Below are 57,671 nucleotides of genomic sequence, written 5' to 3'. Positions count from 1 at the left end.
CGGCTCGTCTCGGGGAACGTGCTCGCGCTGGGCACCGTCAGCCTGATCACCGACATCTCATCCGAGATGGTGACGGCGATCCTGCCCGTCTACCTCGTGATCGGGCTGGGGCTCAACCCGCTTCAGTTCGGGCTGCTCGACGGGCTGTACCAGGGGGTGACCGCCCTGGTCAGGCTGGCCGGCGGCTACTTCGCCGACCGCTGGCGGCGGCTGCGGCTGGTCGCCGGATCCGGGTACGCCCTCTCCGCCGTGGCCAAACTCGGCCTGATCGCCGCGGGCCGGTCGGTCCCGCTGCTCGGGGTGGCCCTCGCCGTGGACCGGATCGGCAAAGGACTGCGTACGGCGCCGCGGGACGCCCTGATCTCGCTTTCCTCCTCCCCCGAGACGCAGGGGAGTGCGTTCGGGATCCATCGGGCGATGGACACCGTCGGGGCGCTCGCCGGGCCGTTCGTCGCGTTCGCGGTGCTCGGACTGACCGGGGACGCCTTCGACGCGGTGTTCGTGGTCAGCTTCTGCGTCGCGCTGCTGGGCCTGGCGGTCCTGGTGCTCTTCGTCCGGGAGAAGCCGCCCGCCCACGTCCGGCCGAGCGCCGTCCCGCGCATCCCGGTCACCGGGCTGCTCCGGCTCCCCGCCTTCCGGCGGGTCTGCGCGGCGGCCGTCCCGCTCTCCCTCGCCACGATCAGCGACTCCTTCCTCTTCCTGCTGCTCCAGGCGAGACTCGACTTCGACGCCGGCTGGTTCCCGCTGCTGCCCGTCGGGGTCGCCGCCTCCTTCCTGGTGCTCGCGGCCCCGCTCGGCTGGCTCGCCGACCGGGTCGGCCGCTCGCGGGTCCTCGTCGGCGGGTACCTGGCGGTGATCGGCTGCTATCTGCTGCTCACCGCCCCCGGACTGCCCGGCCCCGTGGTGCTCGTCGGGGTGCTCGTCCTGCGCGGTGTCGCCTACGCGGCCACCGACGGGGTGCTCATGGCGCTCGCCGGGCCGCTGCTCCCGGAGAACCTGCGGGCGAGCGGACTCGCCTTGCTGCAGACCGGGCAGGCGCTCGCCGCGATGGCCGCGGCCTGGCTCTTCGGCGCCGTCTGGACCTGGCTCGGCCCCGATCTGGCAGTGTGGTCGGCGGTCGCGGCGCTCGCCGCCGCGGTCCTGGTCGCCCGTCCGCTGCTGCGAGGTGCCTCGTGAACAACCGAACCCGCTTGATCGTCGCCGCGGCGTTCGCGGTCGTCCTCACCGTGGCCGCCGGGGCCTATGTGCTGTACGCGCGGGAGCGGACCACGACCGCGGTCACCGCCGCCCCGAGCCCGGGGGTGAGCTACGGCCCGGTGACGGTCGGCGCCGCCGAGGGGGCGATGCTGATGGTCACCGCGGGCGGGGGAGCGGGCAGCGGCCGGGTCGCCGAGGTGGCGGGCGGCAGCCGTACCGTATCCGACCTGCGCTGTGTCCGGTTCTACGCCGTCGAGGGCACCGCGGTCTGCCTCACCGCCGAGCGCGGCGCGCGGACCCGCTACTTCGCCAAGGTGCTCGGCCCGGACCTGCGCGAGCTGCGCAGCGTGGAGCTGCAGGGCGTGCCGAGCCGCGCCAGGATTTCGCGCTCCGGCCGCATGATCGCGTGGACCGTCTTCGTCTCCGGAGACTCCTACCTGGCGTCGGGCCTGTCCACGAGGACCGGGATCCTGGACGCCAAGACCGGCAAGGTCGTGCGCAACATGGAGGAGTTCCAGCTGTTCCGGGACGGGAAGCGGCTCCAGGCGGTGGATCTCAACTACTGGGGTGTCACCTTCACCGGCGACGAGGACACCTACTACGCGACGGTCTCCACCGGCGGGGAGCTCTTCCTGGTCCGGGGGAGGGTCTCGGCCCGCCGGGCCGAGGTGATCGCCAAGGACGTCGAATGCCCGTCCCTGTCCCCGGACGGGACGCGGCTGGTCTACAAGAAGCGCACCGGGGAGGCCACCCGCCCGTGGCGGCTCTACGTCCGCGACCTGGCCTCGGGGCGGGAGACGCCGCTCGCCGAGCGGGAGAACGTGGACGACCAGGCGGCCTGGCTGGACGGGCAGACCGTGATGTACGCCCGGCTCCGTGGCGACAGCACGGACGTCTGGGCGGTCCCGGCCGACGGTTCGGGGGAGCCGAGGCTGATCGCCAGGGACGCCTTCTCCCCCGTACCCCCGATACCCAGGAGTGGATGAGCGTGCTCTCCGTGATCGTGCTGACCTATCGGAGCGCGGCCTACGTCGGACGGTGTCTCGCCGCGTTGACCATGGCGATGAAGGACCTCGACGCCGAGCTGATCGTCGTGGACAACGCCTCGGGGGACGACACCGTCGAGGTGGTCCGCCGCGTGGCGCCGATGGCGCGGGTGCTGGCCAGAGACGTCAACGACGGCTTCGCCGGAGGATGCCACGCGGGCGCCGACATGGCCAAGGGGGACCGGCTGCTGTTCGTGAACCCCGACGCCGAGGTCGAGCCGGACGCGCTGGAGGCGCTGCTGGAGTGCGCGGCCCGGCATCCGCGGGCGGGGATCGTGGGCGGCCGGATGGTCACCGACGAGGGCCGGACCGACCCGCGATCCTGGTGGGGCAAGCCGAGCCTCTGGTCGGTGCTCTGCTTCGGCCTCGGCCTCAACACCGTCTTCCCCGGCAGTGCGATCTTCGACCGGGAGACGCCCCGGCCCTGGAGCGGCGACCCCGGGGAGGTACGGCAGGTGCCGATCGTGACCGGCGCGATGATGCTGATCTCCCGCTCGGCCTGGGAGCGGCTCGGCGGATTCGACAAAGCGATCTTCATGTACGGCGAGGACGCGGATCTCTGCATCAAGGCCGCCCGGCACGGCTACCGGCCCGTGGTCACCGCGCGTGCGGTCTACCGGCATCCGTCCGGCATGTCCTCAAGCAGCCTCGGCAAGCTGACCATGCTCTTCACCGGGAAGGCCACCCTGGTCCGGCGGCATCTGCCCTTCGGCTTCCGGCACCTCGGCATCCGGCTGGTGCTCGCCGGGGTGTGGCTGCGCGCCCAGGCGAGCAAGCGGATCACCCCGCCGGGGATCGACCGCCAGGGCCGCCCGACCGCCAAGGGCGAGGACTGGATCTCCCTGTGGAAGTCCAGGTCCACCTGGCACCACGGCTGGGACGACGGGCGGGGGGTACGGCCCGGCGGGGCTTGATCAGGCGCGGGGACACGCTTCCCCGGCGGATACAGGGCCCGCGCGGGCGGCGGTTGTGGAACGAGCGCGGGGGCTGGATCAGGCGCCGGGCATGCTCCCTGGTGAGCCCTCGGGGTACGGCCGGTCATACCCGGCTCGCTGAGGGTCCGGCCCCGCGAAGGGCCGGCGGGGATGCGGCCCGGCGACTTCGGCCGGGTCAGGCGCGGCTGCTCTCGTCCCGGAGCCAGGTGGTGTAGTCGCCCTTGCGGACGGCGCGGCGGGCCGCCACCTTGGCGACCAAGGCCAGACCGAGGAAGAGCGCGACCCGGGGGGCGAGCCGGGGCTCGGCCTTGGCCATCCGCAGGAGCTGGCCCATCCCGGTTTTGGGGCGGTTGACGGTGGCGCCCTGGTCGCCGCGGTCGATCTGGGAGCCGCCGGTGGCCGTACGGATCCTGCGGCGCATGAGGTCGGCGGCGGTACGCGGCGGGTGGATCGTCACCTTCGCCGCGGAGACGATCTCACTCTCCCCGGGCCCGAAAGCGAGCGCGATCACCAGGTCGTCCCCGATGACCTGGGGCAGGGTGGCGAGGCGCGCGTTCCCCTCCTCGGTGAGGGCGACCACGCCGCGCCCCCACAGGGCCGCGCGCACGTCGGGGAGCCGGGTCCAGACGTCGTAGTACCAGCGGACCATCCAGGGGCGCCCGGTCATGGGCAGGTGGCGCTCGGGTGCCGCGGCCAGGATCCCGGGTGCGGTGAGGGCGCGGCAGAGGGCGCGGACGTCGTCCGTACCGATCTCGATGTCGGCGTCCACGTAGAGCCGGGGGAAGCCGGTGGCCACCGTGTCGCCGAGGCGCAGCGCCTGCCACTTGGACGGGATCGGGCTGTCCACGACGCGGGCGCCGTGCGCCTCGGCGATCTCGGCGGTCCGATCGGTGCAGCCGTTGGTCACCACGATGACCTCGAACTCCCCGGGCCCCGCCGAGGCCGCGAGCCGGGTGAGGAGGCGTCCGATGACTCGTTCCTCATTGTGCGCTGGGATGATGATGCTGGTTTCCGCCACAACCAGGCAGTATGACCACCTTCTAGGGGTGGGCGCCAGTTGTTCCGTTGAACCGGTACAGGGTGGGTTCGGGTTCCGGGTTGGCCTTATTTCTAGCTTTCAAGTGCTATATGCATTTATAGTTTGTCACTTATTTTTTTATTTACATTAATATTGATGTCTGGTCATTTATTCAGTAAACCGGCATTGAGTCGACGGCGTCAGCTATCGATCCCTTCTGTTCGCCGCGTGGGCGCCCGGCACGGGGCCCGCGCTCACTGCCGGGTGGGTTGCCTATGAGATCGCCGAGAGTGACGGCCGTGGCTTCGTCGCTGACCATGGCGGGTGTCCTGTTCCTGATCCCCCTGACCGCAGAAGCCGGATCCCCCTCAGGGTCCGACACGACACCGCCGCGGGTCATCGCAGCGTTCCCCATCGACGACGCCTCCAGCGTCGCCCGCTCCGCCGCACCGCGGGTGGAGTTCGACGAAGCGGTCGTCCCGAACACGGCGACCATGACGGTGACCGATGCGGCCGGAAACACCGTCGCCGGGAGTGCGGCGCTCGACCCGGCGGGCACGACGCTCACCTTCACCCCGTCGGGCACGTTGGCGAACACGACGATCTACACGGTCACCGTCACCGCGGCGGCCGACGCCACCGGAAACGCCATGACCACCCCCCACGTCACCACGTTCACCACGGTCAAGCCGGTGCCGCCGCCCGGGGTGTGCCCCTGCGGCCTGTGGGACGACGCGACGGTCCCGCAGCACGTCGAGGCCGAAGCCGTCCCCGGCGGGCTGGAGCTGGGCATCCGGTTCCGGGTGGACGAGCCCGGCTCGATCACCGGGCTGCGCTTTCACAAGGGGCCACGGAACACCGGCTCCCATGTCGGGACACTCTGGACGGACACCGGGGACGAACTCGCCCGGGCCACCTTCACCGACGAGTCGTCGACCGGCTGGCAGGAGGTGCGGTTCGCGACACCCGTCCAGGTCGTGCCGGAGACCACCTACGTCGCCTCCTACCACACCGACGTCGGATACCACTCGATCAACTACGCCTCGATGTGGGCCGGACGGCAGCGGCCGCCGCTCCACGCCCCGGCCTATCACTGGGAGGGCGGAGACCGGCGCAACGGCGTCTACAAGTACGGCGGCCGCGGGTTCCCCACCCTCAGCGTGAACAACCACTACTCCGTGGACGTGATCTACCAGTACGCGCCGGACGTACGGGCTCCGCGGATCTCCTCGGCGAGCCCGGCGATCCCGGACACGGGTTCCGGGGAGACCAGCGTGCCGGTGTCGGCCAAGGTCCGGGTGGACTTCGACGAGGCGGTCAGCGGACCGCTGGTCGCGGTCACCGGACCGGCCGGACAGGTCGCCGGGAACGCCGTCCTGGACGGCACCGGCAAGAACCTCGTCTTCACCCCGTCGGCACCGCTGGCCGCGGCCACCGAGTACACGATCGAGGTGAGCGCCGCGCAGGACGCGGCGGGCAATGTGATGACGGCCAAGACCTGGTCGTTCACCACCGCGGGAGTCGGAGCCTGCCCGTGCACCCTGTTCTCCAGCGGAGCACTCCCGGCCACACCCGCCACGGCGGACTCGGCCGCGGTCAACCTGGGCGTGAAGTTCACCGTGGCCACGCCGGGATACGTGAGCGGCGTCCGGTTCTACAAGAGCGCGCAGAACACCGGTACGCACACCGGCGGGCTGTGGAAGGCCGACGGGACCCCGCTGAGCAAGGGCGTCTTCCAGAACGAGACGGCCGGTGGCTGGCAGACGCTGACCTTCGGCACCCCGGTCCCGGTGGCGCCCGGAACGACGTACATCGCCTCCTACCACGCCCCGAACGGCCGGTACGCGAGCAACGGGTCCTACTTCACCGGCCCGGCCGCCAACGCGCCGCTCGCGACCCCGGCCTCGGCCGGCGTCTACGCCTACGGGCCCTGGGGAGCGCCGGTCTACAGCTACGGCGGGGGCAACTACTGGGTGGATCCGATCTTCGTCACCACGGTTCCAGCCGACACCTCACCGCCCGATTTGCTCGTCACCGACGCGTTGGACGGTGAATCCAGCGTGCCCCTCGACGCACCGATCACTGCTACGTTCACCGAGGACGTCGACCCGGCGAGCATCGCGTTCACGGTGACCGGTCCCTACTCCGGACATCCGGATACGCCGCATCAGTCCCAAGCCGCTTCGGTCTCCGGCACGGTCGGCTATGACGCGGCGTCCAGGAAAGCGGTTTTCACCCCGTCGGCTGCACTCGCTTACCAGAAGTACTACGAGGTCGAGCTATCGGGAGCCAAGGACGCGGCGGGAAACGCAATGCAGCCGGTTCGCTGGGCGTTTGAGACCGTCGGCAACAGGCTTGGTGGCATCGCGACGATCTGGCCGGACAACGTCCGGCCTGCGGTCAGGACCGCGGCCGATCATTCCGGGGTCGTCCTGGGGGTGAAGTTCCGGGTGACGGTGAGCGGATACGCGTCGGCTATCCGCTTCCACAAGGGGCCGGGGAACCACGGCCCCCATGTCACCACCCTGTGGAAAGCGGACGGTACGAAACTGGCCGAGGTCGAGATCAACAATGAGACCACGGCAGGCTGGCAGTATGCGCATCTGCCGAGGGCCGTTCGGCTGAACGTCGGCACGACCTACGTCGTCTCGTACCATGCGCCCTTCGGCAAGTACAGCTACACCCCGAATGTGTTCGCCTCCTCCGGAGTGAGCTCCCCTCCGCTCTACGCACTGCGCTCAGGTGAGGAGGGCCCCAACAGCGTCTACGCGTACGGGGCCAACCAGTTCCCGACCCGCGGCAGCACCGCGAGCTACTACGTGGACGTCGCGTGGGTGGAACAGCCCCCGCGGGGCCAATGGCCGCCGATTGAGTGACATCTGAGCATCCCGCCGTTTCGGGTGCCCGGTATGTCGGGCTCCCGGAACGGCGTCGCCCTCCGGGGCAGTATGGTCACTCTGACCGTACAAAAACCCCGGCGAAAGCTGCGAAAGGCGGCAATCCATGAGCGAGCCACGAGTCCTCCCCGGCGCCGACGTGGACCCCACGGCGAAGATCGGCGAAGGGACCGTGATCTGGCATCTGGCCCAGATCCGCGAGGACGCGACGCTCGGCTCGGGATGCATCGTCGGGCGTGGCGCCTATGTGGGGCCGGGGGTGCGGATCGGCGACAACGTCAAGATCCAGAACTACGGGCTCGTGTACGAGCCCGCGGTGCTGGAGGACGAGGTGTTCATCGGCCCCGCGGTGGTGCTCACCAACGACCTCTACCCGCGTTCGGCCGATGTGGACGGGAGTCTCAAACGTCCGGGCGACTGGTCGGCGGACGGGGTCGTGGTCCGGCGGGGCGCCTCCCTCGGGGCCCGCTCCGTGGTGGTCGCGGGACGGACGGTCGGCAGGTACGCGCTGGTGGCCGCGGGGGCGGTGGTGACCAGGGACGTACCGGACTTCGCGCTGGTGGCGGGGGTTCCGGCGCGGCGGATCGGCTGGGTGGGCCGGGCGGGGGTCCCGCTGGAGGAGACGTCGGCGGGGGTCTGGCGGTGCCCGAAGACCGGGGAGCTCCACACCGAGTCCGAAGGTGTGCTCACAGTGAACTACCGGGATTAGTGAGATTTCAGTAATTACCTGGTCATAGGTAAACCTGCGCTGGATCACTAGCGTCAGGTATAGGTATTTATCAATCTTGTCTTGATGTCGGGGCGTGACGCGGGCCGACCCCGGTGTCGATGCATGTGGGTGGGTGGGTTTTTTCATGAGGTCGCCACGTGTGCTGGCCGCCGTCTTCACGCTGGTGCTCGCCGGCGCGACTGTCACGGTTCCCTCGCCCTCGACGGCGGAGGTCCGGACGACGGCTCCAGCGGTTCAAGCACCACAGGCACAGGCACGGCTCGCGCCGTGCGATCCAGGCGGCAACAAGGTCGTCTGTGAGAACTCCAAACCGGGTTCCCCGCCTTCCGAATGGGAGATCGACAAAAACCGGGGCGACACCATCGAGGGTTTCGCGACCCGGATGAGCGTGAACGTCGGGGAGACCGTTGAGTTCAAGGTCCGGACGCCGTCGACCGACTACCGGCTCGACATCTACCGGATCGGGTACTACGGGGGGCTCGGGGCGCGCAAGCAGGCGACGGTGACGCCGTCCGCGACGCTGCCCCAGAACCAGCCCGCGTGCCTGGAGCGACCCGCGACCGGGCTGATCGACTGCGGTAACTGGGGGGTCTCGGCGAGCTGGGCCGTCCCCGCCGACGCGGTCTCCGGCGTCTACGTCGTACGTCTGGTACGGCAGGACGCGGCCAACCCCGAAGGGGACGACGAGGCACACGTCGTCTTCATCGTCCGGGACGACGCGAGCACCTCCGACCTGCTCTTCCAGACCTCCGACACCACCTGGCAGGCGTACAACGACTGGGGGGGCAACAGCCTCTACAAGGGGACGAGCCAGGCGGCGCCCGACCGCGCGGTGAAGGTGAGCTACAACCGGCCCTTCGCCACCCGGACCGGCACCCCGTGGGGACGTGACTTCCTCTTCGCGAACGAGTATCCGATGATCCGCTTCCTGGAGGCGAACGGGTACGACATCAGCTACACCTCCGGCATCGACACCGACATCCGCGGCAACCTGCTCCTGAACCACAAGGTGTTCCTCTCGGTAGGCCACGACGAGTACTGGTCCAAGAACCAGCGCGCCTACGTCGAGGCGGCCAGGGACGCCGGGGTGAACCTCGCCTTCTTCAGCGGCAACGAGGTCTTCTGGAAGACCCGCTGGGAGCCGAGCGACGACGGCACGAACACCCCGCACCGGACCCTGGTCACCTACCGGGAGACCCGGGCCGCAGCCAAGATCGACCCGCACAACGAGTGGACCGGCACCTGGCGTGACCCGCGCTTCAGCCCCCCGCACGACGGCGGGCGGCCGGAGAACTCGCTCACCGGCCAGCTGTGGACCGTGAACTGCTGCAACGCCGACATCGAGGTGCCCGCCGCCGACGGCAAGATGCGGTTCTGGCGCAACACCGACATCGCCACCCTGCCCGCCGGGCAGAAGGCGACCCTGCCCGACGGCACGCTCGGCTACGAGTGGGACGAGGACCCCGACAACGGGTTCCGCCCGGCCGGTTCCTTCCGGCTCTCCACCACCACCCACCAGGCGCCCGAGGTCATCCAGGACTACGGGTTCCGGGTCGCCGCCGCCGAGGCCACCCACCACCTGACCACCTACCGCGCGGCCAGCGGCGCCCTGGTCTTCGGCGCGGGTACCGTCCAGTGGTCCTGGGGCCTGGACGAGAACCACGACTGGGGACGGAACTACAACAACCGCCCCGCGGTGAAGCCGCCCGTCGACCGCCGGATGCGGCAGGCCACAGTCAACCTCTTCGCCGACATGAACGTGCAGCCGGGAACCCTGCAGACCGGCGCGGGCTGGGACCTCGTCCCCGCCACCGCCTCCGACGACACGGTCAAGCCCACCTCGACGATCACCTCCCCGGCTCCGGGCGCGACCCTGGACAGCGGGACCCAGGCGACCATCACCGGGACCGCCGCCGACACCGGCGGCACCAGCCCGGCCGGGCGGGTCGCCGCGGTGGAGGTGTCCACCGACGGCGGTACCACCTGGCGGATCGCTCAGGGCCGGGAGAACTGGTCCTACACCTGGTCCGTGGTGGGCAACGGCCCGGTCACGATCAAGACCAGGGCGGTGGACGACACCGGCAACCTGGAGGTTCCCGGAGCCGGACGCGCCGTCAACGTGGCCTGCCCCTGCGGCCTCTTCGGCGACTCGGCCACCCCCAAGAACCACGTGAACAACAACTCGCCCATCGAGGTGGGCGTGAAGTTCCAGTCCCAGGTCAACGGCTGGATCGGCGGGGTTCAGTTCTACAAGGGCCCGAGCAACACCGGCCGGCACACCGGGACCCTGTGGACCGCGCAGGGCGCGCTCCTGGCCACCGGCACGTTTGAGAACGAGACGGCCTCCGGCTGGCAGACCCTCACGTTCCCCACCGCGGTTCCGATCACCGCCGGCACCACCTACGTGGTGAGCGTCTTCAACGAGAGCGGGTGGTACGCCAACACGCCCGACATGCTGCGGCAGGCCCCGATCCTGAGCCCGCCCCTGATCGCACCCAGCATGGGCGAGGCCTCGGGCAACGGCGTCTTCCGGAGCGGCAGCGCCGGGTTCCCGCAGCAGACCTACCAGGGAACCAACTACTGGGTCGACCCGGTCTTCCACACCGTCGAGCCGCCGGACGTACGGGCACCCGCGGTCACCGCGGCTTCGCCGTACCCGAACGCGTCGAGCGTGGCGCTGAACGCGCTGCCCGCGGTCACCTTCGACGAGCCGATCGCCGCGGGTTCGGCCACGGTCACGGTGAAGGACGCCGCGAACAACACGGTGGCGGGCACGGCCGCGCTCGACCAGACGAGCCGGATCCTCACCTTCACCCCGGCCGCCCAGTTCGCGAACACCACCACCTACACGGTCACGGTGGGCGGTGCCAGGGACGCGTCGAACAACGCGATGACGACGCCCTACGAGTACTCCTTCAAGACGGTCAAGCCGACCCCGGCGCCCACCGTCTGCCCGTGCGGCATCTGGAACGACTCCGTCGTCCCGCCCGCGGCCTCCGTCCAGGTCAACGACGCGACGGCCCGGCAGCAAGGCGGCGTCGAGCTCGGCGTCCGGTTCAAGGCGACCCGGGATGGCTTCATCAACGGCATCCGCTTCTATAAGGGGGTCAACAACACCGGCACGCACGTCGGGAAGCTCTGGTCGTCCGCGGGCGTGGAGCTCGCGCAGGCGACGTTCACCGGCGAATCCAGCACCGGCTGGCAGGAGGTCCTGTTCGCCAACCCGGTGCCGGTGCAGGCGAACCTGATCTACACCGCCTCGTACCACACGACCGTCGGCTGGTACTCGGCCGCGTACAACACCATGTCCAACGGGGTGACCAACACACCGCTGCGGGCCATGGCCCACGTCGGTGAAGGCGGCAACGGCGTCTACAAGTACGGCGCCAGCTCGTACCCCACCACCAGCGCCAACACCAACTACTTCGTCGACGTGGTCTACGACTACGCGGCGGACACCACCTTGCCGCAGGTGGAGAGCGCATACCCGCGGATCCCGGTCTGGGGTCAGTCCGGGGAGACGAACGTGGCGACCGGGACCGTCGTCCGCGCCACCTTCGACGAGCCGGTGACCGGGGCGACGATCACCGTCACCCCGCAGGGCGGCAGCCCGATCGCCGGGACCGCCGCGATGAACGGCCAGGTCCTGACGTTCACACCGGCGGCCCCGCTCGCGGCGGCCACCCGGCACACGATCAAGGTCATCGGGGCCGTGGACGCCGCGAGCAACGCCATGCTCGACAAGTCCTGGTCGTTCACGACCTCCGGAACCGCGCTCTGCCCGTGCACGCTGTTCTCCAGCGCGGCGGCGCCCGCCACGGTGACCACGGCGGACAACGCCGAGGTGAACCTGGGGACGAAGTTCACCGTGGACACGGCGGGCTACATCACCGGAGTCCGGTTCTACAAGGGACCGCAGAACACCGGGGTGCACTACGGCGGGCTGTGGACGGCGAACGGGACCCTGCTCACCAAGGGCAAGTTCAAGAACGAGACGGCGAACGGCTGGCAGACGCTCGCCTTCTCGGCGCCGATCGCGGTCGTGCCGGGGACGACCTACGTCGCCTCCTACCACGCGCCGAACGGCCGCTACTCCAGCACCGGGTCGTACTTCACCACCGCGGCCACCAACTCCCCGGTGAGCGCACCGGCCTCGGCCGGTGTGTTCTCCTACGGTCCGTGGCGGATCCCCACCTCCTCCTACCAGGGCGGGAACTACTGGGTCGATCCGATCTTCGTGGTGACCTCCCCCGGCGACGCGGTGGCACCCGAACTGAACGAGACCGACGCGCTCGACGGCGAGACCAGCGTGCCGGCCGCCGCGAACGTCACCGCCGTGTTCAACGAGGCGATCGCACCGGCCACCCTGCAGTTCACGCTGACCGGTCCCGGCGGCGCCGTGGCGGGCGCGGTCTCCTACGACGCGGCCACCCGGACGGCGACGTTCAACCCGGACGCGACGCTCGCCGCGAACACCACGTACACGGCGAACGTCTCGGGTGCCGCCGACCCGAGCGGGAACGTGATGAGCCCGATCGGCTGGTCCTTCAAGACCGCGAAGGACCCGGTGGCCGGCTGTCCGTGCTCGATCTGGCCGGACACCGCGCGTCCCGCCGTACGGACCGACTCCGACCCCGCAGGCGTCGTCCTGGGCGTGAAGTTCCGGTCGACGCAGAACGGCTGGATCACCGGGATCCGGTTCTACAAGGGACCGCAGAACACCGGCACCCACGTCGGCACCCTGTGGGCGGCGGACGGCACCAAGCTCGCCGAGGCGACGTTCGCCAACGAGTCCACCGCCGGCTGGCAGCAGGTGAACTTCACGACACCGGTCCAGGTCACCGCCGGGACCACCTACGTCGCCTCCTACCGGGCGCCGGTCGGGAAGTACAGCCACACGCCGAACGTGTTCAACAACGGCGGGGTGGACTCGCCGCCGCTGCGCGCGCTGGCCTCCGGTGAGGACGGCCCCAACAGCGTCTACCGCTACGGGGCGAACGCCTTCCCGACCAACGCCAGCAACGCCAACTACTGGGTCGACGTCGTGTTCAGCGATACCGCCCCATGATCAACAAACTGGTTCGCCGGGCACTCGATCTGCGTGCCCGGCGTTACCGCCGCCCCCCCGCCCTCAAGACGGGGCGGGGTGGCGGTACCACCGTCTACTACCTCTGTCCCGACTATCCGGTGCCGAGCGGCGGAATCCGGATGATCTACCGCCACGTCGACCTCCTCAACGAGGCGGGGGTCGACGCGGCGGTGCTGCATCACCGGACAGGCTTCAGCTGCCGATGGTTCGACCACTCCACCCGGGTGGTCGGCGCCCCCTCGGTCACCCTCTCCGAGAGCGACGTGCTCGTGGTCCCCGAGATCTACGGGCCGTCGCTCGGCCTTTTGCCGCAGGCCCCGCGGATGGTGGTGTTCAACCAGAACGCCTACCTCACCTTCGACGGACTCGACGAGGGGGCCGCGCCGCCGTACCGCGGCCTGCCGAACCTGGAGGCGGTGCTCACCGTCTCCGAGGACAGCGCGAAGTACCTGAGGTTCGCCTTCCCCGAGCTGCCGGTGACCGTGGTGGTGAACGGCATCGACACCGAGGTCTTCCACCCGAGCGGGCAGCCGCCCCCCAAGCGGATCGCGTACATGCCGCGCAAGCGGCCCGATGACGCCGCGCAGGTCCTGGGGCTGCTCCGCGCGCACGGCAGCCTCGAAGGCTGGGAACTCGTGCCGATCGCCGGCTCCTCCGAGAGCGAGACCGCCCGGATCCTGCGGTCCAGTCCGATCTTTTTCGCCTTCGGCAAGCAGGAAGGCTTCGGCCTGCCCCCCGCCGAGGCGATGGTCTCCGGGTGCTGCGTCGTCGGATTCACCGGGTTCGCCGGGAAGGAGTTCTTCCTGGCCGAGTTCTCCGTAGCGGTGGAGGACGGGGATGTGCTGGCTTTCGCCACAGCTGCGGCGAGTGTCCTGGAACAATATGAGAAGGAGCCCGATTCGATCAGGAAAGCCGGTCGGGACGCCGCCGAACACATCCGCCGCACCTACCCGGTCTCCCGGCAGCGTGCGGAACTGCTGAACTTCTACGGTTCCCTGGACATCACCCCCGGGCTCGGAAGGACACCCTGATGCGTGTGCTCGTCGGGCTCCACCACCTGGAGCTCGGAGGCAGTCAGCTCAACGCGCTCGACCTCGCCACCAAGATCCGAGACCGCGGACACCACGTGGAGGTGTTCGCCACCCACACCGACACCCCCGGTCCCGTGGCGGATCTGGTACGGGCCCGCGGCCTCCCCCTGACCCTCGCCCGGCACCCCCGGGAACGGCCCGCACGGGGAGCGCTCTACCGCCCCTCCGTGGCCGCGGCGATGACCGAACTCGCGCGGACCGCCCGCATCGACCTCGTCCACGCCTACGAGTACCCCCTCATCCTGGACGCCTTCTACGGCCCCCACCTGCGGCTCGGCGCCGAGCTCGCCGGGACCGTCTACGCCATGGCCGTGCCCACCTGGCTGCCCGGGCACGCCACCCTCGTGGCCGGGACCCGGGACCTGGTGCACGGCGCCCGCGCCGTCGGCCAGCGCGCCGTCCTCATCGAGCCACCGGTCGACACCGACTCCGACGACCCCGTCGCCGTCGACGGGCTCGCCTTCCGCCGCGCGTACGGGATAGCCGACGACGAACTCGCCGTCGTGGTCGTCTCCCGCCTGGAACCCGACATGAAAGAGGAAGGCATCGCCGGCGCGATGGGCGCGATCAAGGAGCTCGGCGACCCCCGGCTCCGGTTCGTGGTCGTCGGCACCGGCCCCTCCGTCGACTCGCTGGCGCGCCGGGCCGCCGAGGTCAACACCGCGCTCGGGCGGGAGGCGATCACCATGACCGGAGCCCTCGCCGACCCGCGGCCCGCCTACGCCGCCGCCGACATCGCCCTCGGGATGGGCGGATCGGCGCTCCGCGCGATGGCGTTCGGCAAACCCCTCGTCGTCCTCGGGGTGAAAGGGTTCTCCCGGCCGTTCGACGAGAGCAGCTGCGCCCACTTCTTCGAAGCCGGGTTCTTCGGCGTGGGCGACGGACACCCCGACCCGATCGCCGCCCAGCTGGCCGAACTCGCCGGTGACTCCGACCGCCGGACCCGCCTCGGCGCCCTCTCCCGGCGGGTCGTCCTGGAGCGGTACAGCCTTGACGTCGCGACCGACACCTTGGAGCGACTGTACGGCGAGGCGCTGGCGAAGCGGCACGGCACCGCCTTCCGCGTCCGGGCCGCGGTCCGCACCGCCCTGCACCGCACCGCCGCCGACCTCGCCGGAAACGTCCTGCGCACCCGGCTCCGGCCGCTGGTCCGCCGGGTCCTCTCCCGATGACGGCACCGGACTCGGTCGCCGCGCGGGCCGGGCGGGCGCTCAGCTGGAGCCTGATCAACACGATCGCCTCCCGCCTGGGGACGTTCGCCATCGGGATCGTCCTCGCCCGCATCCTCGGACCCCAGGAGTTCGGCACCTTCGCGGTAGCCCTGCTGGCGCTCTTCGCGGTCCTCAGCTTCAGCGAACTCGGGGTGAGCCTGGCGATCGTCCGCTGGCCCGGCGACCCCCGGGAGATAGCGCCCACGGTGACCACCATCTCGGTGGTCACCGGCACGGTGCTGTTTCTTCTCGTCCTGGCCGGGGCGCCGGTGTACACCGCGGCCATGGGCGCCCCGCAGGCCACCGAGGTCATTCGGCTGCTCGCCGTCAACATTTTGATCAGCGGGCTGCTGGCCACGCCTGCCGCGTTGATGCAGCGGGAATTCCAAGCCGGGCGCCGGATGGTCGTCGACCAGGTGGGCACCTGGACCGGGTCGGTGCTCTCCATCGTGCTCGCGCTCGCCGGGATGGGTGCGATGAGCCTGGCCATCGGGCGGCTGGCCGGAGCGTTCGCGTCCGGCGTCCTGTTCGTCGCCTTCGTCCCGCGCGGGCTGCGGTTCGGCTTCGACCGCGCCGTCGCCCGGCGGCTCCTCGGCTTCGGGCTGCCGCTCGCCGGATCCAGCATCGTGGTGTTCGCCGTCACCTACCTCGACCAGCTCATCGTCGGCGGCGCCCTCGGCAGTGTCGCCCTCGGCTTCTACCTGTACGCCTTCAACCTCTCCAGCTGGCCGGTGAACATCCTCTCCCAGCCCGTACGGCAGGTGGCGCCCGCCGCGTTCGCCCGGCTCCAGCACGACCCCCCCGCCATGCGGCGGTCCTTCACCGCCTCGACCGGACTCCTCGCCGCGGTGACCCTCCCCATCTGCCTCGTCCTTACCGGGGCCGCCGAACCCCTCGTCCGGTTCCTCTACGGAGCCGCCTGGGCGCCCGCCGCCGACGCCCTCGTCTGGCTCGGGCTGTTCGCCGCCGTCCGGGTCATGTTCCAGCTGGTCTACGACTACTTCGTCGTCCTCGGCAGCACCCGGATCGTGTTCGCCGTCCAAGTCGTCTGGCTCATCGCCCTGCTCCCCGCCGTGTACGCCGGCGCGACCCTCGCCGGAATCGCCGGAGCGGCGGCCGCCCAGCTGGCTGTAGCCCTTCTCGTCGTCCTCCCCTGGTACCTGTGGGAACTGCGCCGCTGCGGCATCCCCATCGGCGGCCTCGCCCGGCAGATCGCGAGCCCCGCCCTGGCCGCCGTCCCCGTCGGCGCCGTCGGCTACCTCGCCCAAGCCTGGATCCCCCTCGACATTGCGGCCTTGGCCGTCGTCGGGGTAGTCCTGCTGGCCGCCCTCGCCGTACAAGCCCGCCGGGTCAAAGCAACCATCCGCGAACTCAAGACTGTGGGAGCCGAGCCGGCCGAGCCCCGGGAAGTTCCCACCCCCTAAGTGCGGTCAGGGCAACCCGGGCTTACCGGCTAGAGCCCCGCCCCGCCCTCTCTTACGGGTCGGGCACGAGCCGGCCGAGCGGAGGCTCGGCCAAAAAATACAGGCTCTTGACGGCGACCTCGCCTAACACGGTCCCCACGTGCGTTGTTGTCACCCTGACCCTGCCTACCTGACCGGGCGGGCGGTTGTGGCCCCCGGTTGCAACCACGGACGTGCGGACCGCCTTAAGAGAAGGCACTCTTACAAGCCTGTGTTTTCTGACATCGACCGCGGTCGGTTCGCACCGGACATAGAGCGTCCGGCGCGAACCGCCGCGCGCATTCTCGCGCCGCCAAGAGCGCGGCGCGAGAAGTGCGGATGTAGCGCCTTGGGCACCTAGCATCCAGCCACACTTACAACCAGCACCCGGGAACCGTGTAGGAGACCTCGGCTTGCTGGCTGTGGTCTTGCCCGGCCCTCTCTTACGGGTCAGCCACATGCGCGCTCGAAACGCCCCCGCGATCTGGACTGACGACGGCGTCGTCGCGTCGGCGGCGACGACTAGGAGGGAAGACGCGGGTCACCGGCGTTTCGAGCCGGCCGAGCGGAGGCTCGGCCAGAAAATACTGGCTCTTGACGGCGACCTCGCTTAACACGGTCCCCACGTGCGTTGTTGTCACCCGGACCGCGCCTACGAGCCCCCGGGAACCCCGTAGGCGCCTTCCGGCTAACGGCTGGCGGCCTCAGGCCGTACCTGTAACTCAAGATCCCGTGGTGAGGCCCGGCGGCCGTTAACTGGCTAGGACCAGTTCTCGGGCTCGTTGGCGGGCGATGGCGGGGACGCGGATGAGGCGCCAGAGGGCGCCGCAGAGGCCGAACATGAGGAAGGTCATGCCGGAGGCCATCGGGAAGGCGAACGTGTCGTAGGTGCCGAAGGTGAACGCGGCCATCGCGATGATCGCGGCGAAGCATTGGGCCAGGTGCTGGACGGCCGGGTCTTCGCAGCGTTTGCGGACTGAGCGGGCCATCACCCAGGAGTGGACGAACAGGGAGATGAGGGCCACCACCCCGAGCAGCCCGATGTCGAGGAGTGAGACGAGGTACTGGTTGTCCAGGATGCGGTACTGCTTGGGGAGCCAGGTGGCGAAGCCGCGGCCGAACCACGGGTGCTGCGGGAAGTAGTAGAAGACCGCGTCGTAGTCCTGCAGGCGGAATCGGGTGCTGCCGTCGGTGCCGATGTTGGAGACCAGTCGTCGCAGGGTGCCGACGAGGCCGGGGGCGAGGCCTTGGACGGCCGCGAGGAAGAGGAAGCCGACGAGGTAGGCCTTGCGGCGTTCCTGCTTGGTCCAGAGCGGCAGGATGATGACGAGGGCGATGCCGAGGGCCATGAAGGCGGAGCGGGACACGGTCATGAACATCGCCATCGTGATCAGGCCGACTTGCAGCCATCTTCGGCCGCGTTTGCCGTCGGGCGCGTATCTGGCCCCGTGGATGGCGAGCGGGATCAGCATGCCGAGCACCATGCCGAATTCGAGCGGGTGGAGTGAGGTTCCGGCCGGTCTGCGCAGGTTGTCCCGGCTGAGCAGCGAGGCGTAGTCGCCTTGCTGGGCGAGCCCGGGGATCCTGATGTATTGGGAGATGTCCAGCCCGAACAGGTACTGCAGGATGCCGATGATGGCCAGGAAGGTGCCGAAGGCGACCAGCCGCCGCCGGATCCGCTCCAGGTTCTCCATCCGGTCGATGCTGTCCGCGGCGAGCAGCACCACCCCGGTCCAGCCGAGGACCGTGATCATGCCGCGGTCGACCGCGTTGAGCTCGATGGTCTCCAGGGGGCGGGCCACCGCGGCGGCGTAGCTGGCCAGCGCGGCGGCGAGGAAGAGCCCCATGGCGAGCCGCATCGGCTGCCGTTCCCGGACCACGGCGGCCGAGCGGGGGCTCAGCCACGCCATGATGTACCAGAGCAGCAGGACGCACGCGAGCATGCCGGCGGGGGTGCCGGCGGCCCCGAGCGGGGCGAAGACGAACCTGGACGGCACCAGGAGCAGGACCGCCATGTAGATGGTCAGCACCACCACCGAGGTGGTGCGGGTCATCGGCTGTGGGGCTGGGTGCACGGCGGCTAGCGGCGCTCGTCGTCGAACTTGTAGGCGTTCGGCTCGTTCTCGGGCTTGGCCGGGATCTCGCGGCGGCGCTTACCCGTGTTCACGGACCCGTTGCCGACCTTGACCCGGCTGCTGTGCTCCGGGTCGACCACGATTCTCGGCATGTTCATGGTGTCGGCGTCTCCGGCGCTGGTCCACAGATCGGGGGTGGCACCGGTGGCTTCGGGCGTGGCGGGCTCGACGGGCGTGCGTCGCATGACCTGCATGTCCTGGGTACGGCGGACCGCCGACGGCTCGCTCAGGTCGACCCCGGCCGTGGATCCCGGAGCGGTGGGGGCGCGTACGGCGGACGCGGGCCGGGCCGGGTCCTGGTTCGTCAGGTGCCGGCTGTTCCTGGGCACGCCCACCCGGGCGCGCCTGCTCTCGGCGATACGGCGCCGCTCCGCCATCGCCTCGATCATGACCGGGATGCCGATGGTGACGAGGAGTCCGGCGACCCCGATGACGATGAGGAGGCGCAGCTTGTCCTGGGTGACCCGCTGGGGTTCCACCGTCTGGGCGATGACCCGGGTCCGGATGAGCGATTCGCTGGAGGGTGATTTGCCCTGCACGGTCTGCAGGCTGTTGAGCCGCGGCCCGACCTCGTCCAGGAGCGCCTTGAGGGTGGCCGAGGTGACTTCGGGGTTGTCCCCGGTGACGACGACGTCCAGGACGGGGCCGTTGGAGTCGGTGGCCAGGTTGATCTCGTATTCGGCGTCGAACCCCTTGTTGGCGAAGGCTTCGACGGTGGCCTCACTGGACAGGTTGCGTCCGGTGACCTCGGCGGAGACTCTCAGCGAGTCGCTGAATACCAGGTAGGCGTTCCCTCCCGCCTCCTCGGCCTGCTTGATGGACGGCAGAAAGAGTACGTTGGCCTTGGATTCGTAGCTCCAGGGCAGCAGGGCGTAGGCGGCTCCGACTCCGGACACGCTGAGGGAGAACAGCAGCAAGGCGACCCACCACCACCGGCGTAGTGCCTGCAACGTTCCGAGCAGATCCATTGTTCCCCTTCTGCCCGCTTGCGGCACTAAACGCGGGGCGGAGGTAATACCCCGTCATTGCACAAGATAGGTCCTCGACGAATAACCCCTAGCATAGGTGACATCGAGCTTCCGAACCACGCGAAGAGTAAGCTGCATCGACCATTTGAGGAGGATAAAGAGCGATGACCATCCGTGACATCGTGATTCTCCTCTGGCGTCATCGACTGGTAAGCTCGGCGATCTTGGTGTTGACCGGGATTGTCGGCTATTTCGTGCTGACGGCGCCGCCGCTCTATCAGAGCATCGCCGAGGTTCAGTTCAGAAAGCCGACGAGCAAGGAGACCGTCGACGCCTATGAGAGGTTCTCCGTCGAGCTCATCTTCGTCACCTATGTGTCGCACCTCTACCTGACCGGTCCGCAGGGGCTGGCCGAGGTCCGCAAGCTCGGCGGCACGGTGGACTTCACCGCCAAGATCGCCAATCTGGGGAATGAAGAGGTTCCGTACTACAACAAGCCGTACATCACGATCAGGGTGTACGACCGGGACCCCGCGGTCGCGGACCGGACCAGGGACGCGGCGGTGTCCGCGCTCCGGAACGACCTTCAGGCCCGGCAGCGGGCGGCGCTGACGAGGAAGGGCACCTTCATCACCACCCGGCTCGCCGAAGGCACCCTGTCGGCGACCCCGATCAGCAGTCGCAAGTCGCGTACGATTTTCGCGATCTCGGCGATCGGCTTCATCGCCCTGGTCACCGGCGTCATGATCGCGGAGCGGTTCGGGACCCGCTCGATGTTCACGCGCTTGGTCAGAACCACCTAAGGAGTCACCCATGCCGCAGACCCCCGGGGATCCCCACCGGATGGGGTGGCCCAAGCGGTGACCAGGCGACCGCGGCTGCTCCTGGCCGCCGTTCTTCTCGTCGCGCTCACGGGCTGCCAGTCCGAGCCGCCGCCCGAAGCGGATGAGTTTCCCCCCGTCCCCAGCATCAAGCCGCGTAAGGAGGCGGGCGGAAAGCTCCCGGACAAGTGGCCGAACTCCCGCAACACCGGGGTCCCCAAGGGCGTCCAGCTCAAGCGGATCAAGTCCATGGTGATCGACAAGGACGGCACGGTGATCGACGGTGCCTTCCTCTACGGCGACATCGTGGTGGCCGCGAACAACGTGACGATCCGCAGAACCAAGATCCTCAATCCCGGCGACTACTGGGCGGTCATCCAGCGGGAGGGCTTCGAGGGACTCACGGTGGAGGACACCGAGATCTCCGGGACCGGCAAGCGGCGGCTCTCCGTCGGGATCATGAACAAGGGCGGCATGATGACCGTCCGGCGGACCGACATCCACACCATGCAGGCCGCGGTGAACACCCAGGAGGGTGTGATCGAGGACAACTACTTCCACGATCCGGTCTTCTTCGAGGGGGATCACACCGACCTGATCTGGGCGCGCGGCGGCCAGCCGCAGGGGAGGCAGTTGATCATCCGACACAACACCGTGCTGAACAGCCTCAACCAGACCGCGGCGATCGCCCTCTTCCAGTTCGACGGCGTCACCCACAACACGATCATGGAGAACAACCTGCTCGGCGGCGGCTCCTACGCCCTCTACGGCGGGGGCGGCAAGTACGGTGTCTCCTACAACGTGAAGATCATCAACAACACGTTCAGCCGCCGGATCTACCCCAAGGGCGGCGGCTGGGGACACACCTCGCGCTGGGATGCCAAGGGCAAGGGCAACGAGTGGCGGGGCAACGTCTGGGAGGACACCGGCGAGCCCGTACCGGAGCCGTAGGGCTCAGTCCGGGATCGGGATCCGCAGCCGCTCCTGCGGCGGCAGAACCGGGGGGTCCAGACCCTCGGTGAGCAGCGCGGCGACGGTGTAGAGGTTCCACGCCAGGCCCGGCCGGCCGATCGCGGCGTCCCCGAACACGGCGTGGACCCGGTCCAGGTCGACGATCGTGCTCAGCGCCTCGGACCGGGCGACGCCCCGGAGCAGGATCCTGCTGAGATCGCCGTGCGCCCGCCAGTTCCAGGACTTGCGCGGCGGCGCCGGTCGGGGCGGCGGGGCGGGCGGCGCGGAGCCGTTCCCCATGTGCCGCCGGATCCGGCGCCGGACCTTGGACCAGGAGTCGTCCGGGCTCTCCCCGAGGAACCGCCACGCCCGGCCCTCCAGCGGGATCTCGGTGAGCCCCGGCGTGAACCCCTCGATCAGGGCGTGGACCACGGCTTCGGACCGGCGCCACACCGGGTCCAGGGCGAGGGCGAGGCGGGCGACCCGGTTGTCCAGGAACGGCTGGACGGGGGTGCCCCGGCGGAGCGCGCCGGCCCGCGCCCCGGCGTGCCATCGGCCGACCCGGAAGGCCAGGTACATGTGGTCGAGGACTTCGGGGCCGTTCGCCCGTACCCGGGTCAGCCAGGGGTCGGCGAGCGCCGCGGCGTGCTCGTTGGCCTCCTGGGTGAAGAGCTCGGCGTCGTTCAGGAAGAGGTCGTGGACCTTGCGCTCCAGTGCGGGCGGGGCGATCGACGACATCCCGCAGAGGAAGCCGCCGCGCAGGATCTCCCCGCTCTGGCCGGATGTGGTGGGTTTGCCGCTGTACGGCTCGTAGCCCACGATGCTCTCGTAGGCCGAGGACATCCCCTCGCAGACCCGGAGCACGTCCAAAGTCCGGTCGAGCGGGTGCGCGACGACGATCTCCCGCTCGTGCTCGGCCTGGGTGGGCGCCACCACCTGGTGCTCGATCCCGAGCCTGGTGGCGACGAGCCGGGCGATCGCGACGTCGGGACTGTCCTCCAGGCCGTAGGTGGTGGCCTGGAACGGCACCTTCGCCGCGTGCAGCAGCGCCGCGATCAACCGGCTGTCCCGGCCGCCGGTGAGGGCCAGGCGCACCGGGGCTCCGGCGCTGCGGAGCGGTGCGACCGAGTCGATCAGCGCGGCGGCGAGTTCGGCGACCTGGGTACGGCGCTGCCGCGCGCCCACCGGCTCGGCGGTGGGCAGGCCGGGGGAGAGCAGGGTCCGCCGGCCGTTCTCGATGTGGACGCCTCCGCCGGGCGGCACGGCCCGTACCCCGCGGAACGGGGTCTCGTCCGAGACGAAGTACCCCTGCCGGATCATGGATTGGAGCGCGAGCACGTCCCACTGCGGTGCGGCGAAGGTGGAACCGCTTTCGGCGGCCCGGGCCACCAGGTGCACCAGGAGGGCCCGGGTGCCGATCACGTGGAGGTGGCGTGTCTCGGCGTGGAAGACGGGGCAGGCCCGGGTGGCGCCGGTGACCGCGCTCACCCCGGACTCGCCGGCCTGGAAGACCGCGAAGCATCCGCCCACCTGGCTCAGGTCGGTCCGGCCGACGTCCATGGTGGGCAGCATCCGCAGGTCGACCGGGTCGGCGAGGTACCCGTTGACCGCGGTCACCCGGTCCCGCCCGGGTGCGAGCAGGCTCGGCTGGCCCGGCTCGTTCGACCAGGCCAGCAGGGCGACGTCGGAACGGGCCGAGCGCCAGGCCTCGTGGGTCACGGTCTGGGCGGGGACGGGGAAGGCCGTCCGGATCCCGGCCTCGGCCGCCGCCGACGCGATTTCGGAGATGCTCTTCCCGCCTTGTTTGGAGGCGATGGCCAGAAAGACGCGCATCCCTATCCCCTAACCCTCGCCGCATTGCAAAACCCGCCGTCAGACTACGCTTTTCCTACGCGTTCCGGCACGCCTGGATTTACGCGGTTGAGGCCGGGGATTCTTCGGCGGACATTAGGAAACGACATGTGGCCGAAGTCCTCGGCAACATTCCGTGAAAACTGTCAATTCGTTGAGAAAAGGTGTCCTTAAGATCCGTGCCTTCCGCTCAATGGTGCTGGGAACTAGGGCGCCCGCGCCGTGGGGTGAACAGGCGGCGCAAAAGCGCGACCGCGAGCATCCAGAGGAACGCCGCATTGGTGGTGAGATAACGGGGGCCGAGGCGGACCGGCTCTTGAATCATCCGGTAGAACCATTCGAGCCCGAACCGCTGGGACCAGCCGGGTGCCCGGCGGACGTCCCCGGCGAGGACGTCGAAGGAGCCGCCCACCCCGTGGATCACCCGGGCCCCGGTACGGGGGCCGTAGTCCGCGCAGAAGCGCTCCTTCTTGGGGGAGGGCATCCCGAGGAAGAGCAGGTCGGGCCGGGTCCGCCTGATCTCGTCCGCCACCTGGGGGGCCTGCTCGTCGGTGAAGTAGCCGTTCCTGCTCCCCGCGATCTGAAGGGTCGGATGCCGCTCCCTGAGCTGGGCGATCATGATGTCCAGGGTCTCCTGCTTGGCACCGAGGAAGTACACTCGGAGCCCGCGCTCGGCGGCGGTCCCCAGCAGCTCGACGAGCAGGTCGATGCCGGTGACCCGGTGCGGGAAACGCAGGCCGAGCATCCGCCCGGCCCAGACGACGGCCTGGCCGTCCGCCACGATCAGGCCGCAGCCGACCACGGCCTCGCGCAGCGGCAGGTCCCGCCGCATCTTGACGATCTTCGCGGCGTTGACCGCGCCGACCGTGAGCGACTCACCGCGTTCCGCGGCGTCGACGCAGCGCCAGACCGCCTCCCCCATGGTGACCGTGTCCACCGGGGTGCCGAGGACCTCGACCCGGGTGGTCACCGGTTCTTCACCGCGATGACGGACTTCACCAGGCCGGCCATCCGGTCGAAATGGAGCTTGGAGTCCGGGAAGTAGTACCGCATCTCGGTGAGGGAGAGCAGTTCGACCCCCATCGCGTCCCGCAGCGCGCCCGCCCGGTCGGCGGGGTTGGTGTGCACGAGCGGCCACTTCTTCACGATCCTGGCCCGCGCGGCCACCGGCAGGAACTGGAAGCCGGGGAAGAGCACGTGCGGCTCCACCGGGAAGTAGCGGTACGGGCACTGGATCCAGTGCCGGTCGGCGAGGCGGTGTACGGCGTCCGCGAACTGCAGCCGCCGGACGTGCCCGCCCACGTGCTCGATCACCGAGTTGGAGATGACCAGGTCGTAGGAGCCGGACAGGATCGACTCGGGCAGCTCGCAGGCGTCCGCGGTGTCACCCCTGGCCCAGTCCGGCAGGTCGTCGGGGACCGGGTCGAGGTTGACGATGTGCACGTGCTTGGGGCGGATCGGGGCCCGCTTCCAGTACTCGGCGGTCCCGCCCAAGTCGATGACCGTCATGTCGGTCAGATCAGGAAATATCGACATGAAGGTGTTCCAGCGGCGCTGGCGAGCCCGGGCGCCGACGGAGTCGGGGGCGTCGACGAAGCGGTTGCGGAGCGATTTCATCGCAGGGCCTTCCGGAGGGCGTCGGCGACCAGCGCCTGCTGCTCCTCGGTGATGTGGGGGAACATGGGGAGGGAGACGATCTCCTCTGCGGCCGCCTCGCTGACCGGGAAATCGCCTGGCGCGTATCCCAGCGAGCGGTAGGCCGGGTGCAGGTGCACGGGCTTGGGGTAGTGGATCCCCGTCTGGATGCCCTGCTCGGCCAGGCTCGCCATGACGCGGGCGCGCTCGGCGACCCGGATGACGTACAGGTGCCAGACGTGGGTGTTGTCCGGTGCCGTGGCGGGGAGCTGCACCTCGTCCAGGTCGCCGAGGAGCTCGGCGTAGCGTGCCGCGGCCGCCCGCCGTGCCTCGTTGCCCGCGGCCAGCCGGGCGAGCTTGGCCCGCAGGACCACTGCCTGGAGCGCGTCGAGCCGGGAGTTCACCCCGGGGACGAGGTGTTCGTACTTCTTCTCGCTCCCATGGTCGGCGATCAGCCGTACCTGCCGCTGGAGCTCGTCGTCGTCGGTGGTCACCGCGCCCGCGTCGCCGTACGCCCCCAGGTTCTTGCCCGGGTAGAAGCTGGTGGCGGCGAGCGAGCCGAAGATCGTCCGTCCGCCCTGCGCGGCCCCCTGGGACTGGGCCGCGTCCTCGATCACGGGGATGCGCCCGGCCAGGCCCATGATCTCGCTCATCGGCGCCATCTGGCCGTACAGGTGGACCGGGACGATCGCCGCGGTGTCCTCGGTGAGCACGTCGAAGAGGGCGGCCGGGTCCATCAGGAGGTACTGCGGGTCGACGTCGCAGAGGATCGGCCGGGCCCCGCAGCGCAGCACCGCGCCGGCGGTCGCCACGAAGGTGTTGGCGGGCAGCACCACCGGGACGTCCGGCCCCACCCCGACCGCGCGCAGCGCGAGCTCGATCGCGTCGGTGCCGTTGGCGACGCCGACGCAGTGCGAAACCCGCTGGAACTCGGCGTACTCCCGCTCGAACGCGGCGACCTCGGGCCCCTTGACGAAGGCGGTGGCGGACATCACCCGCTCGAAGCCCGCACGGATCTCCTCGGCGATCTCGCGGTGCGGCGTCGCGAGATCCATGAGCGGGACGGTGGTCAACGCGGTGTCCTTTCGAAACGGCGGGCCGGATTGCCGGCCCAAACCTCGCCTGGTGGCACATGACGGGTGACGACCGCACCCATGCCGACGACGGCGTGCGCCCCCACCGTGAGCCCCTCCCGGATGAGGGCCCCGGAGCCGATGTAGGCGGCCTCGCCGACGTGTACGCCCCCCGCCAGCCGCGCTCCGGCGGCGATGGTGACGTAGTCCTCGATCACGTCGTCGTGGGTGAGCACCACGTGCGGCATGACCGCCACATGCGCGCCCACCCGGACCGAGGCGGTCAGCACCGTGTACGGCAGGAGCACAGAGCCGGGTCCGACCGTGCAGGAGGGGGCGACCAGCGCCGTCGGGTGACACAGCGTCCGATACCGCTCCGGCGGCAGGCCGAGCCTCGCCACGATCTTCGGCCGGCTCGTGTTGTCGGACGGACGGCCGGTGCAGACGACCAGGCGCACCTCGGGATCCAGCTCGGCGATCACTTCGGTGCCGCCGAGTACGGGCACGCCGTCGATGCGGGTGCCGTGCCTGGCCGGATCGTCGTCGACGAAGCCCAGCAGCTCAATCCCGGGCGGGAGGTTCTGCGCCGTCTCGCGGGAGAAACCCCCCGCGCCGACGATCACCAGCTCAGTCACCGTGGGCGTCCCTCACCGCCGCGATGACCGTGTCCTGCTCCGCCGTGGTCATCTGATGGAAGAGCGGCAGGATCACCGAATGCCGGGTGAGCCGCTCGGTGACCGGGAGCGGCGCGAAGGAGCGGCCCCGGTAGGCCGGCTCCAGATGCGACGCCATGATCCCCCGCCGGGCCGAGACACCGTGGCCGGCCAGGAGCTTCAGGACGTGCTCCTGGTCGAGGTCGGGCCAGGACACCCAGAAGGACTGGAAGTTCGTCGTCCCGTAGGCGGGGTCGGCCGCCGTGGTCACCCCGGCCAGTCCGGAGAACGCGTCCTGGTAGCGGGCCGCCAGCTCACGGCGGCGCGCGACCATCTCCGGGAGCTTGCGGAGCTGGATCAGGCCGATCGCCGCCTGGATGTCGGTCATCCGGTAGTTGTAGGCGACCTCCAGGTACTCCTCCAGCACGGGCTGGGAGCTGGAGTGCCGATCCGCCGCGCTCACGCTCATCGCGTGCTCGCGGAGGCGGCGCAGCCGTACCGCGGTCTGTTCGTCCTGGACGGTGACCATCCCGCCCTCACCCGTGGTGAGCAGCTTGCGCGGGTGGAAGGAGTAGGCGGCGAGCGCGGCTCCGGCGCCGACCGGACGGCCCCGGTAGGTCGAGCCGGCGCCGCACGCGGCGTCCTCGACGACGGCTAGGCCGAGGGAGGCGAAGGCGTCCAGGTCGGCCGGGATGCCGCCCTGGTCCACCACGATCACCGCCTTGGTCCGCTCGGTCGTCACGGCCCGCACCGACTCGGGGGTGAGGTTGAGCGTGACCGCGTCGACGTCGGCGCAGACCGGGGTCGCCCCGGCGTGGTGGACCACGTTGGCGGTGGCGATGAACGACAGCGAGGGGACGATCACCTCGTCACCGGGGCCGACCCCCGCGCCGATCAGGCACAGGTGCAGCGCGGTGGTGCAGGAGGAGACGGCGATGGCGTGCGGGACACCGATGAACTCGGCGAACGCCCGCTCGAACTCGGCGACCCGGGGACCCTGCGCGACCCAGCCGGAGGCGACCGCCGCCGCGGCGGCCTCGGCCTCCTCCGCACCGAGCCACGGCTTCATGACGGGGATCACCACGCCGCTCCGTTCGCGGCCCGCTCGGCCCGCCACCAGTCGACGAGGAGCCGCAGCCCCTCCTCCAGGCCGATCTCGGCCTTCCATCCCAGGACTTCCGCGGCCTTGGAGACGTCGGCGAGCCGCCGGGTGACCCCGTTGACGGCACGCGGCGGGCCGAACTCCAGGCCCAGGTCGTCGCGGCCCATGACGTGGAGCAGCTGCTCGGCGAGGCCGCGCAGGCTGGTCTCCACGCTGGAGGCGATGTTGAAGGCCTGGTCGGTGGCCTCGCTCTGCGCGGCGAGCAGGTTGGCGCGGGCGATGTCCACGGTGTAGACGAAGTCCATGGTCTGCAGGCCGTCGCCGAGGATGAGCGGGGGCTGCCCGTTCTCGATCCGCTCCATCCACCGGATCAGCACCTCGGTGTAGAGCCCGTGGATGTCCATCCGGGGGCCGTACACGTTGAAGTACCGCAGCGCCACGTAGTCCAGGCCGCGCATCGCCGTGAAGCTGCGGAGCAGTCCCTCGTTGAAGGTCTTGGCGGCGCCGTACAGGGTGTCGTTGTCGTAGGGGTGCTGCGTCTCGGTGGTCGGGAACTCGGTGGCCAGGCCGTAGACCGAGGCGGAGGAGGCCGCGACTACCTTCTTCACCCCGGCGTCGGCCGCGGCTTCCACGACGTTGTAGGTGCCGTCGACCAGGACTTCCAGGGCGAGCCGGGGTTCTTCGGCGCACTGGGTGATCCGGATGGCCGCCTGGTGGAAGACGACGTCGATCCCCTCGGTCAGCCTCCTGACCAGCGCGGCATCCCTAATGTCACCATCAACGATGGTGACATTTCCGCCTTCTTCGGCTTTTGCGAGGTTGGCCCGGCGGCCGCGGACGAAGTTGTCGAGTACCACGATCTCGGCGGCGCCGGCCTCCACCAGCTGATCCACGATCGTGGAGCCGATCGTCCCCGCGCCTCCGGTGACGAGCGCGCGGCTACCGTGCAGTGTCATCAGTTTTCTTGATCTCCACTCGTGCGCCGCCCAGCTCCATGCTGGCCACGGCGGCTTCCAACAGGGCGAGGACCCGCAGGCCGGAACGGCCGTCGGTCAGGGGCGGGCGCTGCTCGGCGATGGCCGAGGCGAACTCGGCCATCATGGTCCTGAGCGCCTCACGCTCGGGCAGCGCCGGGACCAGGACGTCGCCGAGCCGGTAGGAGATCAGCGTCTGCCTCCGCTCGTCGAGCGTCTCCGCGCGGTCGACCCCCCGGTCGTACACGGCGAGCCGCTGGGAGGGGTTGACGTCGTCCCAGACGATCGTCCGCCGGGAGCCGCCGATCACCGTGGTGCGGATCTTCGTGGGGCTCAGCCAGTTGACGTGGATGTGGGCGAGGGTCCCGTTGGACAGCCAGACCGTGAGGTAGGCGACGCAGGCCCGACCGGCGTCGATCGGGTCGGAGCCGTGGGCCGAGACCGCCACCGGGGTGACGTCGTCGGGCAGGATGAAGTCGAGGATGGACGCGTCGTGCGGCGCGAGGTCCCAGAGCACGTTCACGTCCGGCTGGACCAGCCCGAGGTTGATCCGGACGGAGTCCACGAACCGGATGTCGCCGATCTCCCCGCTTCGGACCAGTTCCCGGATGCGCTGGACCGCGGGGGTGTAGCAGAAGGTGTGGTCGCACATGAGCACCACACCGGCGCGCTCGGCCATCTCGACGAGCTTGACCCCTTCCTCGTAGGAGGGGGTGAGCGGCTTCTCCACCAGCACATGCTTGCCGGCCTCGATCGCGGCCCGGGCGAGGTCGAAGTGGGTACCGGCGGGCGTGGCGACGGCCACCGCGTGCACGGCCGGATCGTCGAGCACCTGTTCGTAGGAGGAGGTCGCCTTGACCGTGGAGTACCGTCCGAGCGTCGCCTTGGCCCGGTCCAAGTCGAGATCGCAGAGGTACTCCAGCCGGATCGCCGGGGTGGCCTGTGCGTTACGGACCAGGTTGGGACCCCAGTAGCCCGCGCCGATGACCGCGAGTCCGATCATGACGTGCCTCCCTGGGGTGTGCCAGCGGCAGCGTCTCTCTGACCCGCGACCATGCGCTTCCTCTCTGTCTGACCTTCCGGGGGATGCCCGTGCATGCCGAAACGGCCGGGAGAGTCTTTTCCCCGCCTGAATCCCATCCGGAAGCCCGCCCCTTGCTCATTCCGTCTGTAGACGCGGGACAGTAGATCACGGTTTACAGGTCTATAGGGGAAATGAGGGGCGGTTCTGTCCCTGTCGCTACGTTGTCGGATTCTCTGGGTTCCAGCCGCAGCCAGTCGATCGACACTCGGGGACCGAGCCGGTGGGGGACATCGAAGTCCCGGTACGGCCTGCGGCCGCGAGCCCGTACCGGCTACCGCGTGATCGTTGTGCTGTGCGCACCCTGCGGGGGATGCATATCGCGATGATCAACCCCTGGGGCGGTGGCTGTCTGGGCTTGTGGGGAAGCCGTTGGCCTGGCGCAGCCCGTACCCGATGCCGGGTGATCGTTGCGCTGTGCGCACCCTGCGGGGGATACGTATCGCAATGATCATGTGGCAACAGGTGGGGGTTGCGGTCGCTCGGTCCGTGAGGGAGTCCGGGTCGAACAGGTCACCTACCGCAGGGGCGGTACGACGGGTCGTGGTGCGACGGATGAGGACATGGCACGCTATGGCGGATGCAGCCACTAGACATCGACGGTGCTTTCCTCCACACCCCCAAGATCCACGGTGATCAGCGGGGAGCCTTCGCGGAGTGGTTCCGCGGGGACGGTTTCGCCGAGGCGCTGGGGCATCGGTTCGGCCTGGCCCAAGCCAACTGGTCGACCTCCGCCAAAGGCGTGCTGCGGGGAGTCCACTTTGCCGACGTCCCCCCGGGGCAGGCGAAGTACGTCGTCTGCGTGAGCGGAGCGATCATGGATGTCATCGTGGACATCCGGGTGGGTTCGCCCACGTTCGGGAAGTGGCAGGCGGTCCGGCTGGACGACGTCGCCCGGGCCGGTCTCTACCTCGCCGAGGGGCTCGGCCACGCGTTCATGGCGCTCAGCGAGCAGGCGAGCGTGGTCTACCTCTGCTCGGAGCCGTACGCCCCCGGCCGGGAGCGCGAGGTCCACCCCCTGGATCCGGAGATCGGCATCGAGTGGCCGGCCGACGTCGAGCCGATCCTGTCGCCCAAGGACGCCGCCGCGCCCACGCTGGCCCAGGCACGTGAGAAAGGTCTCCTTCCGGGCTACGAGGACTGCCTGGCCTATTACGCGCGGCTCCGCACCCAGTAGAACCCGATCTTCCATCACAAGAAGTCATAAAACGGACATATATTGATGTCTCGTAACAAAGCTTCTGAAAGATGGACATTGGGTGGCAACGAGGCAGGGCCCGGCGGGCGCGAGTGAGGCGCTGCTTCGCCTGATCGACCAGGTTTGGCAGCCAGGCGAGGCGGTACGGGTCACCGCGGGAGAGACACCCCAGGGATACCGGGTCGCCGAACGCTATTCGATCGTCCCGAACGCGGCCCGGGCCCGCTTCCTCGTCCCGCTCGCCACCCGCGCCGCCGCGCACGCCTCGCTCAGCCGCTACAACGGACTCCGCCCCGGCGCGCTCGGCCTGGCCCGCGCGCTGCTCGGCGCCGCCTTCCGCGTCGGCCTCGCCCCGATCGCGCTCCGGGACGAGCTCACGGTCTGCCTCGCCGAAGACGCCGACCCCGCCGACCATCTGATCGTCGCCCACCTCGGCCGCGTCCTGGGCCGCCCCGGGCTCGCGGCGGGCATCGGAGTCCGCCCCGTCGACCCCAACGGCAAGCCCACCCTCCAGCTCTTCCAGCCCGACGGCACACCCGCCGGCTACGCCAAGATCGGCTGGAACGCCGCGACCCGCAGGCTCGTCGCGATGGAGGCCGAGGCGCTCACCGCCGTCCGCGGCGTCACCGCGCCCCGGCTGCTGTACGGCGGGAGCCGGCGGGACCGGCAGATCACGGTGACCGAGCCCCTGCCACCGCGGATCCGGGCGCACCGCAACCCCGACGAACCACCTGGACCGGACGTGCTCGCCGCGATCGCGGCGGGATCCGGCGTCCGGGAAACCGAGCTGGCCGCATCGCCGTACTGGCAGGCCGTCCGCCGGGAGATCTCCGAAATCGACGACGAGCCCCGCCTCAGAAGGGCACTGGCCACGCTTGCCGTACGGCTGGAGGGCGAGTACGGCGGCACGCGGCTCCGGTTCGGGCGCTGGCACGGCGACCTGGTGCCCTGGAACCTCGGCCGGCACGACGGGACACTCCACATCTGGGACTGGGAGCACAGCGCGACCGGGGTCCCCATCGGATTCGACCTGCTCCACTGGCACTTCCAAGTGGCCCTGGTGCTCCGGCGCAGACCGCTCGCCGAAGCCGTCGCCGCGGTCCACGACACCGCGCGCACCTCGCGCGTCGACGCCCCACCCGGCCTGCTCGCCCAGGCCTACCTCTTGGAGATCTTCCTGCGCACCCACCGCCTGCAACGGGGCGGGGGCGGCTGGAACACCGACCTGTATCCCGCGATGTTCGACGTGCTGCCCAAGGGGGACGACGGTGTCTAGGCACAGAGCGCTGCTGGTCTGCTCGACCGGCGGCCACCTCACCCAGCTCTACCGGCTGAGCGACTGGTGGCGACGGCACGAACGGGTCTGGGTGACCTTCGACAAGGCGGACGCCCGTTCCCTCCTCGCCGAGGAAGACGTCCGCTGGGCCCACCACCCGACCACCCGGAACATCCCCAACATGCTGCGGAACTTCCGGCTCGCCCTCCGCCTGCTCCGCCGGGAACGGCCCGACGTGATCGTCAGCACCGGGGCCGGGGTCGCGTTCCCCTTCTTCGTCCTGGCCAAGCTCTTCCGGATCCCCACCGTGTATCTGGAGGTGTACGACCGGATCGACACCGGCACCCTCACCGGGCGGCTCTGCTACCCGATCACCGGCCTCTTCCTGCTCCAATGGCCCGAACAGCAGCGCCAGTACCCCCGCGGGGTCGTCGTCGGGGAGCTCCTGTGACCTCCCTGCCCCGGTACCGGGGAGTCCTCGTCTTCGTGACCGTCGGCACCGACCACCACCGGTTCGACCGGCTCATGGACTGGATGGAGGTGTGGCTCGACGACCCGGGGCTCGCCGGGGTGCGGTGCGTCATCCAGCACGGCGCGTCCCGGCCCGTCGCCGGCGCCGAATGCCACGAGTTCCTGCCACACGATCGGATGCGGGAGATGTTCTCCCTCGCCACGGTCGTGGTGACCCAGGGCGGGCCGGGCTCCATCGCGGAGAGCCGGGCCGCCGGCCGCCTGCCCATTGTGGTCCCGCGCATCCCCGAACTGGGCGAAGTCGTCGACGACCACCAGCTCCGATTCGCCCGGCACCTCGCCGAACGCGACCGCATCGCCCTCGCCGAGACAGGCGGGACACTCTTCGCGCACCTCGACGGGGCGCTCACCAACCCGGCCGGCTACACCGTCGAACCCGGCACCGACGAAACCGGCGAAGCGGTCGCCCGCTTCGCCGGCCTGGTCGACTCCCTACTCCGCGACAAATCCAGCCGAACCAGATCCCGGCTCACCGAAGGCCGCTCAACCCGAGGCCGGCGCTCCCGGCTCAGATGACGGCGAACGCCGCCTCCGTACTCATGTCGGGTACGGAGCCGACTCGATCTTCAGCGGCAGCCATTCGGTACAAAGACGAAGCCGAGGCCACTTCACGCGCCGGCTGGATGAGTACTCGCATCGCGATCGTGTTCCGCCCGGCGCCAGTAGTACCGGACTCATCGCGGTGAAACATCCGGGTCGGCTGACTGTCGCAGCTCGCCAGCCTGGTAATCCTTCTGCGAACGGGCGCCTCAGCAGAGCATCTGTTCTGAGACCGAAGCACTCCTCAGGTTGTTGATCGCCCAAGAGATGAACTCGCGCACCAGATCAAGGTAAGCGCCCCTCGTCGATATTCAGCCACACGTGCTGTTTGCCGTCCGGCGTCACTGTCATGCCGTAGCGGGAGCGGGACGGGCAGCCTCGGCGGGCCCAGTCCATGTAGGTGGCCTGGAGTTGGTCCCACAGGCGTACACCCCCGCCCTGCAACACCGGGTAGTCGCCGTTGCCGGGAATGGCCGCGCACAATGCCCAGCCACTGCCACCTGCCTCGCGGAGCCGCATCACCCACGCGTCTTCGCCGTCGTAGCGGTCCCAGCCGGTGGTCGTGACCACCAGATGCGGCGTGTGGACGGCCAACGCCGGCATCAGGCCTTCGGCCAGCGCGTCGTCGACGGTGCGGGGGTCCAGCCGGGTGACCGACTCCTCCATCGGCTCGCCGTAGGCGGGCCAGTCGCCCACCCGTTGAGCGCGCAGCATCATGTAACCGCAGTCGCCGGTGAAGCGGCCCACGGCGCTCCCGTCGTCCAGCACGCGCAGCACAAGCTGCTCCCCCCAACGGCCCGGCGAGGGCATCCACGGCAGCACGACGATCCCGCCGGGCCGGGTCTGCTCGATCCAGGCGTACGACACCGTGCGCACCCCGCAGGTGACATGCACCCTGTCGTACGGAGCGGCACCGGGGTAACCGATCGCACCGTCGGCGGTCAGCACCGTCGGATGGCAGCCGATGGCGGCCAGGCTCTTGGCGGCCTGCCGGGCGAGCGCTCCATCGACCTCGACGCTGATCACACGGGCGTCCTCCCCCAGCCACCAGCACAGCGCCGCGGTGGTCCAGCCGGTCCCCGTGCCGATCTCCAGCACCTTCTCGTGTCCGCGCAAGCCGAGCCGGGCCAGGAACTGCAGGCTGATCGACGGCGCCGACAGCGAGCACGACGGCCGTCCAGCCGGGTCCCCCGGGTCGGTGGCCCCGTCATCGCGTTGGGTGATGATCGAGCCGTCGTTGTAGACGGCGTGCAGCCAGCCGTCCAGATCGGTCAGCCGGTCGATCCGGCGGCCCGGCCCATCCCTGGGGTCAGCCCAGGCGACATCGGGCACGAACAGTTCGCGCGGCACGTCGGTCAGAGCGGCCAGCCAGGGGCGGATCAGCTCACGCACATCCGGCTTGGCGCGCCGGGCGACGGCTTTGGCCAGCCGTCGTGCCTGTGCGACGTGGCGAACGGTCATGGCGTGGGGCGGCATGTCACGTCCGGTCGGCAAGGGTTTCGGGGCTTGCATGGTTGAGCCGGGTTGCAGTTCTTTGTCGGCACACAGCCATCCTTCTCCGGCGCGCACTGATCTTGTCCCGGGTGGCACTGCGGTTCGCACGGCGGCCTGCACGTTACTCCGGTCGCGGCCGGGATCTCGTGCCGGGCCAGTGCGGTGACCGGGTCGATCAAGTCTGCCAGGCTGTTGCTGTGCACCGATCCGGCTACCAGCCAGCGGCCCATCGGGCACGGGACCACGTCCCCGGACGGCAGCACGGTGACGATGCCCTGCCCGCAGTGCCCGCACAGCTGGGAGGTGTCCGGCGAAGTCGTCGTGGTCGCCCGTCCCAGATGCCGAACGCGATCGATACCGCAATCGGTGACCCCGAGCCGCCGCAGCTCCTCCAGAGCCTGGGAGGCGTTCTGCCGGGGATCGATGTCGATCACGCCGACGCGCAGCGGCACCGACCGCGCTACCAACGCGAGAATGTTGGCTTTGATCCGTGCATGCGTGGGACGTCCGGTGATTCGGTTGTGCTCGGCAGGGTCAGCGCTGTACCAGCTGGTCGCCACACTCATTCGCGGATGAGTGAGCAGGTCCCACACACGTGAGGGCACGTAGACCAAGTTCGAATAGACCTCGACACGGACTCCGAGGTTCAGAGCGTGGGCGATGAGGTCGGGTAGAGCCGGATGTAGCATCGGCTCGCCGCCGACTATCTGGATCACCTCGGTTCCGACGTCTGCAGCCTGCCGGAAGACCCGTCGCCAATCGTCTGCGGTCATGGTGCCGTTCGAGCCCTTTGGGCCACTGTCGTTGAAACAATGCACGCACCTGGCCTGGCATTTCCCCGTGATCTCGGCTTGGAGCAGCCTGATGGCGGCCATGTGCTCCCTCCCTGCACGGCGGGTGCGCTTTTCTTGCTGAGTGTCTCGCGGATGCGCTCAGTCGTCGAGGGATCGCCATGCGCAACCAGAAACGTGTGGAAACAGTCTTTCGTCACCAGCGAGCAAGCCGAACGGTTCGTCGCCTCGCTGCACACGGTGAACCGCATTGCCCGGCCCGAGGAGATCGCTCCCTTTGTGGCGTTCCTTCACAGCGATAAGGCGTCGTTCGTCACCGGCGCGGCCCTCGCGATCGACGGCAGGTTCATCGCCCGCTGAGAAAGCCTACGCCGGTGGGTTGCCGAGGACGTTCTTCTTCACGACTTCGGCAACCTGGGATTGGATGACGATCTCAGGGCGGCGCGTGACGGGTTAGCGGGTGCCGGTGAGGGTGAGGCTGAAGCTGAGGTCGGCGCTCCAGGCGTTGGCCTGGTGGACTTGGACGGCGATCGTGTTCCGTCCGGCGACCAGCAGGTCCGGCGGTGCCTGGAAGGCGATGAGGGTGCGTTCGTCGGCCCGGTCCTGCAGGCCGGTGAGCGCCGGGACGCCGTACGCGATCTCCCCTTCGGGCAGGTTGCTCCGGCCCACTTCGACCCCGTTGAGGTAGACGACGGCTCCGTCGTCCCTGACCAGCTCGACGAGGAGTTCCCGGTACGCGGGCGGGTCGGCCACTTCGAACTCGGCCCGGAAGTAGGCGGTCATCGGCCGCGGCGTCGGCCCGGCCAGGATCACCGTGGCCTCGTCGCCGTCGCCGAACCCCAGTTCACCCGGCCCGGACGACCAGGCGGAGTCGTCGAACCCCGGTGCGCGCCACGCCGTACCCAGATCCACCCCATCGTGGGCGTACCGCCAGGTCGTGGACTTGACCACAAACGAATCCCGGACGGGTACGGCCGCCGCGGCGACGGTAGCCGACCGGTTGCCTGAGCCGTCGATCGCGCGCACCAGGTACCGGCCGGTCGCCCCGGCCTCGACGGTGTAGGAGGTCCCGGTGACCGTGGCGATCACCCGGTCGTCCTTCAGCACCTCGTAGCGGACCGGGCCGCTGTTGTCCGTGGCCGGGGACCAGGTCAGGGCGGTGCCGCTCAGCCGCAGGTCGCCCGGTTTGCCCGGTGCGGTCGAGTCGGTCCCGCAGAGCCTGCCGAAGCCGCCCAGCCAGGAGCCGCCCGCCCCGCGGTTCATGTCCCCGCCGAACCACAGGCAGCCGTTGTCGTCGGTGACCAGCTCCCACGGGCCGTTGCCGGCTCGTGAACCGAGGACCGGCGCGAAGTTCGGCAGGTATTCGCCGGTCTCGGCGTCCCATGCGCCGATGAAAACAATCTGATGGGCGTTGGACCATCCGGTGGGGTTGGGATAGTTCGACGCGTCGTTGTAGACGAAGTCGCCGCAGTGGCAGGAGGCGTAGACGATCCCGTTCAGCTCGACCGCGCTCTGGAAGTCGCCACCTTGCACCGTGATGTTCCCGCGGACCCGCTCAAAGCCGTCCTTGGTGTACATCTGGAAGTCGTGCTGGGAGCCGCCCATCCACACCCGGTCGCCGAACTCCCGGATGATCTGCCGGTACTGCTTCTGGGTGGTCGAGGTGCTCGGCACCCACTCCTGGTCCTTGAGCCCGGGGATCCGGGTGGGCGGGGAGGTCGTGCCGATGACTGCGACCTTCCGGGCCGGCGCCCCCACGGCCGTACTGAAATGTCCGCCGAAGTAGACCCGGTCCGGGGTGGCGTCCAGCTCGATCGGGACGCCGTCGAAGCTCGGTTTCCACGTCCCGTCGGGCTTGCCGTCGGAAACCCGGACGCGGGCCGCCCGGCTCAAGGTGATCGGCCCGGTCTCGGGGGAGCCCCCGCCGATCCGGTTGAACTGCCCGCCGACGTAGATCCAGTCGCCTTCCCGGTCCAAGGTGCGTACCAAGGCCGGGTTGCCGGTGTGGCTAACCGTGGCCTTCCAGCCCGGCGCGACCGCACCGGTCTCCGGATTCAGCGCGACCAGCCCGCCGGTGAACTCGCCGCCCGCGACAATCCGGTCACCTGCCACCTGAATGTCCCAGACCTGGCCGTTCAGCTCGGGCCGGAACCCTTCCCGCCACTCACCGGTGTTCACATCAAAGGCGGCGAGGTACGGCTGCCGCGTGCGCGGCCCGTCGGCGCCCCGCTGGACGTACTCGAACTTCCCGCCGACGTAGATCGTGTCGCCGTGGACCGCCAGCGACTGGACCTCGATGTTCTGCTCACCCGTGCCGCCGCCCACCACGCCGGTCACCCCCCACGGGGTCGCCGTGGTGCGATTGGCCACCAAGGGTTTGGCCGTCGAGGCGGGCAGCCCATCGGCCGGGATCTTGGGGAAATCGGCCGAGGTGATCGTCGGGCGGATGAAGACCTGGGTGAACGGGATCGCCGAGTTCTCGTTCGCCAGCTCCCAGAGGTAGCTCGTCGCCGAGTTGCTCCCGTCCCGGACGGCTGAGCCGTAGGCGAATCCCTTCTGCCACCCGTGCCGGTCCCAGCCGTAGGTGGTGAGGCGCCGCTCGCCGCTGTTGGAGCCGGCGTCCCTGGTCGTTCCGGAGGCGCGGGATCCGTCGAAGGCGACCGAGGAAAGCGGATGCCCGGCGTCGAACGTCCACGACCAGTCTTTCAGCCGGGACGGCTTCCAGCGCACCTCCTGCCAGGCGGTTCCGGTGGCGTTCCGCGCCCGGCGGATCCGGATCCCGTCGGCGAGGGCGTCGACCCGTTCACCGTTCAGCAGTCCGTTGACCGTGTCACCGGGAAGCGCGGCCGGCTTGAACGCCCCGGTCCCTGCGGGATTGTTCAGGATCTCGCCCGGGGTGCCCTGCCCGCCGTGGTGGAACTTCCAGCCCTCCCGGCCCCGTCCGACCAGCACCCATCCACCGCCGTCGGTGGTCATGTCGCAGTAGAACCGCTGCGGCGCGATCAGCGCGGGCGTCTGCAGCCAGTAGAGACCGTCCTGGCTGCCCGGCTCAGCCTTCTTGATCGCCCAACACGACGCCGCCGCCCGCTCCTGCACACTCCCCAGGGCAGGTGCCGTCGGGGGCTGTGGCGTTGCACCGACGGGAAGGGTAACCGCCCCCACCGCGGTAACCCCGGCCACCACAACCGCCAGCCTTCGCCCCCAGACCCCCATGCCCACTCCCAAACCACCCATGACGCACTAAAAGGCACTTATTGCCAATAAGAGCCCAAACATAGCGCATCCCGACATGCTGGAGGATCTTAGGTGAGCCACAGGTCGGAGCCGGGTAAGTGACTCCACTCGTCCTGAACCGAATGAAGATTGCGATCAAGACTCCTTGTCGACATTCAGGCCACAAGCGCCGTTACCGCCTGAGGTGATCTCGGAGATGAGTATTGATCGGCACCCGGTTGCCGGAGCTCGGTCTCCGCTTCCGGCAGGGAACCCGATCGCCGTACGGCCGATCGCGCCACGTCCGGACCGGTCAGGCGGGCCAGCCGAAGTCTTCGCCGAGGAGGGTGTAGAGCTCGCGGTTGTGGGAGCGGTAGAAGTCGGTGAGGCGTACCCGGGTGGCTTCGGCCATGGGCGGGGCGGGGAGACGGTTGTGCCGTTCGACGGTGGTCAGGCGGTGGCGGGGGAGGCCGAGGAAGTCGGTCACCCGGTCGAAGCCGGCCTGTTCGTCGGCGTACAGGGATTCGGCGGACATGATGAGGAACCGGTCGCGGGGGAAGAGCGCGAACCACTGCTCCAGCTGCGGCCGGTAGATGCCGCGGTCGCGGTAGCTCAGGTAGTCGTGGGGCAGGCTGTGGTAGTGCGGGTCGAGTGCCATCCGCTCGGGTTCGCCGCGTAGCCGGTCGAACTCTTCGGCGAGCGCCTCCTCGAAGGTCAGGGGCTCGACCCCTTTGCCGACGGCTTCCCAGTAGTGGGAGTAGGCCCGTTTCACCGGGTCGCGCAGGAGCACGACCAGTTTCACGGCGGGCATCCGTTCCCGGACCAGGGCGGGGATCCGCGGGTCGTACAGGTAGTACGGGCACGCCTCGCCGGTAAGCGGCCGGTGGCCGTGGCGTGCGGCCACCGCTTCGATCTCCCGTTCGGTGGCGAAGTGCGAGCGGTACCAGTTGTCGCCTTTGGCGAGGTTGACGGAGAAGTACCAGGGGCTCTTGAGGCCACGGGACGCCGGGAACATCGGCATCACCAGCGGGTGCTGGGTGAGGTAGTTCCACATTGAGGTGCTGCCCCCGCGTTTGGTGCCGATGACCAGGAAGTCGGGGAGGTGCCGGCGTGCGGCGGTGCGGATGCCGTAGGCGCGGGTCGCGGCGTTGGCCAGGTCTTTCGCCCAGCGTGGGGCGTGATCCTTGTAACGGTTGAGGGTGTTCACCGGTGGCTCCTCAGCAGGACGTCGAGGTGGAGGCGGGCGCGCAGGCGCCAGAGCGCGAAGCCGTACCCGGCGCACGCGACAAGCAGATAGAGGGCGAAACTCCCGGCGTTCGCCCCGAGGACGGACCGCACGACGAGCCCGGCGCCGCCGAACCAGAGCAGCGCCCAGAGCGCGGCGACCGCGGGCCCGCGCAGGCCGAGCCGGAGTCCGAGCAGCATGCGGACCTGTACGGCGGCGAGCGCGGTGTCGACCAGCATGGTGATCGCCCAGGCGACGGCCGCGCCGATCAGCCCGTACGCGGGGAGCAGGATCAGATGCGCGGCGACGCAGACGGTGAGGGCGACGACCTTGTTCAGTAAGCTCCACGAGCTCTTACCGCCCATGAGCAGGACCGTCTGGACGTTTCCGGCGGCCAGGACGCCCAGCATGCCGAGGGCGAGGATCGCCAGCGGGACGGCACCGCCGGTGAAATCCTCGCCGAAGAGCGTCAACACGAACGGCCCGAACACCGCGAGGCTCAGGTAGAGCGGCCAGGAGGCGGCGACCACCCAGCCGGTGGCGACGGCGTTGAGCCTTTGTGCCTCGGCGCGCTCCCCCCGGGCGAGCATGGCCGAGATCTGCGGCGCGATCGCGATCCGGGTCGCGGCGAGCACCAGCGTCCCGGTGGTCACGAACCGGCTCGCGGTCGCGTAGATCCCCGCGTCGTGGCTGGTCAGCATGGCCCCTGCGAGGAGCACACCCACCTGGACGATCGCGATCTCCAGCACCGAGGCCACCCCGCGCGGCCCCGCGAACCCCCAGAACTCCCGCGCCGTCGCCCCCCACGAGGTACGGCCTCCGGTGGCCGTACCGGATCTTTCGGGTTCTGTCGCACTCGGCGAAGCGTGAGACGGCGGATTCACGGCAGGCGTGGTACGGCCTGCGGGCGCTTTTCCCCAGCCTGTGGATGCCGTACGGCCTGTGGGCGGCTCGCCGCCTGAAGCCGTACCCGAGTCTCCCGGGGTTGAGCTGTTGCGCGGCTCGCAGGGCACAACTCCAGGGTCGGTATGGCCTGTGGCGGGCCGTGTGTGATTGGAGGCGAGGCCGAGCTGTGGCGTTTTTCCCCAGCCTGTGGACGGTGTACGACCTGTGGCGGGTTCGCCGCCTGAGGCCGTACCCGAATCTTCCGGGGTTGGGCCGGTTCGCGGTGGCGCCGTGGGGTCGGCGTGTTCCCGGCGGAGGAGGAGTCGGCGGAGGACGAAGGCGGCGGCGAGGAAGGCGAGGACTCCGGGGATCGACCAGGCGAGCATGACCGCGCCCGCGCCGTAGCCGAGGGCGAACACGGCCAGGACCAGCAGCGGGCGGAGCGCGGGCATGGCGACGTTGCCGATCAGCGTGTACGCGGTGACGCTGCCCAGGCCACGGGTGCCGGCGAGGGCGAGGTTGCGCGCGGCGGCGACGGCGAGGAAGGGCGCGGCGATGTGCAGCAGGAGCACGGCGTCCGCCTGACCGCCCGCGAAGACGCCGGCGACCCACGGCGCGAAGCCGTACAGCAGCGCCGCCACAAGGAAGCTGATCACCCCGACCGGGATGAACGCCACGGCGAACACCCGCCGCAGGTCGGCCACCCGGTTGAGCGCGCGGAACCGGGCGGTCAGTCGGACCAGGCCGGTGTCGGCGCCGAGTTCGGTGACTTCGGTGAGGATCGCGATGAGGGCGACGACGACGAAGAAGACGCCGGCGCCGGCCGGGCCGAGGACTCGGGCGACGGTGACGGTGAGGGCGAAGCCGGCGACGGCGGCGACGATCGACCCGGCGAGCCCGATCATCCCGCCGCGGGCGAACTCCTTGAGCGCGGCGGTCATGCGAGTGGCTCCCGGAGTGCGGCGGCGGCGCCGGTGAGCAGGATGACGAGCTGCAGTCCGCCGTCGAAGCCGTAATAGAAGATCATGAAGGAGGCCATCACCAGGGCGACGTGCGGCCAGAGGAGCGCGTCGGAGCGGGGTCTGCGGGTTCGCCAGGCGAGCCCCCAGAGTGCGAGACAGAACAGGATCAACGCCGGGAACCCGTACGAGAACATCAGGTTCCAGAAGTGGCCCTGGGTGCCGACCGAGATGCCCAGGGTTTCCGAGGGCCGGGGGGCGCCGTGGCCGAGTACCGGGGACTCCAGGGCGCCGCGGAACGCCTCCAGGTAGACGGTCTGCCTGCCCACGTTCGTGGTGCTGTAGTCGGTTCTGGTGCCGATGGTGTCCAGCACCCCGGTGGTGGACGCGGCGACCGCGGCGACGATCAGCGCACCGGCCAGTCCGGCGAGCAGCCCTTTACGGCCTCGGGCGGCGAAGCGGAGCGCGGCGTAGACCAGCCCGGCGGAGAGCGCGAGGATCATGCCGCGGTTGAGGGTGGCGAAGGCGGGGACCAGGGAGGCGACCGCCAGTAAGCCGATCCCGATCTTCAAGCGACGCGAGCCCTCGGAGAAAAGGATCATGAAGACGAACGGCATCAGCAGCGCGTAGTGGCTGCCCCAGGCGTTGGTGTAGGGGAAAGGCGCGCTCGGGCGTTCGAAGACCTGGGGCGATCCCCAGGGGGCCTGGATCTCGGCGAACGTGGGATGCACGAGTTGCCGGACGTACTCGTTGGAGAGCAGCGACTCGGGCAGGACCCGCTCCAGCGGAGTGGAGAGCTCGCCGTACGGAACGAGGTAGCCGAGATATCCGCCCAGCACCACCCAGACCCAGAGGATCACGGCGAGTCCGGCCACCCGCCTGATCGGCAGCCGGTCCCGGGAGCAGTTGTAGACGTAGAGGAAGACGACCGTGGCCCCGAGGTAGGTCGCGGACCGGAAGGCGAATCCGGCCAGGCGTCCGGCGGTGTCCAGCTGGGTCGCGGCGATCAGCATCATGACCAGGAAGAGCAGCCAGAGGCCGAAGCCCCGGGGCGCGCGGATGCGACCGCGGATCACCAGCGCGGCGGCCATCGGCAGGCTGCACAGCAGGGGGGAGAACGCCCCGAGGCCGAGCACCCACCAGAGGGGAAATCCCGCGAAAAGCGCATAAAGCGGCCAGAGCGGCAGGTCCCGGGACCGCATTCCTCAGACTCCGCGCCCGCGGGCGTTGAGCAGCCGGAGGGTACGGCGTGCGCTGATCAGCCGCAGCCCGACGGCGAGGGCGAGGTAGGCCCGCGGTTCCCACCGGTTGCCGCGCAGCGCCCGCAGGGCCCAGCGCCGGGCGGCCCGGTGGTCGCCGCTCGCGGCGCGGTAGAACGCGACCTGCCCCTGGAGCCGGGCGAGCCCGGCGGGCTCCGAGGCGAACTCGGGGTGCTTGCCGATGAGGTACGCGAGGGCGTCGGCGATCACGGCGAACCGGTCGGCGAAGAACGAACCACCCCAGTACACCTTGACCAGCGCCTCGGGGACGCACACAACAGGGGTGATCCGGGCGATCCTCAGCAGGAGGTCGTAATCCTCGGCATAGCTCCCCGGCAGTGCCTCGTCCACCGGCCCGGACCGGTCGAGCAGGTCCCTGCGCACCACGAGCGTGGAGGGGTGCAGTTCCATCACCCGGTCCCGCAGCAGGTGGCGGTGGGTCACCGCCGCGTACGGCACGAGCCTGCGGGTGACCTGGCCGCCGGAGACGATCTCGATCCCGGAGGCGACGGCGGCCGGTGAGCCGGCGAGCTGGAGCCGGAGTTTGTCCGCCCGCCACTCGTCGTCGTCATCGCAGAACGCCACATAGTCCCCGGTCGCCGCGGCGATTCCGGCGTTTCTGGCCCCGGCCAGCCCGGGGGTGTTGCCGTTGCGCACGATCGTCACGGATCGGCAGCCGGTACGGCAGTGCGCGGCCCCGTCGTGTCCGCAGCCGGTGAGGCCGAGCTCCTCCGGCTCCGATTGGTCGAAGACGACGACGAGCTGGACGTGTCCCGGGTGGTCCTGCCCGAGGACGGCCCGGGCCGCGCGGCGCAGGAGGGGGAGCCGGTCACGGGTGGCGATGACGACGCTGACGCTCTGCACGACCCGCTCCTTGATCCACCAACCCGGCTTCGACCTGCCGAAGTGGAGTTTACTTGGCATTTGCCGCATTTATACCTATGTGTAGGCTATTGCGCTATGTGGGGTGTCTTGCGAAGAGTTGGCGGGCTTTTGCTGGTGGCGGTGCCCGTCGTCACGGCCCCCCTGGATCCTCCGTCGATCATGTTCACGACGGCCGACACGCGGATCGGTCAGTCCAGCGGGCTGACCGTCGCCGGATCCCGGATCTTCACTCTGGGGGACGCGGGCAGCGGGCTCGACCAGGTCTGGGGCCTCGACGGCACCGGCAAGGCCGCCGTCACGATCAACCTCCCGGCCGGAAGCAACGAGGACTGGGAGGACATCGCGGCCGTGAAGGACCGGGACGGGCGGCGCAGGATCTACCTCGCCGACACCGGGGACGCCCACAACGTCAGAAGCCGTCAGGGCCTGCCGTCCCGCCGCGAGTTCCGGGTGATCCGTTTCGACGAGCCCGACCCGGCCCGGACCGGGACGGTCGCCGCGACCGGGGTCGCCGTTCAGCGGCTGAAGTACCCGGACGAGGTCACCCACAACGTCGAGGCCATGCTCGTCCAGCCCGGCACCGGAAAGGTCTTCCTGGTCAACAAGACGGAGAAGGCCGAGCAGAAGACGACCCTCTGGGCGGCCCCCGCGTTCTCCCCGAACCAGGTCGGCACACTCACCGCGGTCGTCCCCGAGATCCCGGTCTTCCGCGCCACCGGTGCGGCGTTCTCCCTGTCCGGCGACCGGCTCGTGATCAGAAACGAGCAGACCGCCTACCTGTGGAAGGTCGTCAAGGGCGACGTCGCGAAGGCGTTCGAGAACGCGCCCACCGAGATCCCGCTCCCCGACCAGCGCCAGGGGGAGGGGGTGGCCTTCTCCGCCGACGGCCGCGCCCTTCTGATCAGCTCCGAGGGCGCCAAGCAGCCCGTCTGGCGGGTCCCGCTGGTCTCCACGCCGGGCAAGGCGACCGCCTCGCCCGCGGCGGAGGAGACGGGCCCGCGCTCCACGGCGTCCTCGGCGGTGGACGGCTCGGAAACCGCCGCGGATCTGCGGATCCTCGCCTTTACCGCCGTCGCCGCCCTCGCCGGGATCGGTTACCTGGTCTTCTGGTACCGCCGTCGCCGCTGACCGAGAGATCGCGTCGGCACCCGCCGAAATGCCCTGCTGCCTGCGATCCTCGCGGTTCCGATCACGACGGCGGCATGCGCCACGGACGTCACGCAGGAATCCTCCGGTTCCGCCTAAGGTGGACCGTCATGTCCGGGTACGCCGCCCCGGAAGTTCGCAGCGCAGGGCGCCTTGCCGCCCAGGTTGCCTTGCGAAATGACGTCCGCCTTGATACGGATTCGCCGGTCGGAGCCCACGACCTGCGCCTCCGCTGAACAACCCGGTCTCCCAAGGTTGGGGTACGACACGGTGTGCCCTATCCCGTAGCCGGTTCCTCGACCGGATTCGCCGGTACGGACCCGCGGTCGGCTTTCCGGTCGCTCCGGGCGGCGGGCTTGAGGATCAAGCCGCCGACGGGGTCCAGGCCGAACTCGGCGAGGAGCTCCCGGAGTTCCTCGACGTCGGCGAAGCGGGTCCGACGGGGATCGGCCACCACGATCGCACCCTCCGCCGAGCGCGCGTACTTGAGCAGGTCGACGGCGGTGGGACGGGCCGGGAGCAGGAGGAGCACGCCGTCGGCCGTACCCGGCTCGGCGGAGCCGTCCGGTACGGCCGACGCGTGCTCCCCCGGGAAGCGGAGCGGGGTCGCGTCCGAGGCCGGGTCGAGGACGAGGACGTTCCGGCTGAGCGAGGCGAGCGCCGATCCCAGGGACAGGGCGAGACCCGGCAGGTCGACCTGGGGTGTCGGGGAGACGACGGCGAGCGTTCGGGTGGGGCCGGTGAAGCCGTGGTTGATCAGCCGGGCGGCGAGCCGGAGGCTCTTCTCGTCCACCGGGCCGGGCTGTCCGGACACGCGCACCCCGAGACCGCGGGCCGCGGGCCGTACCGATCCCAGTGCGGGTGCGTCCAGGACCGCGGCGAGTTCGCGGGCGGTCCTGACCCGGCGGTCGAGGATCTGTACGGCGAACGCCAGCATCAGACCGAGCAGCAGCCCGGCGGCCCCGCCCACGGCCAGGAAGTTCTTGCGCGAGGGGGCGGAACGGTACTCGGGAGACTGCGCCGCCTGGGTGAGATATCCGGGCCGGGTATCCACGACGGCGAGTGCGTCGGCTCGTTTGCGCAGTTCACCGGCTTGAGCGTTGAGCTGGTCCCGTTCGGAGCGGAGCGCGGTCGTGGTTTCCGGCGATTTGCCGGCGATCTCCCGGGCGAGCGTGCGCAGCCGGGTGCCGAGCTCGGTCAGCCGGGTGGTGATCGCCTTCTGGACGGCTTCGGCGTCGCTGACCACGGTCTGCTCGCGGATCTTCAGGTAGGCCTGCGCGAACGCGTTGGCTCCCGCGGCCGCGGCGGCGGGGTCTTCGGCGGTGAACTCGAAGCGGAGCACCCGGGTGGATTCGGGCACCCGCACGCTGAGGTTCTCCCGCAGGCCGCGTGCGGAGAAGGCGGGTCCGAGCTCTTTGGCGGCCTCCCGCGCGACGTCCTGCGACATCGCGACCTGGCGCTCGGTCGGCATGGACAGGGTGCGGTCGATGCCGGGGCCGCTCGGGTCGAAGGGCTGGGTGGTCACATTGCGGGCCATGACCTCGGCGGCGGCGGTGTAGGCGGGCGGCACGAGGTTGAGCGCGACGGCCGAGGCGAGCAACCCGAGCAGCGGGCCCAGAATGAGGTAGGCGCGGTGCCGCGAGATCATCCCCAGGTAGTCGCGGAGCTCCACGGAGTTCTCGCCCGCCCCCATCGCCTGTCTTCTCCCCACCGATCGATCAACGGGACGATTCACGGAGCTTTGTCCCGATATATGAGGTTATTGGAGGAGGAGTCCTATAACGACGGCGGGGTGTGCGGTCTCCATCCCCAGCGCGACCTTCGACGCGCCGTCCCTCTGCGGAGAACGCCGTCGGCCGTCGCAAATGATCAACAAACGGTGCGAATTTATTGGATGGATCCGCTTTTCACCCCACTTGTACAGTGAGGCGCATTGAAGATCCGCCAGGTGGAGGGGATCATGCGCGTGCAGTACCCGCGGACCCCGCACCTGCCCTGGTCGCCCGGCGCGACCTCGGACGACGTGCGCACGGGCGACCTGTCCGGGCTTCGGGGGCGCGAGGTCGTGGTCACCGAGAAGCTCGACGGGGAGAACACCACGCTGTACCCCGACGGGATGCACGCACGCTCGCGGGACTCGGCCCATCATCCCTCCCGGGCGTGGGTCAAGGGCCTTTTGGGGCGGATAGGCGGGAGGATCCCCCCGGGGTGGCGGGTGTGCGGGGAGAACGTCTACGCGCGGCACTCCATCGCCTACCCGGGGCTCGCGAGCTGGTTCTACGGGTTCTCGGTCTGGGACGGCGACCGCTGTCTCGACTGGGACCGCACGGTCTCCTTCCTGCGGGAGCTGGGGGTTCCGGTGCCGCCGGTGCTGTGGCGCGGCGTCTTCGACGAGCGGGCGCTGCGGGCGTTGCGGCTGGACACCGAGCGCCACGAAGGCTACGTGGTACGGGCCGCCGCGGGGTTCGCGCGGGAGGAGTTCGCGGGGCGGGTGGCCAAATGGGTCCGGCCGCAGCACGTCCGAACCGGCACGCACTGGATGCACGCCGCCGTCGTCCCCAACGGGCTGGCCCCGGCCGCCGCGCTGTGGTCGGTGCGCTCGGGCGCCGACCCCGGCGTGCCCGCCCTGTTGGACGCGGTGGGCGTCGCCGCCTCGAACCGGAGCGAGGACCCCGTTCATTCGAGCGGGCTCCTCACCCAGGACGGCCTGGCGGGAGCCACCGCGGCCGTGGTCGAGGTGGCGGCCGCGCTCGATGCGATCGGGCGGTTCGGCGAGGCCCGGCTGGAGGGCGTCCTGGCCACCGCGCTGCATTCCCTGCCGCGGTCCTGGCTGGCGGCCCGTCTGGCCGAACCGCTGGGCATGCGGCCGGCGCGGCGGGTCGCGGACCTGGTCGGCCTGCACGCGGCGCTGCTCCGGTCGTACCCGGACGAGGAGCGGCGCGCCGGGCTGGCGCGGATGGCGTTCGCCGCGGACCTGGGCGTGCTGCACGCCGTCGCGGCGGCCGTACCCGCTGGGAACGGCGGCCACGCTCGCGACCAGGTCGCATGGTCGGCCCTGCACGCCGAGGACGCCGGGCTTCTCGAGCGCGAACCGCCGGCACACCTGCGGGCGGGGCTGCGCGAGGCCCTGGCCGGCCTGGACGCGGAGGCGGCCGACCGGTGCTGGGCGGAGGCGTGCGACGCCTGGGCCGGCGGGCGCGTCGCCACGGCGGAGGCGGCGGTGGCGGCGACCTGGCGGTGGCGATCCGGACGGTTCCCCCGGCTGGTGCACCTGGTCGGGCTGCCGGGAAGCGGGAAGAGCACGTTCGCGGCGGGCCTGCCGGGCATCGACGCGTCCATATCGCTGGACGACCTGCGCGAGGCCCGTGGTTCACGGGCGGACCAGCGAGCCAACCAGGAGGTGCTCGCCGAAGGCCTTTCCCGGCTCGACGCCGCGCTGGCGGCGGGTGGCACCGTGGTGTGGGACGCCACCTCGCTCAACCGGCGGCAGCGTTCCCTGGTGCACGCCGTGGCGCGCCGTCGCGACGCGCTGACCACGCATGCGGTCGTGCTGGTGGAGGAGGCGGAACTGCATCGGCGCAACGCCCGCCGCGAGCATGCCGTGCCGTCGCACGTGCTCGCCGCGCAGTCGCGCAGGTTCGTCCCGCCCTATCCCGGCCAAGCGCATCGCACCTGGTACATCGGGAGGTCGGGAACCGTCGAGGACGTGTGCGGGGCGCTTTCGGAAGAGGGGGCGTGATGCGCACCAGCGAGGAGATCTACCACCGGGTCCGCTGGGACCCGAGGTTCGACCCGGCGCGTTTCGTCCTTGGGGTCGGCCAGCGGAACGCCGTACCCAAGCGGGTGTCGCTGCCCGCCTTCACCCCCGGAGGCGACATCCCCTGGCACCGGGTGCTGTTCATCGAAGCGGACGGCGAGCTGGTCTGGGACCGCGTCACGGGCCTGGACCGCCTCGACGACTGCGAGGCCGGCCGGGCACGGGACGCGCACCGCCTGCGCCCCCCGTTCTTCACGGCCAGGACCCCGCACGCCGTGGACCAGACCGGCAGTTGGCGTCCCGTCACCGGACAGGTCCGTCCCGGCTCCGCGCGAAGGCCGCCCGCGGCGGCCGTGCGCGTGCTGACCTGGAACACGTTGTGGGACCGCTACGACGGCGACCGCATCGACACCGCGCGGCGCCGCCCGCTGCTCCTCGCGGCCTTGGCGGACGCCGACGCGGACGTCATCGCGCTCCAGGAGGTCGAGCCCGCGCTGCTGTCGATGCTGATGGCCGCACCCTGGGTGCGCGACGGCTACACCCTCGGCACCGACCCGTCCGGTCCGGATGTCGACACCGCTGGCCTCCTGCTGCTGAGCCGGCTGCCCGTACGCGAGGCGGCCAGACACAAGCTGAGCCCGTACAAGGCGGTGGCCGCCATCACCGTGGACACCGGCACCGGCCCCCTAGTCGTCGCCGTCACCCACTTGACCAGCGACCACTCCGCCGACGGCGCGGCCAAGCGGCGGAGCGAGCTGGCCCGCATCGCCGAGGGACTGACGGGTGTGGAGGGGGACCTCGTCCTGCTGGGCGACTTCAACGACGGCACCGACTTCCCCGCCACGACGCTCGGCCTCCGGGATGCCTGGACGGAGGTGCACGGCACAGACGGAACCCCCACCTACGACCCGCAGGCCAACCCGCTGGCCGCGATCTCCTCACGGTCGGGCCGGGCCGCACGCCTGGACCGGGTCCTGCTCCGCGGACGACCCCGGGCGAGCTCGGCGACTCTGTACGGCGCCACGCCTGCCTCCGCGGGGCTGTACATCTCCGACCACTACGGGGTGGGAGCGGTGCTGAACGTCGCCGCCGACGAGGCCGGCGGGGTGCTCGACGTCCCGGCCACGGCGCGTACGGCGGTGGCGTGGGTGCCGCCGCGGGAACTGTGGGCGCCGATCCAGGACGTCCGCCGCAAGCACGATCCCCAGCTCGACCGATGGCCGCCGCACGTCAACCTGCTCTTCGGCTTCGTCCCGGAATCGATGTTCGAGGCGGCGGCGCCGTCGCTGGCCGCGGCGGCCGCCGAGGTCGAACCCTTCACCGCCAGGCTGGAGGGGATACATGCCTTCCGCCATCGTCATGACTCGACCGTCTGGCTCGACCCGGCCGCAGGCGCCCCGGCGCCTTGGGCGCGGCTGCGCCACGCACTTGAACGGCGCTTCCCCGGGTGCGAGGGACGACCGGAGGGTTTCACCCCGCACCTGACCCTTGGCCGTACCGACGATCCGGAAGGTCTCGCCGCCATCCGCCTGGATCCGGTGACGACGCAGGTCGGCGAGCTGGTGCTGCTGTCCCGCCGCGCGGACGAGCCCATGCGCCCACGTGCGCTGATCACCTTGGGCACCGGCGGGATCCGCTGGCTTCCCGAGACCGCGGCCGGGGATTCGCGGTCCGGCCGGGAGACCCTGGCCGAGCGGGTGATCCGGCGGGTGCAGGAGGCGCTGAAGCCGGGAGTCGTGCACGTCGCCGGATCCCGGCGCATGGGCTGCGCACTCCCGGACGCGGACCTGGACCTGGTGGCGGCGCTGCCCGGCGAAACGGGCATGGCCGAAGTCGAAGCCCGGGTGCGGGCGGCGCTGCCCGAGGCCGCAAGGCTGCGCCAGGTCGTCGGCGCCCGGGTGCCGGGGCTGCGATTCCGCCTGGCCGAGCTGGACGTGGACCTGACCCTGGTCGCCACCGGATCGCTCCCTCCGGAACAGGCGCTGATCCGTCGCGCCGAGCTGGGCCGGGTGGCGGCGATCGCCATGAGCGCGGTCGGTGACGCGGACGCGATCCGCACCGCCGTCGGTCCCGACCATGCCCGCTTCGCCCGCCTCGCCGGGCAGGTGAAGGCGTGGGCGCGGGCCCGCGGCCTGGACTCGGCCCCGTTCGGCGGGCTCCCCGGCCTGGCCTGGGCCGTCATGGCCGCGCACACCGTGCGCCGGAGTGTCGGCCTCCCCGCCGACGACCTGCCGGGCCTCTTCTTCGGCACGTGGGCCGCCTGGGACTGGCGAGATCCCATCACCCTCGCCCCCGCCCCGCGGGAACGGGCCCCGATCACGGTGATGACGCCGAGTGATCCCGTGCGCAACTGCGCCGTCCAGGTCACCCCCGGCGGCGTGGACCTGCTCACCCAGGAGCTCTACCGGGCGTGGGAGCTCACGGAGAACGGCGGTTCCGCCGAGGTGTCCGCACCGCCGCCCCTCCACCGCCGGCACGCGGCCTGGGCGGTGGTCACCGTGAGCGCCGGCCGTACCGAGGAATCGGACCTGACGCTCGGCCGGGTCAGGGGGCGGATGCTGGAGTTGCTCGCCGCCTTGGAGGAGACCGGAGTGCCGGACGCGCACGCCTGGCCGCGCCCGTTCGCGACCGGCCCCGGATCGGTGTGCTACGCCGTCGGCCTGGGCCGCACGCCCCCGACGGCCGCGCGCCTCGGCGAGATCACCGGCCGGTGGGCCGGGAGCCTGCCCGGGGTCACGGTCGACTGGGCCGAGGGCGGCGCGGTACCGACCTTGACCTGACGATCGGTATCCCGGTTTCCGTCATCCCAAAATGCATAATAAATCCTGATTAATCCTATCTATAGGGCTTTAAGTTATTTCGTGACATGGGGCGGAATTCGGCCATTACCCGATATTCGGGATGGGTTGATAACCATCCCCTTTTCGGTCACCCTGATAAGTGATCAACGTGGTGAACCGGCTGGAGGTCCCGGGTGGATCGCCCGCCACGGACCCGGCGGCGTACCGGGGCCACCTGGTCAAGGACGGTGCGGACACCCCGACCGGAACCGTCGGCGATCGGCACGGGTGAGGTGGGCGTGCGATGACGACCGCGGCTGAGACGCGGCGGGAGGTGCTGCGCGGCCGGCGGCTCTTCGAGAGCGTGGACCTCGACGAGGTCCGGGAACAGGTCGCCCGGGTCTTCTGTCCCCATCGCCTGGATCTGACCGGTGACATCTCGACGTTGGCCGCCCGGTTCAACTCCGCCCAGCTCGGTGACGTCCGGCTGAGCTACCTGGACTACGCGGCGGACGTCCACATCGAGCCGGGACCGCTGGAGACCTTCTATCTGGTGCAGATCCCCCTCGCCGGCCGGAGCCTGATCCGCTGCGGCGACCAGGAGATCGTGTCGACCCCGTCCCTGGCCTCACTTCCGTCCCCGTCGCGCTATCTGGACATGCGCTGGGCGGCCGACTGCCCCCAGCTGATCGTCAAATTCGAACGCGAGGCGGTCGAACGGGCGCTGGAGCAGATGCTCGGCGAACCGCTCGACCGGCCGATCGTCTTCGACCTGGGGATGGACATGACCGCGGGCTGGGCCCGCGCCTGGCGGGGCATGGCCGACCTGATCGCGGCCGAGGCGGAGTACGACGACGGGCTCGCCGCGCAGCCGCTGGCCGTAGCCCACCTGGAGAAGGCCATGCTCTCCTCCCTGCTCACCATGCAGCCGTCCAACTACTCCGGCCGGTTGACCGCCCCTCGGCCACCCGCGATACCCAAGGTGGTACGGCGTGCCGTGGAGTTCATCGAGGGGCACGCCCATCTGCCGCTGACCACCGACGAGGTCGCCCGAGCCGTCGCGATCAGCGGCCGCTCGCTGCAGGAGGGCTTCCGCGTCCACCTGGGGATGACCCCGATGGCGCACCTGAGGAACGTGCGCCTGACCCGGGTGCACGAGGAGCTGGTGGCCGGGGACCCCGCGCGCTGCACGGTGACCACGGTGGCCGCCCGGTGGGGCTTCCTCCACCAGGGCCGGTTCGCCGCCGCCTACCGGGCGAGGTACGGGCAGGCGCCCTCCGAGACGCTGCGCCGGGGGCGTTGAGCCGTCCCGGGAAATCCCGCGCCAGACGGATGGGATTCGCGCTGAGTGGATAGTCCGCCTGGGGTACGGCGGCATACCGTTTTCCACAGGCGCCGAGAAACCCCAGTCCACACCCAGCGAAGGGAAGTCACCCCATGCGCAGCATCCTGATCGTCGGCGCGGGGCAGGCGGGCCTGCACCTCGCGCTCGGCCTGCTCCAGAACGGCTACGACGTCACCGTCGTCTCCAACCGGACCCCGGAGCAGCTCCGCGACGGCCGGGTCATGTCGAGCCAGGCCATGTTCGGCAAGGCTCTCGCCCACGAGCGGGAGCTCGGCCTCGACCGGTGGGCGGACGACTGCCCGCCGATCGAGGGGATTCAGCTCGCGGTGCCCGGTCCCGACGGCGGCAAGGTCATCGACTGGGCGGCCAGGCTCGACACGCCCGCCCGCTCGGTCGACCAGCGCGTGAAGATGCCCGCCTGGATGGACGAGGTGGAGCGGCTCGGCGGGAAGATCGTTATCCACGACGCCACGGCCGCCGACCTGGAGGAGTACGCCACCCGGTACGACCTGGTGCTGGTCGCCGCGGGCAAGGGGGAGATCGCCTCGCTGTTCGAGCGGGACGCCGTGCGCTCGCCGTACACCGCCCCGCAGCGGGCGCTCGCCCTGACCTATGTGAACGGGCTGACGCCGCGACCCGAGCACTCCGCGGTCTGCTTCAACCTGATCCCCGGGATCGGGGAGTACTTCGTCTTCCCCGCGCTGACCGTCACCGGGCCCTGCGAGATCATGGTGTTCGAGGGGGTCCCCGGAGGTCCGATGGACTGCTGGGCGGATGCCCGCACCCCGGCCGAGCACCTGGCCACCAGCCTGCGCATCCTGAAGACCTTCCTGCCGTGGGAGGCCGAGCGGTGCGCCGGGGTGGAGCTCACCGACGACCTCGGGACGCTGGCGGGAAGGTTCGCCCCGGTCGTGCGCAGGCCCGTCGCGACGCTGCCCTCCGGAGCGGCGGTCCTCGGGGTCGCCGACGTGGTCGTGCTGAACGACCCGATCACCGGGCAGGGCTCCAACAACGCGGCCAAATGCGCCGCCTCCTACCTGGCCTCGATTCTGGCGCGCGGCGACGGGCCGTTCGACGCCGCCTGGATGGAGCAGACGTTCGAGACCTACTGGGCGACCGCCCGGCACGCCACCGCCTGGACGAACGCCCTGCTCGCGCCTCCGCCGCCGCACGTCCTGGAGATCATGGGCGCGGCCGGCGCCATCCCCGAGGTCGCCCACCGCTTCGTCAACGGGTTCGACGACCCGGCCGACTTCGACCACTGGTTCATGGACCCGGCCAAGGCACACGCCTACCTGGCCCGGGCCGGCGCCTGAGGAGATGGCAGTGAAAGCCCTGCGTGAAGCCCTGGGGCAGTACGCGACCGGTGTGGCGGTGGTCACCACCGTCACACCCGCCGGAGACCGGGCCGGGGTCACCGTGAACTCGTTCGCCTCGGTCTCGCTCGATCCGCCGCTGGTCCTGTGGTGTCTGTCCGGCCGTTCCCCCAGCGCGATCACGTTTCTCGGGGCGGGACAATTCGTGATCAACGTCCTGGCCGCGGATCAGGAGCACCTGTCCCGGCGCTTCGCCACCCCGATGCCGGACAAGTTCGCCGGGGTGGAGACCCGCCCCACCGAGACCGGCCTGCCGGCGCTCACCGGGACCCTGGCGCACTTCGCCTGCCAGACGGTGACCGTCTACGACGGGGGCGACCATCTCATCTTCGTCGGGCGCATCGAGGAGTACCAGCGGTCCGGAGGGGAACCGCTGGTGTTCCACTCCGGTGGGTACCGCGAGTTCTGTACGGATCTTCGGATGCTGAACCAGGTCGGAGCCTGAACGCGCTCGGGGTGTGAGATCCGAAGACCTCACACCCCGCGACGTGAAGACGGTCAGTTGATCCGCCAGGTGTCCCCCGAGTTCAGCAGATCGTGCAGCGTCCCCCGGCCGTTCTTGGCGATCGCGTTGTCGAGCTGATCCGACATCAGCTCGTCGTAGGAGGACCGCTGGATGTGGCGGAAGATCCCGATCGGCACGTGCTCGAACGCCGGCTCGTCGAGCCGGGAGAGCGCGAACGCGAGCGAGGGGTCGGTCGCGTGCGTATCGTGCACCAGGATCTCCTCCGCCGGAACGGAATCCGTCGGCACGACCTCCACCCCGCCGGTCCGCGTCAGCCGTACCGCCTTCTCCCCGTTCGCGCCGAACACGATGGGCTTCCCGTGCTCCAGCTTGACGGTGATGTCGTCGCGGATCCCCGGATCCTTGAGCGGCTCGAAGGCGTTGTCGTTGAAGATGTTGCAGTTCTGGTAGATCTCCACCAGCGAGGTGCCCTGGTGGGCCACCGCCTCGCGCAGCACCCCCTGCAGATGCTTGCGGTCGGAGTCGAGGGTGCGCGCCACGAAGGTCGCCTCCGCCCCGATCGCCAGTGAGATCGGGTTGAACGGCCGGTCCAGCGAGCCCATCGGAGTGGACTTGGTGATCTTCCCGACCTCGCTCGTCGGGGAGTACTGCCCCTTGGTCAGCCCGTAGATCCGGTTGTTGAACAGCAGGATGTTGAGGTTGACGTTGCGGCGCAGCGCGTGGATCAGATGGTTACCGCCGATGGACAGCGCGTCGCCGTCACCGGTGACCACCCAGACCGACAGGTCCGGACGGGACGCCGCCAGCCCGGTGGCGATCGCCGGGGCCCGGCCGTGGATCGAGTGGAACCCGTAGGTGTTCAGGTAGTACGGGAACCGGGAGGAACATCCGATCCCCGAGACGAACACGATGTTCTCCCGCTTGAGCCCGAGCTCGGGGAGGAAGCCCTGCACGGCGGCGAGGATGGCGTAGTCGCCGCACCCCGGGCACCAGCGCACCTCTTGATCGGACTTGAAGTCCTTGAGGGTCTGCTTGCCCTCGGCCCTGGGGACCAGGCTCAGCCCGCGTCCCTCGCTGACGATCTCACTCACTGAGCTCCTCGCTTCGGCTCTCCTCGATTCCGACCCGGCCACGCTCTCACTCACTGGAGATCACATCCTGGATGACCCCCGCGAGCTCCTCGGCCTTGAACGGCAGACCGCGGACCCGGTTGTAGCTGATCACATCGACCAGGAAGCGCGCCCGGAGCAGGAGCGCCAGCTGCCCGAGGTTGATCTCGGGGAGGAGCACCTTGTCGTAGGAGCGGAGCACCTCTCCGGTGTTGGCCGGAAGCGGGTTGAGGTGGCGCAGGTGGGCCTGGGCGACCTTGCCGCCCGCCTTGCGCACCCGCCGTACCGCCGCGGCGATCGGCCCATAGGTCGACCCCCAGCCCAGCACGAGCACCCGGGCGTCCCCGCCCTCGTCGTCGACCTCCAGGGGCGGGATGTCCTGGGCGATCCCGTCGATCTTGGCCTGCCGGAGGCGGACCATCAGGTCGTGGTTGTTCGGGTCGTAGGAGATGTTGCCGGTGCCGTCGGCCTTCTCGATGCCGCCGATCCGGTGCTCCAGACCCTTGGTGCCGGGTACGGCCCACGGCCGGGCGAGCGTCTCGACGTCCCGCTTGAACGGCAGGAACGTCCCGTCTTCCCCGTTCGCCTCCGTGGCGAAGGCGACCCGCAGGTCGGGCAGCTCCGCCACCTCGGGCAGCCGCCACGGCTCGGAGCCGTTGGCGAGGTAGCCGTCGGAGAGAAGCATGACCGGGGTGCGGTACTTGACCGCGATCCGGGCGGCCTCGATGGCGGCGTGGAAGCAGTCGGACGGGCTCATCGGCGCCACGACGGGGACGGGCGATTCGCCGTTCCGGCCGTACATCGCCATGAGCAGGTCGGTCTGCTCGGTCTTGGTGGGCATGCCGGTGGAAGGGCCGGCGCGCTGGACGTCCACCACGATCAGGGGGAGCTCGGTGGTGACCGCGAGCCCCACGGTCTCGGCCTTGAGGGCGACCCCGGGACCGCTGGTGGTGGTGACGCCGAGGGCCCCGCCGAAGGCCGCGCCCAGGGCGGCGCCCACTCCGGCGATCTCGTCCTCCGCTTGGAAGGTGCGGATGCCGAAACGCTTGTGCTTCGACAATTCATGGAGAATGTCGGAAGCCGGGGTGATCGGGTAGGAACCCAGGAAAAGCGGCAACTCCGCGAGTTCCGCCGCGGCGATTAGCCCATATGCAAGCGCCATGTTCCCGGAAATGTTCCGGTAAGTCCCGGGAGCGAGCCGGGCAGGCTTGATCTCATAGGAGACCGAGAACGACTCGGTGGTCTCGCCGAAATTCCAGCCCGCGTTGAACGCCGCGATGTTCGCCTTGGCGATGTCGGGCTTCTTGGCGAACTTGGCTTCCAGGAATTTCAGCGTCGCCTCGGTCGGCCGGTGGTAGAGCCAGCTCAGCAGGCCGAGGGCGAACATGTTCTTGGCGCGTTCGGCGTCCTTCTTGGAGATGTCGAAGCCTTCGAGCGCCTTGACCGTCATGGTGGTGAGCGGGACGGCGTGCACCCGCCACTCGCCGAGCGAGCCGTCCTCCAGCGGATTGCCGGAGTACCCGACCTTGGTGAGGT

44 protein-coding genes (2 of these 44 only partly in view) are annotated in these 57,671 nt (G+C 70.1%); 23 read left to right on the top strand and 21 right to left on the bottom strand.

The annotated features are described in order from the left end of the window. The 3 genes in view from RUR_RS32925 to RUR_RS32915 are tightly spaced (each overlapping or abutting the next) and all read left to right on the top strand, a layout consistent with a single transcriptional unit that may run on beyond the window. Positions 1-1,176, top strand: partial view of an MFS transporter gene (locus tag RUR_RS32925; RefSeq protein WP_283139128.1) — the 3' portion only. The gene continues 63 nt to the left of window position 1, outside the view; only the last 1,176 of its 1,239 coding nucleotides appear in the window; its start codon lies off the left edge, out of view; it ends in the stop codon at positions 1,174-1,176. After that, on the top strand, positions 1,173-2,183 hold the full coding sequence (locus tag RUR_RS32920; RefSeq protein WP_283139127.1) for a TolB-like translocation protein: 1,011 nt from the start codon (positions 1,173-1,175) through the stop codon (positions 2,181-2,183). The genes RUR_RS32925 and RUR_RS32920 overlap by 4 nt, the downstream gene beginning before the upstream one ends. Next, entirely contained in the window at positions 2,180-3,157 is a 978-nt protein-coding gene (locus RUR_RS32915; RefSeq protein ID WP_283139126.1) for a glycosyltransferase family 2 protein, read from the top strand. The genes RUR_RS32920 and RUR_RS32915 overlap by 4 nt, the downstream gene beginning before the upstream one ends. Positions 3,158-3,353: 196 nt before the next feature. Here RUR_RS32915 and RUR_RS32910 read toward each other — a convergent pair whose 3' ends face one another. Then, complete coding sequence (locus RUR_RS32910; protein ID WP_283139125.1) at positions 3,354-4,196, bottom strand: glycosyltransferase family 2 protein; 843 nt, start codon at positions 4,194-4,196, stop codon at positions 3,354-3,356. A 299-nt stretch (positions 4,197-4,495) separates the two neighbouring features. Between RUR_RS32910 and RUR_RS32905 the strand changes: the two genes are divergently transcribed. The 6 genes from RUR_RS32905 to RUR_RS32880 all read left to right on the top strand — a co-directional run bounded on the left by RUR_RS32905 (position 4,496) and on the right by RUR_RS32880 (position 16,638). Further along, the gene (locus RUR_RS32905; protein WP_283139124.1) at positions 4,496-7,072 is read left to right on the top strand and encodes a DUF4082 domain-containing protein; all 2,577 of its coding nucleotides are present in this window, start codon (positions 4,496-4,498) and stop codon (positions 7,070-7,072) included. A 127-nt stretch (positions 7,073-7,199) separates the two neighbouring features. Next, positions 7,200-7,802 (top strand): acyltransferase, encoded by a 603-nt coding sequence (locus RUR_RS32900; protein ID WP_283139123.1) that lies wholly within the window; start codon positions 7,200-7,202, stop codon positions 7,800-7,802. 145 nt (positions 7,803-7,947) lie between these two features. Beyond that, positions 7,948-12,891 carry a DUF4082 domain-containing protein gene (locus tag RUR_RS32895; protein ID WP_283139122.1) on the top strand — a complete coding sequence of 1,648 codons (4,944 nt, stop codon included), beginning with the start codon at positions 7,948-7,950 and terminating at the stop codon, positions 12,889-12,891. Continuing rightward, on the top strand, positions 12,888-13,943 hold the full coding sequence (locus RUR_RS32890) for a glycosyltransferase family 4 protein (protein ID WP_283139121.1): 1,056 nt from the start codon (positions 12,888-12,890) through the stop codon (positions 13,941-13,943). The genes RUR_RS32895 and RUR_RS32890 overlap by 4 nt, the downstream gene beginning before the upstream one ends. Then, a complete protein-coding gene (locus RUR_RS32885; protein ID WP_283139120.1) occupies positions 13,943-15,175 on the top strand; it encodes a glycosyltransferase family 4 protein in 1,233 nt (410 codons plus the stop codon). Before RUR_RS32890 ends, RUR_RS32885 begins: the two co-directional genes overlap by 1 nt. Further along, positions 15,172-16,638: an oligosaccharide flippase family protein gene (locus RUR_RS32880; protein ID WP_283139119.1), complete on the top strand. Its 1,467-nt coding sequence runs from the start codon at positions 15,172-15,174 to the stop codon at positions 16,636-16,638. Before RUR_RS32885 ends, RUR_RS32880 begins: the two co-directional genes overlap by 4 nt. A 770-nt stretch (positions 16,639-17,408) precedes the next feature. On the opposite strand, the gene RUR_RS32875 is transcribed toward RUR_RS32880, so the two are convergent. After that, positions 17,409-18,710, bottom strand: coding sequence for an O-antigen ligase family protein (locus tag RUR_RS32875; RefSeq protein WP_283139118.1), 1,302 nt, complete (start codon positions 18,708-18,710; stop codon positions 17,409-17,411). 26 nt (positions 18,711-18,736) lie between these two features. Beyond that, complete coding sequence (locus tag RUR_RS32870; protein ID WP_283139117.1) at positions 18,737-19,759, bottom strand: YveK family protein; 1,023 nt, start codon at positions 19,757-19,759, stop codon at positions 18,737-18,739. A gap of 164 nt (positions 19,760-19,923) precedes the next feature. Here RUR_RS32870 and RUR_RS32865 point away from each other — a divergent pair, with 164 nt between their 5' ends. Both RUR_RS32865 and RUR_RS32860 read left to right on the top strand, forming a co-directional pair. Next, a complete protein-coding gene (locus RUR_RS32865; protein ID WP_283139116.1) occupies positions 19,924-20,562 on the top strand; it encodes a GumC domain-containing protein in 639 nt (212 codons plus the stop codon). 57 nt (positions 20,563-20,619) lie between these two features. Further along, on the top strand, positions 20,620-21,531 hold the full coding sequence (locus RUR_RS32860) for a right-handed parallel beta-helix repeat-containing protein (RefSeq protein WP_283139115.1): 912 nt from the start codon (positions 20,620-20,622) through the stop codon (positions 21,529-21,531). A 3-nt stretch (positions 21,532-21,534) separates the two neighbouring features. On the opposite strand, the gene RUR_RS32855 is transcribed toward RUR_RS32860, so the two are convergent. From RUR_RS32855 to RUR_RS32820, 8 genes are all read right to left on the bottom strand, one after another. Continuing rightward, complete coding sequence (locus RUR_RS32855; protein WP_283139114.1) at positions 21,535-23,364, bottom strand: asparagine synthase-related protein; 1,830 nt, start codon at positions 23,362-23,364, stop codon at positions 21,535-21,537. 208 nt (positions 23,365-23,572) lie between these two features. Beyond that, a complete protein-coding gene (locus RUR_RS32850) occupies positions 23,573-24,352 on the bottom strand; it encodes a WecB/TagA/CpsF family glycosyltransferase (protein WP_283139113.1) in 780 nt (259 codons plus the stop codon). Beyond that, positions 24,349-24,999, bottom strand: a complete 651-nt coding sequence (locus RUR_RS32845; RefSeq protein WP_283139112.1) for a class I SAM-dependent methyltransferase — start codon at positions 24,997-24,999, stop codon at positions 24,349-24,351. Before RUR_RS32845 ends, RUR_RS32850 begins: the two co-directional genes overlap by 4 nt. After that, positions 24,996-26,090 (bottom strand): DegT/DnrJ/EryC1/StrS family aminotransferase, encoded by a 1,095-nt coding sequence (locus tag RUR_RS32840; protein ID WP_283139111.1) that lies wholly within the window; start codon positions 26,088-26,090, stop codon positions 24,996-24,998. Before RUR_RS32840 ends, RUR_RS32845 begins: the two co-directional genes overlap by 4 nt. After that, positions 26,087-26,725, bottom strand: coding sequence for an acetyltransferase (locus RUR_RS32835; RefSeq protein WP_283139110.1), 639 nt, complete (start codon positions 26,723-26,725; stop codon positions 26,087-26,089). Before RUR_RS32835 ends, RUR_RS32840 begins: the two co-directional genes overlap by 4 nt. Then, positions 26,718-27,824 carry a DegT/DnrJ/EryC1/StrS family aminotransferase gene (locus RUR_RS32830; protein ID WP_283139109.1) on the bottom strand — a complete coding sequence of 369 codons (1,107 nt, stop codon included), beginning with the start codon at positions 27,822-27,824 and terminating at the stop codon, positions 26,718-26,720. The genes RUR_RS32835 and RUR_RS32830 overlap by 8 nt, the downstream gene beginning before the upstream one ends. Next, complete coding sequence (locus RUR_RS32825; protein ID WP_283139108.1) at positions 27,821-28,801, bottom strand: SDR family NAD(P)-dependent oxidoreductase; 981 nt, start codon at positions 28,799-28,801, stop codon at positions 27,821-27,823. Before RUR_RS32825 ends, RUR_RS32830 begins: the two co-directional genes overlap by 4 nt. Beyond that, a complete protein-coding gene (locus tag RUR_RS32820) occupies positions 28,785-29,822 on the bottom strand; it encodes a Gfo/Idh/MocA family protein (protein WP_283139107.1) in 1,038 nt (345 codons plus the stop codon). The genes RUR_RS32825 and RUR_RS32820 overlap by 17 nt, the downstream gene beginning before the upstream one ends. Before the next feature lie 658 nt (positions 29,823-30,480). Between RUR_RS32820 and rfbC the strand changes: the two genes are divergently transcribed. From rfbC to RUR_RS32800, 4 genes are all read left to right on the top strand, one after another. Further along, entirely contained in the window at positions 30,481-31,077 is a 597-nt protein-coding gene (gene rfbC / locus RUR_RS32815) for a dTDP-4-dehydrorhamnose 3,5-epimerase (RefSeq protein WP_283139106.1), read from the top strand. 82 nt (positions 31,078-31,159) lie between these two features. Further along, positions 31,160-32,374: a hypothetical protein gene (locus tag RUR_RS32810; protein WP_283139105.1), complete on the top strand. Its 1,215-nt coding sequence runs from the start codon at positions 31,160-31,162 to the stop codon at positions 32,372-32,374. Beyond that, positions 32,367-32,825, top strand: coding sequence for a PssD/Cps14F family polysaccharide biosynthesis glycosyltransferase (gene pssD / locus RUR_RS32805; RefSeq protein WP_283139104.1), 459 nt, complete (start codon positions 32,367-32,369; stop codon positions 32,823-32,825). The genes RUR_RS32810 and pssD overlap by 8 nt, the downstream gene beginning before the upstream one ends. Beyond that, a complete protein-coding gene (locus RUR_RS32800) occupies positions 32,822-33,421 on the top strand; it encodes a glycosyltransferase (protein WP_283139103.1) in 600 nt (199 codons plus the stop codon). The genes pssD and RUR_RS32800 overlap by 4 nt, the downstream gene beginning before the upstream one ends. A 309-nt stretch (positions 33,422-33,730) precedes the next feature. Here the strand turns inward: RUR_RS32800 and RUR_RS32795 are convergent, their stop codons facing one another. Next, positions 33,731-34,906: a methyltransferase domain-containing protein gene (locus tag RUR_RS32795; protein WP_283139102.1), complete on the bottom strand. Its 1,176-nt coding sequence runs from the start codon at positions 34,904-34,906 to the stop codon at positions 33,731-33,733. Then, positions 34,903-35,814 (bottom strand): radical SAM protein, encoded by a 912-nt coding sequence (locus RUR_RS32790; RefSeq protein ID WP_283139101.1) that lies wholly within the window; start codon positions 35,812-35,814, stop codon positions 34,903-34,905. The genes RUR_RS32795 and RUR_RS32790 overlap by 4 nt, the downstream gene beginning before the upstream one ends. Positions 35,815-35,865: 51 nt before the next feature. On the opposite strand from RUR_RS32790, the gene RUR_RS32785 reads away from it, so the two are divergent. After that, positions 35,866-36,090 (top strand): SDR family oxidoreductase, encoded by a 225-nt coding sequence (locus RUR_RS32785; protein WP_283139100.1) that lies wholly within the window; start codon positions 35,866-35,868, stop codon positions 36,088-36,090. Between the two features lie 93 nt (positions 36,091-36,183). On the opposite strand, the gene RUR_RS32780 is transcribed toward RUR_RS32785, so the two are convergent. The 5 genes from RUR_RS32780 to RUR_RS32760 all read right to left on the bottom strand — a co-directional run bounded on the left by RUR_RS32780 (position 36,184) and on the right by RUR_RS32760 (position 44,195). Beyond that, positions 36,184-38,826, bottom strand: a complete 2,643-nt coding sequence (locus tag RUR_RS32780) for a fibrinogen-like YCDxxxxGGGW domain-containing protein (protein WP_283139099.1) — start codon at positions 38,824-38,826, stop codon at positions 36,184-36,186. A 430-nt stretch (positions 38,827-39,256) separates the two neighbouring features. Next, a complete protein-coding gene (locus RUR_RS32775) occupies positions 39,257-40,150 on the bottom strand; it encodes a sulfotransferase domain-containing protein (protein ID WP_283139098.1) in 894 nt (297 codons plus the stop codon). Then, entirely contained in the window at positions 40,147-41,994 is a 1,848-nt protein-coding gene (locus RUR_RS32770) for an MATE family efflux transporter (RefSeq protein WP_283139097.1), read from the bottom strand. Before RUR_RS32770 ends, RUR_RS32775 begins: the two co-directional genes overlap by 4 nt. Further along, positions 41,991-43,214: an O-antigen ligase family protein gene (locus RUR_RS32765; protein WP_283139096.1), complete on the bottom strand. Its 1,224-nt coding sequence runs from the start codon at positions 43,212-43,214 to the stop codon at positions 41,991-41,993. Before RUR_RS32765 ends, RUR_RS32770 begins: the two co-directional genes overlap by 4 nt. A 3-nt stretch (positions 43,215-43,217) precedes the next feature. Further along, positions 43,218-44,195, bottom strand: coding sequence for a glycosyltransferase family 2 protein (locus RUR_RS32760; protein WP_283139095.1), 978 nt, complete (start codon positions 44,193-44,195; stop codon positions 43,218-43,220). Between the two features lie 81 nt (positions 44,196-44,276). On the opposite strand from RUR_RS32760, the gene RUR_RS32755 reads away from it, so the two are divergent. Beyond that, positions 44,277-45,284, top strand: coding sequence for a hypothetical protein (locus RUR_RS32755; protein WP_283139094.1), 1,008 nt, complete (start codon positions 44,277-44,279; stop codon positions 45,282-45,284). Positions 45,285-45,579: 295 nt separating this feature from the next. On the opposite strand, the gene RUR_RS32750 is transcribed toward RUR_RS32755, so the two are convergent. After that, the gene (locus RUR_RS32750; RefSeq protein WP_283139093.1) at positions 45,580-46,995 is read right to left on the bottom strand and encodes a hypothetical protein; all 1,416 of its coding nucleotides are present in this window, start codon (positions 46,993-46,995) and stop codon (positions 45,580-45,582) included. A 240-nt stretch (positions 46,996-47,235) separates the two neighbouring features. On the opposite strand from RUR_RS32750, the gene RUR_RS32745 reads away from it, so the two are divergent. The 6 genes from RUR_RS32745 (at position 47,236) to RUR_RS32720 (ending at position 55,005) form a co-directional block, all read left to right on the top strand. Continuing rightward, entirely contained in the window at positions 47,236-49,041 is a 1,806-nt protein-coding gene (locus tag RUR_RS32745; RefSeq protein ID WP_283139092.1) for an RNA ligase family protein, read from the top strand. Further along, positions 49,041-51,839 carry an RNA repair domain-containing protein gene (locus tag RUR_RS32740; RefSeq protein WP_283139091.1) on the top strand — a complete coding sequence of 933 codons (2,799 nt, stop codon included), beginning with the start codon at positions 49,041-49,043 and terminating at the stop codon, positions 51,837-51,839. Before RUR_RS32745 ends, RUR_RS32740 begins: the two co-directional genes overlap by 1 nt. Before the next feature lie 160 nt (positions 51,840-51,999). Then, positions 52,000-52,131, top strand: coding sequence for a hypothetical protein (locus RUR_RS32735; RefSeq protein WP_283139090.1), 132 nt, complete (start codon positions 52,000-52,002; stop codon positions 52,129-52,131). A 12-nt stretch (positions 52,132-52,143) separates the two neighbouring features. Then, a complete protein-coding gene (locus RUR_RS32730) occupies positions 52,144-53,142 on the top strand; it encodes an AraC family transcriptional regulator (protein ID WP_283139089.1) in 999 nt (332 codons plus the stop codon). 134 nt (positions 53,143-53,276) lie between these two features. Further along, complete coding sequence (locus RUR_RS32725; RefSeq protein WP_283139088.1) at positions 53,277-54,500, top strand: styrene monooxygenase/indole monooxygenase family protein; 1,224 nt, start codon at positions 53,277-53,279, stop codon at positions 54,498-54,500. Between the two features lie 4 nt (positions 54,501-54,504). Continuing rightward, positions 54,505-55,005, top strand: a complete 501-nt coding sequence (locus tag RUR_RS32720) for a flavin reductase family protein (protein ID WP_428847040.1) — start codon at positions 54,505-54,507, stop codon at positions 55,003-55,005. Between the two features lie 53 nt (positions 55,006-55,058). Here the strand turns inward: RUR_RS32720 and RUR_RS32715 are convergent, their stop codons facing one another. Continuing rightward, positions 55,059-56,117, bottom strand: coding sequence for a 2-oxoacid:ferredoxin oxidoreductase subunit beta (locus RUR_RS32715; RefSeq protein WP_283139086.1), 1,059 nt, complete (start codon positions 56,115-56,117; stop codon positions 55,059-55,061). 46 nt (positions 56,118-56,163) lie between these two features. Further along, positions 56,164-57,671: the 3' portion of a 2-oxoacid:acceptor oxidoreductase subunit alpha gene (locus RUR_RS32710; protein WP_283139085.1), read on the bottom strand. Its footprint extends 343 nt past the window's final position; the window shows 1,508 of its 1,851 coding nt (coding positions 344-1,851); the start codon falls outside the window, past its right edge; its stop codon occupies positions 56,164-56,166.

The sequence above is a fragment of the Rhizohabitans arisaemae genome, from assembly GCF_025996515.1.
In the GTDB taxonomy this organism is placed as follows: domain Bacteria; phylum Actinomycetota; class Actinomycetes; order Streptosporangiales; family Streptosporangiaceae; genus Rhizohabitans; species Rhizohabitans arisaemae.
This window is presented reverse-complemented; position numbering and strand designations above follow the sequence as displayed.

Excerpts from the sequence above, each read along its gene's own strand:
- RUR_RS32855 (WP_283139114.1), bottom strand. The coding sequence starts at position 23,364 with ATGCGCGTCTTTCTGGCCATCGCCTCCAAACAAGGCGGGAAGAGCATC.
- RUR_RS32725 (WP_283139088.1), top strand. The coding sequence starts at position 53,277 with ATGCGCAGCATCCTGATCGTCGGCGCGGGGCAGGCGGGCCTGCACCTC.
- RUR_RS32870 (WP_283139117.1), bottom strand. The coding sequence starts at position 19,759 with ATGGATCTGCTCGGAACGTTGCAGGCACTACGCCGGTGGTGGTGGGTC.
- RUR_RS32795 (WP_283139102.1), bottom strand. The coding sequence starts at position 34,906 with ATGACCGTTCGCCACGTCGCACAGGCACGACGGCTGGCCAAAGCCGTC.
- RUR_RS32915 (WP_283139126.1), top strand. The coding sequence starts at position 2,180 with ATGAGCGTGCTCTCCGTGATCGTGCTGACCTATCGGAGCGCGGCCTAC.
- RUR_RS32770 (WP_283139097.1), bottom strand. The coding sequence starts at position 41,994 with ATGACCGCCGCGCTCAAGGAGTTCGCCCGCGGCGGGATGATCGGGCTC.
- RUR_RS32785 (WP_283139100.1), top strand. The coding sequence starts at position 35,866 with ATGCGCTCAGTCGTCGAGGGATCGCCATGCGCAACCAGAAACGTGTGG.
- RUR_RS32890 (WP_283139121.1), top strand. The coding sequence starts at position 12,888 with ATGATCAACAAACTGGTTCGCCGGGCACTCGATCTGCGTGCCCGGCGT.
- RUR_RS32760 (WP_283139095.1), bottom strand. The coding sequence starts at position 44,195 with ATGCCAAGTAAACTCCACTTCGGCAGGTCGAAGCCGGGTTGGTGGATC.
- RUR_RS32820 (WP_283139107.1), bottom strand. The coding sequence starts at position 29,822 with ATGATCGGACTCGCGGTCATCGGCGCGGGCTACTGGGGTCCCAACCTG.
- RUR_RS32880 (WP_283139119.1), top strand. The coding sequence starts at position 15,172 with ATGACGGCACCGGACTCGGTCGCCGCGCGGGCCGGGCGGGCGCTCAGC.
- RUR_RS32885 (WP_283139120.1), top strand. The coding sequence starts at position 13,943 with ATGCGTGTGCTCGTCGGGCTCCACCACCTGGAGCTCGGAGGCAGTCAG.
- RUR_RS32900 (WP_283139123.1), top strand. The coding sequence starts at position 7,200 with ATGAGCGAGCCACGAGTCCTCCCCGGCGCCGACGTGGACCCCACGGCG.
- RUR_RS32895 (WP_283139122.1), top strand. The coding sequence starts at position 7,948 with ATGAGGTCGCCACGTGTGCTGGCCGCCGTCTTCACGCTGGTGCTCGCC.
- RUR_RS32865 (WP_283139116.1), top strand. The coding sequence starts at position 19,924 with ATGACCATCCGTGACATCGTGATTCTCCTCTGGCGTCATCGACTGGTA.
- RUR_RS32845 (WP_283139112.1), bottom strand. The coding sequence starts at position 24,999 with ATGAAATCGCTCCGCAACCGCTTCGTCGACGCCCCCGACTCCGTCGGC.
- rfbC (WP_283139106.1), top strand. The coding sequence starts at position 30,481 with ATGCAGCCACTAGACATCGACGGTGCTTTCCTCCACACCCCCAAGATC.
- RUR_RS32825 (WP_283139108.1), bottom strand. The coding sequence starts at position 28,801 with ATGACACTGCACGGTAGCCGCGCGCTCGTCACCGGAGGCGCGGGGACG.
- RUR_RS32740 (WP_283139091.1), top strand. The coding sequence starts at position 49,041 with ATGCGCACCAGCGAGGAGATCTACCACCGGGTCCGCTGGGACCCGAGG.
- RUR_RS32730 (WP_283139089.1), top strand. The coding sequence starts at position 52,144 with ATGACGACCGCGGCTGAGACGCGGCGGGAGGTGCTGCGCGGCCGGCGG.
- RUR_RS32765 (WP_283139096.1), bottom strand. The coding sequence starts at position 43,214 with ATGCGGTCCCGGGACCTGCCGCTCTGGCCGCTTTATGCGCTTTTCGCG.
- RUR_RS32720 (WP_428847040.1), top strand. The coding sequence starts at position 54,505 with ATGGCAGTGAAAGCCCTGCGTGAAGCCCTGGGGCAGTACGCGACCGGT.
- RUR_RS32875 (WP_283139118.1), bottom strand. The coding sequence starts at position 18,710 with ATGACCCGCACCACCTCGGTGGTGGTGCTGACCATCTACATGGCGGTC.
- RUR_RS32750 (WP_283139093.1), bottom strand. The coding sequence starts at position 46,995 with ATGGGGGCGGGCGAGAACTCCGTGGAGCTCCGCGACTACCTGGGGATG.
- RUR_RS32790 (WP_283139101.1), bottom strand. The coding sequence starts at position 35,814 with ATGGCCGCCATCAGGCTGCTCCAAGCCGAGATCACGGGGAAATGCCAG.